Source organism: Streptomyces sp. NPDC059008, assembly GCF_042749045.1.
Lineage (GTDB): Bacteria > Actinomycetota > Actinomycetes > Streptomycetales > Streptomycetaceae > Streptomyces.
In genome coordinates this window covers 1-55,229 of record NZ_JBHYJC010000019.1, presented here as the reverse complement: position 1 = coordinate 55,229, position 55,229 = coordinate 1, and the positions used below count along the sequence as shown (strand labels likewise).

General features: G+C 71.9%; 54 protein-coding genes and 1 riboswitch (1 of these 55 running past the window's edge). Of the genes, 30 read left to right on the top strand and 24 right to left on the bottom strand.

What is annotated here, in order from left to right; translation table 11 throughout:
* Positions 1–215, bottom strand: partial view of a nickel-type superoxide dismutase maturation protease gene (gene sodX / locus ACFWZH_RS22645; RefSeq protein ID WP_384434209.1) — the start only. It extends 256 nt beyond the left edge of the window; only the first 215 of its 471 coding nucleotides appear in the window; the start codon lies at positions 213–215; the stop codon falls past the left edge of the window.
* A gap of 156 nt (positions 216–371) precedes the next feature.
* On the opposite strand from sodX, the gene sodN reads away from it, so the two are divergent.
* Positions 372–767, top strand: a complete 396-nt coding sequence (sodN, locus tag ACFWZH_RS22640; protein ID WP_030085982.1) for a superoxide dismutase, Ni — start codon at positions 372–374, stop codon at positions 765–767.
* Between the two features lie 159 nt (positions 768–926).
* Here the strand turns inward: sodN and ACFWZH_RS22635 are convergent, their stop codons facing one another.
* Both ACFWZH_RS22635 and ACFWZH_RS22630 read right to left on the bottom strand, forming a co-directional pair.
* On the bottom strand, positions 927–1,571 hold the full coding sequence (locus tag ACFWZH_RS22635; protein ID WP_384434206.1) for a DUF4328 domain-containing protein: 645 nt from the start codon (positions 1,569–1,571) through the stop codon (positions 927–929).
* A gap of 267 nt (positions 1,572–1,838) precedes the next feature.
* Positions 1,839–2,114, bottom strand: coding sequence for a sigma factor-like helix-turn-helix DNA-binding protein (locus tag ACFWZH_RS22630; RefSeq protein WP_384433984.1), 276 nt, complete (start codon positions 2,112–2,114; stop codon positions 1,839–1,841).
* A gap of 384 nt (positions 2,115–2,498) precedes the next feature.
* Here ACFWZH_RS22630 and ACFWZH_RS22625 point away from each other — a divergent pair, with 384 nt between their 5' ends.
* The 3 genes from ACFWZH_RS22625 to ACFWZH_RS22615 all read left to right on the top strand — a co-directional run bounded on the left by ACFWZH_RS22625 (position 2,499) and on the right by ACFWZH_RS22615 (position 5,312).
* Entirely contained in the window at positions 2,499–3,419 is a 921-nt protein-coding gene (locus ACFWZH_RS22625) for a LysR family transcriptional regulator (protein WP_384433980.1), read from the top strand.
* Between the two features lie 159 nt (positions 3,420–3,578).
* Positions 3,579–3,947 (top strand): YciI family protein, encoded by a 369-nt coding sequence (locus ACFWZH_RS22620; protein WP_384433977.1) that lies wholly within the window; start codon positions 3,579–3,581, stop codon positions 3,945–3,947.
* An 81-nt stretch (positions 3,948–4,028) separates the two neighbouring features.
* Positions 4,029–5,312 carry an RNA polymerase sigma factor gene (locus ACFWZH_RS22615; RefSeq protein ID WP_384433975.1) on the top strand — a complete coding sequence of 428 codons (1,284 nt, stop codon included), beginning with the start codon at positions 4,029–4,031 and terminating at the stop codon, positions 5,310–5,312.
* Between the two features lie 49 nt (positions 5,313–5,361).
* Here the strand turns inward: ACFWZH_RS22615 and ACFWZH_RS22610 are convergent, their stop codons facing one another.
* A complete protein-coding gene (locus ACFWZH_RS22610) occupies positions 5,362–6,321 on the bottom strand; it encodes a LysR family transcriptional regulator (RefSeq protein WP_384433972.1) in 960 nt (319 codons plus the stop codon).
* A gap of 232 nt (positions 6,322–6,553) precedes the next feature.
* Here ACFWZH_RS22610 and snpA point away from each other — a divergent pair, with 232 nt between their 5' ends.
* Positions 6,554–7,219, top strand: a complete 666-nt coding sequence (gene snpA / locus ACFWZH_RS22605) for a snapalysin (protein WP_384433969.1) — start codon at positions 6,554–6,556, stop codon at positions 7,217–7,219.
* 279 nt (positions 7,220–7,498) lie between these two features.
* On the opposite strand, the gene crcB is transcribed toward snpA, so the two are convergent.
* From crcB to ACFWZH_RS22590, 3 genes are read right to left on the bottom strand one after another with little or no spacing between them, the layout of a single operon-like run.
* Positions 7,499–7,873: a fluoride efflux transporter CrcB gene (gene crcB / locus ACFWZH_RS22600; RefSeq protein WP_384433966.1), complete on the bottom strand. Its 375-nt coding sequence runs from the start codon at positions 7,871–7,873 to the stop codon at positions 7,499–7,501.
* On the bottom strand, positions 7,870–8,262 hold the full coding sequence (locus tag ACFWZH_RS22595) for a DUF190 domain-containing protein (RefSeq protein WP_384433963.1): 393 nt from the start codon (positions 8,260–8,262) through the stop codon (positions 7,870–7,872). Before ACFWZH_RS22595 ends, crcB begins: the two co-directional genes overlap by 4 nt.
* Positions 8,259–8,696 (bottom strand): fluoride efflux transporter FluC, encoded by a 438-nt coding sequence (locus tag ACFWZH_RS22590; protein WP_384433960.1) that lies wholly within the window; start codon positions 8,694–8,696, stop codon positions 8,259–8,261. The genes ACFWZH_RS22595 and ACFWZH_RS22590 overlap by 4 nt, the downstream gene beginning before the upstream one ends.
* 102 nt (positions 8,697–8,798) lie before the next feature.
* Here ACFWZH_RS22590 and ACFWZH_RS22585 point away from each other — a divergent pair, with 102 nt between their 5' ends.
* Complete coding sequence (locus ACFWZH_RS22585; protein ID WP_384433957.1) at positions 8,799–9,533, top strand: FadR/GntR family transcriptional regulator; 735 nt, start codon at positions 8,799–8,801, stop codon at positions 9,531–9,533.
* The gene (locus ACFWZH_RS22580; RefSeq protein ID WP_384433954.1) at positions 9,530–10,783 is read left to right on the top strand and encodes a CynX/NimT family MFS transporter; all 1,254 of its coding nucleotides are present in this window, start codon (positions 9,530–9,532) and stop codon (positions 10,781–10,783) included. The genes ACFWZH_RS22585 and ACFWZH_RS22580 overlap by 4 nt, the downstream gene beginning before the upstream one ends.
* A gap of 50 nt (positions 10,784–10,833) precedes the next feature.
* Here ACFWZH_RS22580 and ACFWZH_RS22575 read toward each other — a convergent pair whose 3' ends face one another.
* Together ACFWZH_RS22575 and ACFWZH_RS22570 are read right to left on the bottom strand one after the other, a co-directional pair.
* Entirely contained in the window at positions 10,834–11,919 is a 1,086-nt protein-coding gene (locus tag ACFWZH_RS22575) for a magnesium and cobalt transport protein CorA (protein ID WP_384434203.1), read from the bottom strand.
* 132 nt (positions 11,920–12,051) lie between these two features.
* Entirely contained in the window at positions 12,052–13,566 is a 1,515-nt protein-coding gene (locus ACFWZH_RS22570; protein WP_384433951.1) for an MFS transporter, read from the bottom strand.
* Between the two features lie 92 nt (positions 13,567–13,658).
* Between ACFWZH_RS22570 and ACFWZH_RS22565 the strand changes: the two genes are divergently transcribed.
* From ACFWZH_RS22565 to ACFWZH_RS22550, 4 genes are all read left to right on the top strand, one after another.
* Positions 13,659–14,651 (top strand): helix-turn-helix transcriptional regulator, encoded by a 993-nt coding sequence (locus ACFWZH_RS22565; RefSeq protein WP_384433948.1) that lies wholly within the window; start codon positions 13,659–13,661, stop codon positions 14,649–14,651.
* 70 nt (positions 14,652–14,721) lie between these two features.
* Positions 14,722–17,010: a heavy metal translocating P-type ATPase gene (locus tag ACFWZH_RS22560; protein WP_384433945.1), complete on the top strand. Its 2,289-nt coding sequence runs from the start codon at positions 14,722–14,724 to the stop codon at positions 17,008–17,010.
* Positions 17,011–17,148: 138 nt separating this feature from the next.
* Entirely contained in the window at positions 17,149–18,087 is a 939-nt protein-coding gene (locus ACFWZH_RS22555) for a beta-ketoacyl-ACP synthase III (RefSeq protein WP_384433942.1), read from the top strand.
* Between the two features lie 100 nt (positions 18,088–18,187).
* Positions 18,188–18,607, top strand: a complete 420-nt coding sequence (locus tag ACFWZH_RS22550) for a VOC family protein (RefSeq protein ID WP_384433939.1) — start codon at positions 18,188–18,190, stop codon at positions 18,605–18,607.
* A 72-nt stretch (positions 18,608–18,679) separates the two neighbouring features.
* Here the strand turns inward: ACFWZH_RS22550 and ACFWZH_RS22545 are convergent, their stop codons facing one another.
* From ACFWZH_RS22545 to ACFWZH_RS22535, 3 genes are all read right to left on the bottom strand, one after another.
* Positions 18,680–18,910 (bottom strand): hypothetical protein, encoded by a 231-nt coding sequence (locus tag ACFWZH_RS22545; protein WP_384433936.1) that lies wholly within the window; start codon positions 18,908–18,910, stop codon positions 18,680–18,682.
* A gap of 78 nt (positions 18,911–18,988) precedes the next feature.
* Positions 18,989–19,918, bottom strand: coding sequence for a glutaminase (locus tag ACFWZH_RS22540; RefSeq protein WP_384433933.1), 930 nt, complete (start codon positions 19,916–19,918; stop codon positions 18,989–18,991).
* Between the two features lie 10 nt (positions 19,919–19,928).
* The gene (locus ACFWZH_RS22535; protein WP_384433930.1) at positions 19,929–20,672 is read right to left on the bottom strand and encodes a helix-turn-helix domain-containing protein; all 744 of its coding nucleotides are present in this window, start codon (positions 20,670–20,672) and stop codon (positions 19,929–19,931) included.
* A gap of 79 nt (positions 20,673–20,751) precedes the next feature.
* Here ACFWZH_RS22535 and ACFWZH_RS22530 point away from each other — a divergent pair, with 79 nt between their 5' ends.
* The 3 genes from ACFWZH_RS22530 (at position 20,752) to ACFWZH_RS22520 (ending at position 22,828) form a co-directional block, all read left to right on the top strand.
* A complete protein-coding gene (locus ACFWZH_RS22530) occupies positions 20,752–20,985 on the top strand; it encodes a hypothetical protein (protein ID WP_384433927.1) in 234 nt (77 codons plus the stop codon).
* A 215-nt stretch (positions 20,986–21,200) separates the two neighbouring features.
* Positions 21,201–21,791, top strand: coding sequence for an N-acetylmuramoyl-L-alanine amidase (locus tag ACFWZH_RS22525; protein WP_384433924.1), 591 nt, complete (start codon positions 21,201–21,203; stop codon positions 21,789–21,791).
* A 104-nt stretch (positions 21,792–21,895) separates the two neighbouring features.
* Positions 21,896–22,828, top strand: coding sequence for a 1-aminocyclopropane-1-carboxylate deaminase/D-cysteine desulfhydrase (locus ACFWZH_RS22520; protein ID WP_384434200.1), 933 nt, complete (start codon positions 21,896–21,898; stop codon positions 22,826–22,828).
* A gap of 48 nt (positions 22,829–22,876) precedes the next feature.
* Here the strand turns inward: ACFWZH_RS22520 and ACFWZH_RS22515 are convergent, their stop codons facing one another.
* Complete coding sequence (locus ACFWZH_RS22515) at positions 22,877–24,478, bottom strand: Na+/H+ antiporter (RefSeq protein WP_384433921.1); 1,602 nt, start codon at positions 24,476–24,478, stop codon at positions 22,877–22,879.
* Between the two features lie 58 nt (positions 24,479–24,536).
* Between ACFWZH_RS22515 and ACFWZH_RS22510 the strand changes: the two genes are divergently transcribed.
* The 4 genes from ACFWZH_RS22510 (at position 24,537) to ACFWZH_RS22495 (ending at position 27,088) form a co-directional block, all read left to right on the top strand.
* Positions 24,537–24,797 carry a UBP-type zinc finger domain-containing protein gene (locus ACFWZH_RS22510; protein WP_384433918.1) on the top strand — a complete coding sequence of 87 codons (261 nt, stop codon included), beginning with the start codon at positions 24,537–24,539 and terminating at the stop codon, positions 24,795–24,797.
* Between the two features lie 94 nt (positions 24,798–24,891).
* Entirely contained in the window at positions 24,892–25,380 is a 489-nt protein-coding gene (locus ACFWZH_RS22505; RefSeq protein WP_384433915.1) for a GNAT family N-acetyltransferase, read from the top strand.
* A gap of 291 nt (positions 25,381–25,671) precedes the next feature.
* Complete coding sequence (locus ACFWZH_RS22500) at positions 25,672–26,085, top strand: anti-sigma factor (protein WP_003985353.1); 414 nt, start codon at positions 25,672–25,674, stop codon at positions 26,083–26,085.
* 43 nt (positions 26,086–26,128) lie between these two features.
* Complete coding sequence (locus ACFWZH_RS22495; protein WP_384434197.1) at positions 26,129–27,088, top strand: RNA polymerase sigma factor SigF; 960 nt, start codon at positions 26,129–26,131, stop codon at positions 27,086–27,088.
* 833 nt (positions 27,089–27,921) lie between these two features.
* On the opposite strand, the gene ACFWZH_RS22490 is transcribed toward ACFWZH_RS22495, so the two are convergent.
* Complete coding sequence (locus ACFWZH_RS22490) at positions 27,922–28,392, bottom strand: hypothetical protein (RefSeq protein ID WP_384433912.1); 471 nt, start codon at positions 28,390–28,392, stop codon at positions 27,922–27,924.
* 95 nt (positions 28,393–28,487) lie between these two features.
* Here ACFWZH_RS22490 and ACFWZH_RS22485 point away from each other — a divergent pair, with 95 nt between their 5' ends.
* A complete protein-coding gene (locus ACFWZH_RS22485) occupies positions 28,488–29,471 on the top strand; it encodes a diacylglycerol/lipid kinase family protein (protein WP_384433909.1) in 984 nt (327 codons plus the stop codon).
* 319 nt (positions 29,472–29,790) lie between these two features.
* Complete coding sequence (locus tag ACFWZH_RS22480) at positions 29,791–30,048, top strand: WhiB family transcriptional regulator (RefSeq protein ID WP_003983230.1); 258 nt, start codon at positions 29,791–29,793, stop codon at positions 30,046–30,048.
* A 281-nt stretch (positions 30,049–30,329) separates the two neighbouring features.
* On the opposite strand, the gene ACFWZH_RS22475 is transcribed toward ACFWZH_RS22480, so the two are convergent.
* On the bottom strand, positions 30,330–31,802 hold the full coding sequence (locus tag ACFWZH_RS22475) for a sensor histidine kinase (RefSeq protein ID WP_384434194.1): 1,473 nt from the start codon (positions 31,800–31,802) through the stop codon (positions 30,330–30,332).
* 330 nt (positions 31,803–32,132) lie between these two features.
* Positions 32,133–32,762 carry a TetR/AcrR family transcriptional regulator gene (locus tag ACFWZH_RS22470; protein WP_384433904.1) on the bottom strand — a complete coding sequence of 210 codons (630 nt, stop codon included), beginning with the start codon at positions 32,760–32,762 and terminating at the stop codon, positions 32,133–32,135.
* 147 nt (positions 32,763–32,909) lie between these two features.
* On the opposite strand from ACFWZH_RS22470, the gene ACFWZH_RS22465 reads away from it, so the two are divergent.
* The 3 genes from ACFWZH_RS22465 to ACFWZH_RS22455 all read left to right on the top strand — a co-directional run bounded on the left by ACFWZH_RS22465 (position 32,910) and on the right by ACFWZH_RS22455 (position 36,436).
* Positions 32,910–33,683: an SDR family oxidoreductase gene (locus ACFWZH_RS22465; protein ID WP_384433901.1), complete on the top strand. Its 774-nt coding sequence runs from the start codon at positions 32,910–32,912 to the stop codon at positions 33,681–33,683.
* A 279-nt stretch (positions 33,684–33,962) separates the two neighbouring features.
* Entirely contained in the window at positions 33,963–34,745 is a 783-nt protein-coding gene (nagB, locus tag ACFWZH_RS22460) for a glucosamine-6-phosphate deaminase (protein WP_384433898.1), read from the top strand.
* 287 nt (positions 34,746–35,032) lie between these two features.
* The gene (locus tag ACFWZH_RS22455) at positions 35,033–36,436 is read left to right on the top strand and encodes an ATP-binding protein (RefSeq protein ID WP_384433895.1); all 1,404 of its coding nucleotides are present in this window, start codon (positions 35,033–35,035) and stop codon (positions 36,434–36,436) included.
* 125 nt (positions 36,437–36,561) lie between these two features.
* Here the strand turns inward: ACFWZH_RS22455 and ACFWZH_RS22450 are convergent, their stop codons facing one another.
* The 4 genes from ACFWZH_RS22450 to ACFWZH_RS22435 form a co-directional block, all read right to left on the bottom strand.
* Positions 36,562–38,121, bottom strand: coding sequence for a glycoside hydrolase family 3 protein (locus ACFWZH_RS22450; protein ID WP_384433892.1), 1,560 nt, complete (start codon positions 38,119–38,121; stop codon positions 36,562–36,564).
* A gap of 8 nt (positions 38,122–38,129) precedes the next feature.
* Positions 38,130–38,960 (bottom strand): carbohydrate ABC transporter permease, encoded by an 831-nt coding sequence (locus ACFWZH_RS22445; RefSeq protein WP_384433889.1) that lies wholly within the window; start codon positions 38,958–38,960, stop codon positions 38,130–38,132.
* Complete coding sequence (locus ACFWZH_RS22440) at positions 38,957–39,973, bottom strand: carbohydrate ABC transporter permease (RefSeq protein ID WP_384433886.1); 1,017 nt, start codon at positions 39,971–39,973, stop codon at positions 38,957–38,959. The genes ACFWZH_RS22445 and ACFWZH_RS22440 overlap by 4 nt, the downstream gene beginning before the upstream one ends.
* A gap of 93 nt (positions 39,974–40,066) precedes the next feature.
* Positions 40,067–41,335, bottom strand: a complete 1,269-nt coding sequence (locus tag ACFWZH_RS22435; RefSeq protein ID WP_384433883.1) for an extracellular solute-binding protein — start codon at positions 41,333–41,335, stop codon at positions 40,067–40,069.
* Between the two features lie 241 nt (positions 41,336–41,576).
* Here ACFWZH_RS22435 and ACFWZH_RS22430 point away from each other — a divergent pair, with 241 nt between their 5' ends.
* From ACFWZH_RS22430 to mctP, 3 genes are all read left to right on the top strand, one after another.
* The gene (locus ACFWZH_RS22430) at positions 41,577–42,335 is read left to right on the top strand and encodes a GntR family transcriptional regulator (protein ID WP_384434192.1); all 759 of its coding nucleotides are present in this window, start codon (positions 41,577–41,579) and stop codon (positions 42,333–42,335) included.
* A gap of 137 nt (positions 42,336–42,472) precedes the next feature.
* A complete protein-coding gene (locus ACFWZH_RS22425) occupies positions 42,473–42,733 on the top strand; it encodes a DUF3311 domain-containing protein (protein WP_384433880.1) in 261 nt (86 codons plus the stop codon).
* Positions 42,734–42,741: 8 nt separating this feature from the next.
* The gene (mctP, locus tag ACFWZH_RS22420) at positions 42,742–44,418 is read left to right on the top strand and encodes a monocarboxylate uptake permease MctP (RefSeq protein ID WP_384434189.1); all 1,677 of its coding nucleotides are present in this window, start codon (positions 42,742–42,744) and stop codon (positions 44,416–44,418) included.
* An 8-nt stretch (positions 44,419–44,426) separates the two neighbouring features.
* Here mctP and ACFWZH_RS22415 read toward each other — a convergent pair whose 3' ends face one another.
* The gene (locus tag ACFWZH_RS22415; protein ID WP_384433877.1) at positions 44,427–45,050 is read right to left on the bottom strand and encodes a Uma2 family endonuclease; all 624 of its coding nucleotides are present in this window, start codon (positions 45,048–45,050) and stop codon (positions 44,427–44,429) included.
* A 107-nt stretch (positions 45,051–45,157) separates the two neighbouring features.
* Here ACFWZH_RS22415 and ACFWZH_RS22410 point away from each other — a divergent pair, with 107 nt between their 5' ends.
* The 4 genes from ACFWZH_RS22410 (at position 45,158) to ACFWZH_RS22395 (ending at position 51,692) form a co-directional block, all read left to right on the top strand.
* Complete coding sequence (locus ACFWZH_RS22410) at positions 45,158–45,661, top strand: GNAT family N-acetyltransferase (protein ID WP_384433874.1); 504 nt, start codon at positions 45,158–45,160, stop codon at positions 45,659–45,661.
* A gap of 115 nt (positions 45,662–45,776) precedes the next feature.
* Positions 45,777–45,939, top strand: a riboswitch (cobalamin riboswitch).
* Positions 45,940–46,100: 161 nt separating this feature from the next.
* Complete coding sequence (locus ACFWZH_RS22405; protein WP_384433870.1) at positions 46,101–48,548, top strand: ribonucleoside-diphosphate reductase subunit alpha; 2,448 nt, start codon at positions 46,101–46,103, stop codon at positions 48,546–48,548.
* Entirely contained in the window at positions 48,548–49,600 is a 1,053-nt protein-coding gene (locus ACFWZH_RS22400) for a ribonucleotide-diphosphate reductase subunit beta (RefSeq protein ID WP_384433867.1), read from the top strand. The genes ACFWZH_RS22405 and ACFWZH_RS22400 overlap by 1 nt, the downstream gene beginning before the upstream one ends.
* Positions 49,601–49,709: 109 nt before the next feature.
* Positions 49,710–51,692: a transglycosylase domain-containing protein gene (locus ACFWZH_RS22395; RefSeq protein ID WP_384433864.1), complete on the top strand. Its 1,983-nt coding sequence runs from the start codon at positions 49,710–49,712 to the stop codon at positions 51,690–51,692.
* 42 nt (positions 51,693–51,734) lie between these two features.
* On the opposite strand, the gene def is transcribed toward ACFWZH_RS22395, so the two are convergent.
* The 3 genes from def to ACFWZH_RS22380 form a co-directional block, all read right to left on the bottom strand.
* Positions 51,735–52,379 carry a peptide deformylase gene (def, locus tag ACFWZH_RS22390; RefSeq protein WP_384433861.1) on the bottom strand — a complete coding sequence of 215 codons (645 nt, stop codon included), beginning with the start codon at positions 52,377–52,379 and terminating at the stop codon, positions 51,735–51,737.
* 67 nt (positions 52,380–52,446) lie between these two features.
* On the bottom strand, positions 52,447–53,445 hold the full coding sequence (locus ACFWZH_RS22385) for a tetratricopeptide repeat protein (protein ID WP_384433858.1): 999 nt from the start codon (positions 53,443–53,445) through the stop codon (positions 52,447–52,449).
* A gap of 449 nt (positions 53,446–53,894) precedes the next feature.
* Positions 53,895–55,229: HD-GYP domain-containing protein (locus ACFWZH_RS22380; RefSeq protein ID WP_384433855.1), on the bottom strand; the 1,335-nt coding region annotated here is incomplete at its 5' end.

Genomic DNA, 55,229 nt, shown 5'->3' with positions numbered 1-55,229 from the left:
TCCTGCCGGAACGGGTGCCGCAGCACGACCACGTCACCGGGCCGCACCGCCGCCCCGTACTGCACCACCAACTGGTCACCGGGCAGCAGCGACGGCACCATTGACGGGTTGTAGACCTCGGCCAGGCCGAACGCCCGCAGCAGTCCGCCCCGCTCGTGCCCCGGATCCGCGCCCTCGCCCTGCTCCGGGCCACGCTCGTGCACCCGCTCCGGCATCCCGTACCTCCCGGTCCGACCGCTCACCGGTCCATCCTCCATCAGTCCCAGCGTGACACTGGACTTTTGCCCTAAGACCCCCGGGCCACCCGCGAAAAGCCTTCCCGCACCGAGTAATCTCGCACCTGAGAAGACGATCACGAGGAAGGACTGAACATGCTTTCCCGCCTGTTCGCCCCCAAGGTCAAGGTCAGCGCCCACTGCGACCTGCCCTGCGGCGTGTACGACCCGGCCCAGGCCCGCATCGAGGCCGAGTCGGTCAAGGCCGTCCAGGAGAAGTACCAGGCCAACGAGGACGCAGACTTCCGCACCCGCGCCGTCCTGATCAAGGAGCAGCGCGCGGAGCTGGCCAAGCACCACGTCTCGGTGCTGTGGAGCGACTACTTCAAGCCCCCGCACTTCGAGAAGTACCCGGAGCTGCACCAGCTGGTCAACGACACCCTCAAGGCGCTCAGCGCCGCCAAGGGTTCCAACGACCCGGCCACCGGCCAGAAGGCGCTGGACTACATCGCCCAGATCGACAAGATCTTCTGGGAGACCAAGAAGGCCTGAAACATTGGCTAGGCCGTTTGACCTGCGGCTTCGCGGGTCACATCGCCTTCCTGTCCGCACCCGGTCCGTAGGCCGCCGAGCACGGCGTCCCTGACGGACCGGGTGCGGTCTTCTTCGTTCGGGGTCTGGGGGGGCCGACGGGTCAGGGGCGGACCGGCCCTAGCGCAGGTGTTCGCGCTGTACCGCGGTGAGGGCGCGGACGACGAAGACGCCGGCCACGGCCGCGCCGACGACGGCCGCATCGACCACCAGCAGCTGGGGTGCGCCCGTGTAGGCGCGGGCGATGACGGCGTCCGTGGTGCCGGCGTACAGGCTCGCCCCGCCCAGGGAGCCGACCAGCCACAGGCCCCACCACCAGTTCACGGCGCGGGGCAGGCGCTCGCCGGGGGCGCCGGAACGGTGGACGTCCGCGACGATCCCCCGGGGGATCCACAGGTTGGCGACGGGGACGATCCAGCCGGCGTAGACCCATGGCCAGGCGTAGCGCGGGCGCCGGCCCGAGAGGGTCTGCGCGTTGTCCCGGACGCGCCACAGCCAGGCCAGGAAGGCGATCGCGCAGAGCACCGTGACCGCGTCTCCCAGGGCACTGACGAGGTGGTAGGCGTTCTCCAGCCCGGTCAGTGTGCGGTGCCGGCCGTCGCCCTGGTCCGGCGGTCCGGACGCCGGCCGGCCGGCCGTGGCGAGCAGGATCTGCCATACCGCCCGGGCCGCCCAGGCCGCCCCGGCGAGGACGAGGGCGGCGACGGCGCAGCGGGCCGCTCCCCGGACCGGGCGCAGCGCGGGCGGCGTTATGTGATCGTTCACCTGGTCGTCCTTGTTCCTGCGGAAGGTCGCGTCGGCCACCGGCCGCTCCGTCGATCCGGCGTCGCCCCTCGACGTTGAGGGGCGGAGAGATGGGGGTGATCCGCGGGGTTCGGGGCGGCCGACGTCGTCGTGGCGCACCGTCGCGGGGGAACGACTCCTCCGAGCGGACCCGTCCGGCCACTGTAGCGAAGGAGCCTCCCACGCGTTGACCTGTGCGCGTACGGCCGGGTGACGGAGCCGGGCCGGGTGCGTCCGCCCTCCGGCCCGTCAGTCGTCGAGGGGCAGAGCCGTGCCCCGCACCCGGCGGCGGGCGCGGTCGACGAGGTGGCGGGCCGCGGCGGGGCCGCCGCCGACGAGGGGGGCGATCGCGTCGGACGGCAGGGAGAACAGGTCGTGCAGGACGAAGGCGAGGCGCTCGGCCGGGGTGAGGGTCTCCAGGGCGGCGAGGAGAGCCAGGCCGACGGAGTCCGCCAGCCTGGCCTGTCGCTCGGGGCCGGGGCGTTCGGGGCCGGTGCATTCGGGGCCGGTGTCGTGTGCGTCCATCGGTCGCCTTCCTCCGTCATCTCGTGTCGGAGCAATGACTCGCGAAGCCGTACCGATGTGACGGACGGGGGCGGGGCGGGCCTACTCGATTCAAGACTGCGGACGGGCTCCTCGAACTCGTCCCAGTCTTGATTCCGGACGAACCGCCCCTGCCCACCAGGCCGTTGTGGATGTCCCTCCAGGTCCACATATCCCCCGCCGTCCCCGGGGATATAGCGTGCACCGGCGCCCGGAACTCCGTATCCCCGAACCGGGCGAGAACCGGGCGCATTTCGTTCCGGCCGGGTGGTCGATAATCCGGAAGAGCTCATGGATGCGCAGAGAACGGCGATTGATACCCTCTCCGGCATAAGAGGGGCGTGCCGCCGCCCCGACGGGGGAATCATGACGACGGATCCGAGTACGCATCAGTTACGTCTGCTTCTCGTGCTGGCGGAGGAGCTGCACTTCGGCCGGGCGGCCAAGCGCCTGTTCATCAGCCAGCCCGCGTTCAGCCGGCAGATCCGCATGCTGGAGGAGCACCTGGGCGTGGCCCTCGTCGAGCGGTCCACGCGTCGTGTCGCACTCACCCCGGCCGGGGAGGCGCTGCTGCCGCGGGTGCGGGCCGTGGTCGACGCCGTCGAGGAGTTGCACGGCGCCGCCGATGCCCTGTCCCACCCGCAGGCGGACCGGGTGGTGCTCGGCTCGTACATCTCCGCGCTGCCCGCGCTGCGGATTCTCTTCGACCGGGTGTGCGGGCACCTTCCGGGCCCCGGGATCGAGTGGCGGGACGTGGACAACGTCGAGCAGGTGAGCGCCCTTGTGGAGGGGAAGGTCGACGCGGTGGTGTGCTACGGGCCCATGCCCGACGGCATCCACACGCTCCAGCTGGGGACCGAAGCCCGGTACGTCTGCCTGCCCGACACCCACCCGCTGGCGGACCGGGACTCGCTGACCCTCGCCGAGCTGGCCGATCTGCCCGTCATCGGCTACTCACCGGACGTGGACGCGCGGTGGCGCGCGTTCTGGGCCGCCGACCCGCGCCCCGACGGCACTCCCGTGCGCTACTCCCGCCACACGGCGACCACCCTGGAGTCCGCGGTCTCCGCCGTCAGCCTGGGACACGGCATCCGCTTCCTGTCCGAAGGCTGTCTGGACCTGATGCCCCGGCCCGGCATCCGCTATCTCGCCGTCACCGACCTGGCCCCCTGCATCGCGGTGCTCGCCTGGTCGGCCGAGCGCCCCCGCAGCCCGGCCCTCAGCTCGTTCCAGATGCTGCTGCGCGACTACGCCGACACCATCAACCGCAGGTGGAACATGCTCTGAGCGCCCGGGGGCGGGCCGGGCCGGAAGAAAACCAAAAAAACTTCCGTGACCGGTGTCGATTCCGGCGAGGGGTGTTCGTCGCGTGAGTGAGGGGGCGGATGATCCGGACCACGGATTCCGCTCCCCGGAACCATCGGACACACCGCGGAGGAGACCGCCATGCGCTTCATGATGCTGATCAAGATCGACGAGAACGACGTTCCGGACGGCGGGCCGAGCCCGGAGCTGATGGAGGAGATGGGCCGGCTGCTCGACGAGATGACCAAGGCCGGGGTGCTGCTGGACACCGCCGGGCTGGCGCCGAGCGCACAGGGCACGCGGCTGCACCTGTCGGGCGGGAAGATCACCGCGACCGACGGGCCGTTCACCGAGGCCAAGGAGGTCATCGGCGGATACGCGCTCATCCAGGCCGCGTCCCAGGAGGAGGCGGTCGAATGGGCGACGCGGTTCCTGCGGGTGCACGGGGACGAGTGGACGGTGACGTCGGAGATCCGGCAGGTGGAGGAGCCGCCGCAGCCCGGTGCCTGAGCGGCGCCCTCACCCGGTCCGGCCGGGCCCCGGAAGTCCGCGGATTGCCGCGCCGGGGCCCGGGTGCTGTGATGGGTGCCCGTGACGGCCAGGCAGACGGCGGGCGAGGCGCAGCGCGCGATCGAAGCGGTGTTCAGGATCGAGTCCGCGCGGCTGATCGCCGGGCTGACCCGGATCGTGGGCGAGGTGGGACTCGCCGAGGAGCTGGCGCAGGACGCCATGGTGGCGGCGCTGGAGCGGTGGCCGAAGACCGGTGTCCCGGAGAATCCGGGTGCCTGGCTGATGGCCACCGCGAAGAACCGGGCGATCGACCTGCTGCGCCGCCAGGAGAGGCTGGCCCGGAAGGTGGCCGCCCTGGGGCGCGACGCGCAGAGCGGACCGAGCTGGGCCGAGGCCGATTTCGAGCGGGTGGTGGACAGCGCGGAGATCGAGGACGACCTGCTGCGGCTGGTCTTCGTCGCCTGTCATCCGGTGCTGTCCACCCGGGCCCGGGTCACACTGACCCTGCGGCTGGTGGGCGGGCTGCGGACCGACGAGATCGCGCGCGCCTTCCTGGTGTCGGAGCCGACGGTGCAGCAGCGGATCGTCCGGGCCAAGAAGCGGCTGGCCCAGGCGCGGGTGCCGTTCGAGGTGCCGGGACGCGGGGAGCTGACCGAGCGGCTGTCGTCCGTACTGGAGGTCGTCTACCTGGTCTTCAACGAGGGCTACGCGGCCACGGCCGGGGACGACTGGATGCGGCCGGCACTGTGCGAGGAGGCGCTGCGGCTGGGGCGGATGGTGGCCGGGCTGCTGCCGCGGGAGCCGGAGGCGCACGGGCTGGTGGCGCTGATGGAGATCCAGGCGTCGCGGTCGGCCGCGCGGACCGGGCCGCACGGCGAGCCGGTGCTGCTGCTGGAGCAGAACCGGTCGCGCTGGGACCGGCTGCTGATCCGGCGCGGTCTGGCCGCGCTCGCCCGCGCCGAGGAGCTGGGCGGGACGGTCGGCCCGTACGCCCTGCAGGCCGCGATCGCCGCCTGCCACGCCCGGGCGCGCACCGCCGCGGAGACCGACTGGCCGCGGATCGCGCTGCTGTACGAGGCGCTGGCGCGGGTCGCGCCCTCACCGGTCGTGGAGCTGAACCGGGCGGTGGCGGTGGGCATGGCGTTCGGGGCCGAGCAGGCACTGGCCATCGTGGACGAGCTGGCGGCGGAGGGCACACTGTGCGGATACCACCTGCTGCCGAGCGTACGGGGCGATCTGCTGGACCGGTTGGGGCGGCGGACGGAGGCCCGTGAGGAGTTCCTGCGGGCGGCGTCGCTGACCCGCAACGCCCGCGAGCGGACCCTGCTGGAGGAACGGGCGGCGCGGCTGCGGCCCCCTTCGTAGCCCGGCGAGTCGATTCCACGATGCGGGGCTCGCGGGGGGGGACGGGTTCCTAGGTCGCCACCGGCAGCGGCCCGTCATGGCGTACGAGCCAGGCCCGATAGGCCTCGCTCGCCCAGGCGATCTCCATGTACGAGGCGGTCAGGTCGGCGAACAGGTCGTCCTGGGAGGCGGCCGGGGTGCCGTCCTGGCGGCAGGCCATGAAGAGGCGGACGGCCAGCGGGTCGCCGTACAGCGGGCGGATGGCCATGCCGGGCCGGGAGCGGGCGGTCGGCTGGCAGGGGGTGACCACCTCGCCGGCCGTGACGAGGTCCACGGTGGTGAGGTAATCGCCGTGCGTGACCTTGGGGTTGACGCCCGCGGCGGCCCAGATGCGGCGCAGGCCCGCCCACTCGCCGTCCACGGTCGGGTCCACCATCCACTGGTCGTCGGCGAGGTCCGCGACCCGGACGATCTCCTTGGCGGCGGCCGGGTGGGAGTCCGCCAGCGCGATGAACTGCGGTTCCCTGGCGATGAGCTCGTGCTCGACCAGACCGTCGGGGATCCGCAGCGGCACGCCCTCGACCTCGTGCACGAAGGCGGCGTCGAGCTGCCCCATGGCGACCATGTGCAGCAGGGCGTTGGCGGACACATCGGTACGTATCGTCGTGTCCGTCTCCGGCAGCCGCACCCGCAGCCGGCGCAGCCAGCCGGCGACCGCGGGGCTGTTGGTGCTGCCGATGTGCAGCCGTGCGCCCTGTTCGCGGTGGGAGGCCGAGGCGACCTCGTCGACAAGGGCCCGCATTTCGGCCACTATCGGTCTCGCCCGGCACAGCACCGAATGCCCCAGCGGCGTCGGCCGGCTGCCGGTCGACTCCCGGAAGAAGAGCTGGCCGCCCAGGGCCTTCTCGATGCGGTGGAGCTGGGTCGTCAAGGATGGCTGGGTCATGCCCAGCTGCCGTGCCGCCTTGCGTACGCTGCCTGAGTCGGCGATGGCGCACAGCGCGCGAAGATGCCTTACCTCGAGCTCCACGTCCGGAGCATAACGACCACGGCATCCGTCACACCAGACTCTCAAACCCGCCGGAACTCGCCTTTTTTCCCAAGTCCCTTGGCAGGGGTATAGAGCGGTGCTATCGCCACCTGGCATCTCCGTCTTCCGGGTGAACTCCGTCCAGACTCAACGGCACCAAGAAATCCGCAGGGCCCCGGTCGCCGCCCCACACGGCGACCGTACGGCCCTCGGAAATTAAGGAGCCCCCCACATGAGATCTCCTAAGACGGCGCTGTCGGCGGCGCTCGGTCTGGGCCTCGCCGCCACGCTCGCGATCGCCGCGCCGGTGTCGGCATCCTCCCCCTCCCCCGGCAAGTCCGCCCGCAGCACCGCCGCTTCGATCGCGGCGTACAACGGGTCGGCGGCCGAGAAGGCCGACACCAAGGCGTTCTTCGAGGCCGTGATGAAGTCGGCCAGGGCCAAGATGAAGGCCAACCCGCACGCGGCCTCGGTCACCGTGACCTACGACGCCAGCGCGGCGCCGACGTTCAAGGGCCAGATAGCCGAGAGCACGTCGATCTGGAACAGCGCCGTGAAGAACGTGCAGCTGCAGGAAGGCAGCGGCGGCGACTTCCAGTACCGCGAGGGCAACGACCCGCGTGGTTCGTACGCCAGCACCGACGGCCACGGCAAGGGCTTCGTCTTCCTGGACTACCAGCAGAACCAGGAGTACAACTCCACCCGCGTCACCGCGCACGAGACCGGCCATGTGCTGGGTCTGCCCGACCACTACGAGGGTCCGTGCAGCGAGCTGATGTCCGGTGGCGGCCCCGGTACGTCCTGCCAGAACAGCCAGCCGGACGACAACGAACGCGCCAAGGTGGAGCAGCTGTGGGCCAACGGCCTGGCGGGTGTCCACTTCGGCAAGGCGTCCTGACCCGGCGCCCGGTCTGAACCTCACCACACCTTCTGCACCGAAAAGCACCTTCGCGCACCACGAGTTCGGCGGTGGTCCGCGGTCCGGACCGTACTGACGGAGGGCGGTCCGGCCCCGGCCTGGGGCTGACGAGTGCCGGAACCTGGCGGCCGGCCCTCGTACCCCCACCAGCCCTCGCAGTTCCTGCGCCGCCCAGGGCGGTGGGGCTCCTCCACGAGCCCCACCGCTTTCGTGTGTCCGCCGCCGGGCGCCCCGGTCCGCGAAGGGCTCGTCGGAACCTCAGCCCCACAGGGCACGGGCTGCGGCCGCGCCGGCGAACGCGGCCGCCAGCGCGGCCAGCACGCCGGCCGCGGCGTTGAGCACCGCGTAGCCCCGCGCCCCGTCCGCCGCCAGCCGGAACGTCTCGTAGGAGAAGGTCGAGTACGTCGTCAGGGCGCCGCACAGGCCGGTGCCCACCAGCAGCTGGACGTGCGAGGAGGCCGCGCCGGCGGCGGCCGCGCCGGTGAGCAGGCCGAGGATCAGCGAGCCGACGGTGTTGACGACGAAGGTCCCCCACGGGAAGACCGTGCCGTACCGCGCCTGGACGTAGCGGTCGGTCAGGAAGCGCAGCGGCGCCCCGACCATCGCGCCGGCCACCACCAGCAGCCAGTTCACCCGCGTCCGCCCTCCTCGGGGCGTGCGCCGTCGGTGTCCGCGGCCGGGTAGGCGATCATCTCGCACGCGTCGAGCGTCACCAGGCCGCCGCCGGCGAGGAGTTCGTCGAGCTGCGGGAGGAAGGCCCGTACCCGCTCCTGCGCGTCGACGACGACGATCGTGACCGGCAGCTCCTCGCTCAGCGACAGCAGCCGCTGGGTGTGGATGACCGAGGTGGCGCCGAAGCCCTCGATACCGCGGAAGACGCTGGCGCCGGCCAGCCCGGCCGCGCGGGCGCGCAGCACGATCTCCGCGTAGAGGGGCTTGTGGTGCCAGAGCTCCTGTTCGCCGACCAGGACCGTGAGCCGCAGCGCGGGGGCGCCGGCGGGGTGTGCCGCGCCGTGGGTCATACCGTCCGCCGCCTCAGTGCGAGCAGTGCGCGGGCGGCGACGACCGCGCCCCACACCGCGGCGAGCGCGGCGAGCAGGGTGGCCGCGAGGTAGGTCAGGGCGAGCAGCGGCTGCCGGGCGTCGGTCAGCCGCTGGACGTCGACCGCGTAGGTGGAGAAGGTGGTGAAGCCGCCGAGGACGCCGGTGCCCAGGAAGGGGCGCAGCAGCCGGTGGGCCGACCAGACCTCGGTGATCAGCACCATCAGCACGCCCATCAGCGCACAGCCCACGACGTTGACGGCCAGCGTCGTCCAGGGGAAGGCGCCGGTGGCGGTGGGCCACAACAGCGCGGCACCGTAGCGCGCCGTGGCGCCGGCCGCGCCGCCCGCGGCCACCGCGCCGACGACCGGCCACTGGCCCTCCCAGGGCGCCGCCCGGCGGGCTCGCTCGTCCATATGTCTCCCGGGATCTTCGGCGCCACCAGGCTATCCCCGCCCATTTGACACCGCCAAACATGGGATGTTCCCATCACCGGTGGAATCAAGACGGAGGACGCCATGCCGCTGCGCAGCACCACCCGCACCAACCTGGTGGACCTGGTCATCGAGCAGATGGAGGGCCTGATCGCCGACGGCGAGTGGCAGGTCGGGACGAAGATCCCCGCCGAGCCCGCGCTGGTCGAACAGCTCGACGTAGGCCGCAACACCGTCCGTGAGGCCGTGCGCGCGCTGGTGCACACCGGGCTGCTGGAGCCGCGCCAGGGCGACGGCACCTACGTCCGCGCCAGCAGCGGCTTCGGTGCCGCCGTGCAGCGCAGACTGCGGCGGGCCGGCGACCTGGAGGCGTTCGAGGTGCGTGCCTGCCTGGAGCGCGATGCCGCGCGCTACGCCGCGCAGCGCCGCACCGACGAGGACCTCGCCGCGCTGCGCGCCACCCTCGCCGACCGCGACCGGGCCTGGAAGAGCGGCGATCTGGACGCCTTCATCGACGCGGACGTGGACTTCCACCGCACCATCGCCGCCGCGGCCCACAACAGCGTCCTCGCCGAGCTGTACGAGCACCTCAGCGACGCCCTGCGCGCGACGCTGCAGTCGGTCATCGGCGCCCCCGTCCCCGATTCCGTACGCAACCAGTACGACGCACACGAGGCCATCGTCGACGCCATCGAGGCACGGGACGCCGAGGGCGCCGAGCGTGCCGCGCTGGCGCACCTCGCCCAGGGCATGGCCGCCCTGCGCGAGAGCGCCGGCGACCGCGCGGAGTCCGACCGCCCGAAGGGAACCCAGCAGTGACCCGGGACCAGACCAGCGCGCCCGCGCCCGCCCCGGCCCCGGCCACGTCGCCGGCGCCCCCGCCCGGCGCCGGCGGCCGCCGCGCCCTCCACCTCGGCATCGGCGTCGTCCTGCTGGCCTTGAACCTGCGCCCCGCGCTGGTCGCCGTCTCCCCGCTGGCCGGCACCATCCGCGACGACAGCGGGATGTCGGCCGCCGCGACGAGTCTGCTCACCGCGCTGCCGCTGCTCTGCTTCGGCCTGCTGGCGCCGTTCGCGCCGCGGCTGGGGCGGCGGCTGGGCATGGAGCGGTCGCTGCTCGGCACGATGGCGCTGATCTGCCTGGGCACCGCGCTGCGCCTGCTGGACTCGGTGGTGGCGCTGTTCGCCGGGACGATCGTGATCGGCGCCGGGATAGCCGTCGCCAACGTCCTGCTGCCCGGCCTGATCAAGCGCGACTTCCCGGCCCGGGCGGGCCTGATGACCGGCCTGTACTCCATGTCGCTCTTCGGCGGCGCGGCACTGGCGGCCGGGATCACCGTCCCCGTGCAGCAGGCCGCCGGTCTGAACTGGCAGGCGACGCTGGCCTGCTGGGGCGCGCTGGCGGTGCTGGCGCTGGTCTGCTGGCTGCCGCAGGTCCGCCGCCGTACGCGGGTGCCGAGCGGCGTGGCCGGCGAGGCGGCGCACCCGGTACGCGGCCTGTGGCGCGACCCCCTGGCCTGGCAGGTCACCGGGTACATGGGCCTGCAGTCGCTGAGCTACTACGCGGCCGCGGCGTGGCTGCCGACGATGCTCCACGACGCCGGGCTGGGCGCGGGCGACGCCGGCTGGATGCTCTCCTTCTCCTCGTTGCTGGGCATCGTGGGCTCGTTCCTCGCGCCCGTCGTCGTCGGCCGCCGGCTGCCCGCCGGTGTGCTGGCCGCCGGCTCGGCGCTGCTGTGCGCGGCCGCCTTCGCCGGCGTGCTGGTCGCGCCGGTCGGCGGCGCCTACGTCTGGATGGTGCTGCTCGGACTGGGCCAGGGCGCGGCGATCAGCCTGGCGCTGCTGTTCATCGTCCAGCGCGCCCCGGACGCCCGGCACACCGCCCAGCTGTCCAGCATGGCGCAGTGCTTCGGCTATGTCCTCGCCGCCACCGGCCCGGCCGTCCTGGGCGCCGTGCACGACGCCTCCGGCAGCTGGACGGTGCCGCTGGCGCTCCTGCTGGCGCTGCTGCTCCCGCAGATCGCGGTGGGCCTGGGCGCGGCACGACCGCGGCACGTGGCGGGCCGGTAGCCGCGCGGGAGGGGCAGGAGCGGCCCGGGGCCCGTCCGACGGGTGGGGGCCTACAGCCAGCCGTTGCGCTTGAAGCCGCGGTGGATGACCCAGCAGGCGACCACGATCAGCCCCATCACCAGCGGATAGCCGAAGGTCCAGTGCTTCTCCGGCATGTACTCGAAGTTCATCCCGTACACGCCGCAGACCATGGTCGGCACCGCCAGGATCGCGACCCAGGCGCTGATCTTGCGCATGTCCTCGTTCTGGGCGACGGTGACCTGGGCGAGATGGGCCTGGAGTATGGAGTTGAGCAGTTCGTCGAAGGCGTTGATCTGCTCGGTGACGCGGTCGAGATGGTCGGCGACGTCCCGGAAGTAGGTCTTGATGCGGGGGTCGACCTGCCGCATCGGCTGGGTCGCCAGCTCCCGCATCGGCCGGTCCAAGGGGGCCACCGCGCGCTTGAGTTCCAGCAGTTCGCGCTTGAGCTGGTAGATCCGCCCCGCGCCGGCGCCGCCGCGTACCGAGAACACCTCGCTCTCGACGTCGTCGATGTCGTCCTGGACGGCGGCCGTGACGTCCAGATAGTCGTCCACCACGAGGTCGGCGATGGCGTGCAGGACGGCGGACGGCCCGAGCGCCAGCTGCTCGGGCACCCGCTCCAGATGCTCGCGCAGCGGACCCAGCGAGCCGTGCCCGCCGTGCCGGACCGTGATCACGAAGTCGGTGCCGGTGAAGACCATGATCTCGCCGGTCTCCACCACCTCGCTGGTGTCCGTGAGCTGGTCGTGCTCGACGTAGCGGACCGTCTTGAAGACGGTGAACAGCGAGTCGTCGTAGTTCTCCAGCTTGGGCCGCTGGTGGGCGAGGACCGCGTCCTCGACGGCGAGCGGATGCAGCCCGAACAGTTCGGCGATGCCGGAGAACTCCTTCTCGGACGGCTCGTGCAGCCCGATCCAGACGAATCCCCGGCCGGATCTGCGGACCCGCCGTATCGCCACGTCGGCGGGGTGGTTGCCGTCCTGCCGTACGCCGTCCACGTACACCGCGCAGTTGACCACGGCGGTCCCGAGCGGGGAGCGCGCCGGATGGCTGAGGTCGACACCCCGGGTACGCGGCTGCGGCAGCCGGACGGCCTTGCGGAGGTTGCTGATCATCGACACCCGGCAAGTATGGACCGCGAGGGGCCGCGAGGGGTATGGCAAAGCGGCTGTTTTTGCGTGGCCGAGGGCCGCCCCGGCGACGGGCGGCCCGTGCGCCGGGGCGGTGGGGCGGCGGTGCGGCGGCCCTCAGGAGACCAGGGCCGGCTGCTGCTCCGCCGCGGCCTCGTCCGTGGCGGCCCGCTCCCCCGCCGCATGCTGCGCACCGGCCCGCCGCGGCAGCAGGAACAGCAGTCCGAGGACGACGACCAGGCCGCCGGAGACCCACCACAGGGCGTTGGTGGTGGCGTCGACGAACCCGGCGCCCGGCGCGGCCGCACCGCCCCGCTCCCCCGCGGCGTCGGCGACCTGGAAGAACGCCACCGACGACAGCCCCAGGCCGAGCGCCATGCCCAGCTGACCGGTGGTGTTGAAGATGCCGGACGCCGAACCGGAGTGCTCGGGCGGCACCTCGGAGATCGCCGCATCGGTGATCGGGGCGACGATCAGGCCCATGCCGGCGCCCATCAGCAGCATCGCCGGCACCATCTGCCAGGACGTGAGGGCGGTGCCGTAGTGCCCGGCCTGCCAGATGTAGAGCAGCGCGCCCGCCAGCATGATCAGCGCGCCGGCCTGCAGGACCTTGCGGCCGAAGCGCGGCACCAGCTTCTGTACGGACATCCCGGCCGCGGCCGAGCAGGCCAGCGAGAACGGCAGCCCGGTGAGCCCGGCGTGCAGCGGGCTCCAGCCCAGGCCCAGCTGCATATGGAGCGTCCAGATCAGGAAGAACAGGCCGCTGACCACGCCGAACGTCAGCTGGACGCCGGAGCCCGCGGCGAACGTCGTGACCTTGAAGAGGGAGAGCTCGACCAGCGGTGAGCCGTCCTTGCGGGCCTTGGCGCGCTCGTAGCGGACGAAGAGCGCCAGCACGAGGGGGCTCGCGGCCATCGAGACGAAGCCCCACAGCGGCCAGCCGTCCTCGCGGCCCTGGGTGAGCGGGTAGAGCAGCATCAGCAGGCCGACGGTGGCCAGCACGGTGCCGACGAGGTCCAGGCGCAGGGCGTCGGGGGACCGGGACTCGGTGATGAAGCGGCGGCCGAGCAGGATGCCGGCGATGCCGACCGGAAGGTTGATCAGGAAGATCGGGCGCCACTGCAGACCGAAGAGATCGCCCTCGGTGAGCAGCGCGCCGATCAGCGGGCCGCAGACCGCGCCGAGGCCGATCACCGCGCCGAACATCCCGAAGACCTTGCCGCGCTCGTTCGCGGGGAAGGTGACGTGGATGATCGCCAGCACCTGCGGCACCATCAGCGCGGCCATCGCGCCCTGCAGCACCCGGGCGCCGACCAGCATCCCGGGGGTCGCGGCGAGGCCGCACAGCGCGGAGGCCAGGGTGAAGCCACCGATGCCGAGCAGGAAGAGCTTCTTGCGGCCGTAGATGTCGCCGAGCCGGCCGCCGGTGATCAGGCCGAGGGCGAAGGCGAGGGCGTAGCCGGCGGTGACCCACTGCAGGGCACTGAAGGAGGCGCCGGTGTCCCGCTGGATGCTGGGGATGGCGATGTTGACGATGGTCGCGTCGACCAGGTCCATGAAGCTGGCCGTGAGGACGACGGCGAGCGCCGTCCAGCGTCTGCGGTCGGCCGTCGGGGCGACGGTCGTGGTCATGGCGTTCTCCAGTGATCGGCTCGTTCGACGTCGTCGACACTAGGGTCCGTGTAGGACAGCACCGGTCCTATTTGGACGGGCATCATCGGTCCATGAGTGAGACGTCGGCACGACTGCTGAATCTGCTGTCCCTGCTGCAGACCCCGCGCGAATGGCCCGGCAGCGAGCTGGCCGGGCGGCTGCGGGTCACCACCCGCACGATCCGCCGCGACATCGAGCGGCTGCGCGAGCTGGGCTACCCCGTGCACGCCACGATGGGCGCGGAGGGCGGCTACCGGCTGGCCGCGGGCACCGCGATGCCGCCGCTGCTGCTGGACGACGAGGAGGCGGTGGCGATCGCGGTCGGCCTGCGCTCGGCGGCCGGCCACACCATCGAGGGCATCGAGGAGGCGTCCGTACGGGCGCTGGCCAAGCTCGAACAGGTGCTGCCGGCCCGGCTGCGGCGCCGGGTGGGCACGCTCGGCACGGCCACCGTCCCGATGCCCACCGGTGACGGGCCGACCGTCGACCCGGAGCATCTGACGGTGCTGGCCGCCGCCATCGCCAACCACGAGCGGCTGCGCTTCGCCTATCGGGCGGGCGCCGGCGCCCGCAGCAAGCGCCTGGTGGAGCCGCACCGGCTGGTCGCGGCGGGGCGGCGCTGGTACCTCGTCGCCTACGACAACGACCGCGAGGACTGGCGGATCTTCCGGGTGGACCGGCTGAGCGAGCCGTTCCCCACCGGCGTGCGGACCCCGCCGCGCGAGCTGCCCGCCGCCGACGCGGGGGCGTACGTGCGCGAGCGGATGCAGGGGATGGCCCCGGCCCACCGGGCCGTGGCGACGGTCCACGCACCGGCCGCCGAGGTGTCCGCCCGGCTGGGCGGAGCGGCGGCGGGCGAGGTCACCGCGCTCGACGAGGCGTCCTGCCGCTGGCACAGCGCCCCCGAGTCCCTGGAGTGGCTGGCGGTGCGGCTGGCCATGTTGGGGCGCGAGTTCACGGTGCACGAGCCGCCGGAGCTGGCCGCGTATCTGCGGGCGATGGCGGGACGGGTGAGCCGGGCGACGGGGCCGGCGGCGGAGGAGGTGGCAGAAAACACGCCCTGACGGAATACCCCTAGGGGGTATATGGTTGCGATAGTCGAAGGGCACACTCGCACCAGACCGAGGAGCGCGCATGACCACCGTGACCGGAGAGCGCGGCATCGAGCTGCAGATCGGCGGGATGACCTGCGCCTCGTGCGCCGCCCGCGTCGAGAAGAAGCTCAACCGCATGGAGGGCGTCACCGCCACCGTCAACTACGCCACCGAAAAGGCGCAGGTCGCCTACGAGGGCGAGGTCTCGGTCGCGGACCTGATCGCGACGGTGGAGCGGACCGGCTACACCGCGGCCGTCCCCGAGCCGCCGGCCGCCGCACCGGCCCCTTCCGAGGCCGGCGGCGACGCCGGGGACGCGGCGGACGACGGGGCCGACGCCCTCGCCCCGCTGCGGCAGCGCCTGCTGGTCTCCCTCGCCCTGACCGTCCCGGTGATCCTGATGGCGATGGTGCCGCCGCTGCAGTTCACCTACTGGCAGTGGTTGTCACTGACCCTCGCCGCCCCGGTGGTGGCGTACGGCGCCTGGCCGTTCCACAAGGCCGCCTGGACGAATCTGCGGCACGGCGCCGCCACGATGGACACCCTCATCTCGATGGGCACCCTCGCGGCGCTGGGCTGGTCGCTGTGGGCGCTGTTCCTCGGCCACGCCGGCATGCCCGGGATGACGCACCCCTTCGAGCTGACCATCGCCCGCACCGACGGCAGCAGCTCCATCTACCTGGAGGCCGCGGCCGGCGTCACCACCTTCATCCTGGCCGGGCGCTACTTCGAGGCGCGCGCCAAGCGGAAGGCCGGCGCGGCGCTGCGCGCACTGCTGGAGCTGGGCGCCAAGGACGTCGCCGTCCTGCGCGAGGGCCGCGAGGTGCGCGTCCCCACGGGCGAGTTGCGGGTCGGCGACCAGTTCGTCGTACGCCCCGGGGAGAAGATCGCCACCGACGGCACGGTCCTGGACGGCGCCTCCGCCGTGGACGCGTCGATGCTCACCGGCGAGTCGGTCCCGGTCGAGGTCTCCCCCGGCGACACGGTCACCGGCGCCACCGTCAACGCCGGCGGCCGGCTGGTCGTGGAGGCCACCCGGGTCGGTGCGGACACCCAGCTCGCCCGGATGGCGCGGCTGGTGGAGGAGGCCCAGAACGGCAAGGCCGCGGCGCAGCGGCTGGCCGACCGGATCTCCGCGGTGTTCGTCCCGGCCGTGATCGTGCTCGCCCTGGCCACCCTCGCCTACTGGCTCGCCACCGGCGCCGGCGCGGTGGCCGCCTTCACCGCGGCCGTCGCCGTCCTGATCATCGCCTGCCCGTGCGCCCTGGGGCTGGCCACCCCGACCGCCCTGATGGTCGGCACCGGGCGGGGCGCCCAGCTGGGCATCCTGCTCAAGGGGCCGGAGGTGCTGGAGTCCACCCGCAAGGTCGACACCATCGTCCTGGACAAGACCGGCACGGTCACCACCGGTGAGATGTCGCTGAACGGGATCCACCTCGCCGCGGGCGTCGACGAGACGCAGGCACTGCGGCTGGCCGGCGCCCTGGAGCACGCCTCCGAGCACCCCGTCGCCCGCGCCGTCGCCGGCGGCGCCGAGTCCCGCGTCGGCGCGCTTCCCGTCCCCGAGGATTTCGGATCCGTCCCCGGTCTGGGCGTCCGCGGAGTCGTCGAGGGGCACACCGTCCTGGTGGGCCGCGAGCGGCTGCTCACCGACCGGGGCCTCGCCCTGCCGCCCGAGCTGGCCACCGCCAAGGCGGCCGCCGAGACCGAGGGCGCCACCGCCGTCATGGTCGGCTGGGACGGCGCGGCCCGCGCGGTGCTGGTGGTCTCCGACGCGGTCAAGCCCACCAGCGCCGAGGCGGTCCGTCTGCTGCGCGGCCTGGGACTGACCCCGGTGCTGCTGACCGGCGACAACAAGGCGGTGGCCGAAGCCGTGGCGGCCGAGGTCGGTATCGACGAGGTGATCGCCGAGGTGCTTCCGGAGGACAAGGTGGCGGTCGTGGCACGGCTGCAGTCCGAGGGACGCTCGGTCGCCATGGTCGGCGACGGCGTCAACGACGCCGCCGCGCTGGCCCGTGCCGACCTGGGGCTGGCGATGGGCACCGGCACCGACGCCGCCATCGAGGCCGGCGACCTCACCCTGGTACGGGGCGATCTGCGGGCGGCGGCGGACGCCATCCGGCTGGCCCGCGCCACCCTCGGCACCATCCGGACGAACCTGTTCTGGGCGTTCGGCTACAACGTGGCCGCACTGCCGCTGGCCGCGGCCGGACTGCTCAACCCGATGATCGCCGGCGCCGCGATGGCCTTCTCCTCGGTCTTCGTCGTCGGCAACAGCCTGCGGCTGCGCCGCTTCCGTCCGCTGACCCGCGCGGCCGCCGACGGCTGACCACGCCCGACGGGCCGTCTGCGGTTCTGGCGCCTGTCTCCAGTTCTGGAGCCGGAAGATTGGTCGATCGCTCACCCGCCGGCCGCGGCCGGCGGGTGAGACTGGTGAGCCATCGACCGTCCACGTACAGGGGAACCCATGACCGGGTCACGCATCCTGGCTCTCGGCCATTACCAGCCCTCCGGCGTGCTCACCAACGACGAACTCGCCAAGATCGTCGAGACCGACGACGCCTGGATCCGCAGCCGGGTCGGCATCCGCACCCGCCATGTGGCGGCGCCCGACGAGACCGTGGACTCGATGGCGGCCGCCGCCGCGGCCAAGGCCCTGGCCGGCAGCGGCCTCGCCCCGCACGACATCGACCTGGTCCTGGTCGCCACCTGCACGGCCACCGACCGCAGCCCCAACGCCGCCGCCCGGGTCGCCGCCAAGCTCGAACTGTCCGCGCCGGCCACGATGGACATCAACGTCGTCTGCTCCGGCTTCACCCACGCGCTGGCCGTCGCCGACCACGCCATACGGTCCGGATCGGCGACGAACGCGCTGGTCATCGGCTCGGAGAAGTTCACCGACGTGGTCGACTGGACGGACCGTACGACCTGTGTGCTGGTCGGCGACGGGGCGGGCGCCGCGGTGGTCACCGCCGCGGCGGAGCCGGGCATCGGCCCGGTGCTGTGGGGCTCGGTTCCCCAGATGGGCGGCGCGGTCCGCATCGAGGGCGAGCCGGCCCGGTTCGCCCAGGAGGGCCAGACCGTCTACCGCTGGGCGACGACCCAGCTGCCGGCGATCGCCCGCCAGGTCTGCGAGCGCTCCGGGATCCAGCCCGCGGACCTCGCGGGAGTGGTGCTGCACCAGGCCAATCTGCGGATCATCGAGCCGGTCGCGGAGCGGCTCGGCGCGGTCAACGCGGTGGTAGCCAAGGACGTCGTCGACTCCGGCAACACCTCCGCCGCCTCGGTGCCGCTGGCGCTGTCCAAGCTGGTCGAGCGCCAGGAGATCGCCTCCGGCGACCCGGTCCTGCTGTTCGCCTTCGGCGGCAACCTCTCGTACGCGGGGCAGGTCATCCGCTGCCCGTGAGGCACGGGGGCGCGGCCCGGTGTGCGGCCGGCCCCGGCCCTCCCGCAGCGCGTCCGATTCGTTCAAGACCGCGGCGCGGCGGGCTGCCTACGCTCGCGCCATGACCACCACCCCACGGGCCTCGCACCCGTTCCCCCGCTTCGCCGCCATCGGCATCGTCGTCTCCGACATGGCCGCGTCCCTCGCCTTCTACCGCCGCCTGGGCCTGGCCGTCCCCGCCGGGGCGGAGGCCGCCCCGCACGCCGAGGCGCAGCTGCCCGGCGGCCTGCGCCTGATGTGGGACTCCTACGAGACCGCCCGCGCCGTCGACCCGGACTGGACGCCCCCGCAGGCCGGAACCCCCACGGGGCTGGCCTTCGAGTGCGACGGCCCCGCCGGGGTCGACAAGGTCTACGCGGAGCTCACCGCCGCCGGCTATACGGGCGAGAAGCCGCCGTGGGACGCGTTCTGGGGACAGCGCTACGCCGTCGTACAGGACCCGGACGGCCACGGGGTGGACCTGTTCGCACCGCTGCCCTGAGCACGTCTGCCCGGGGCCGTGAGGTGCGCGGCACCAGGCGCCGCAGGCCCACGGAGATCGGGACCGCACCCCCTAGCTGCTCGCCGGATGCTCCCCCAGGTACAGCACGCCACACTGGCGGCAGAACGGCTGGGCGCCGGCTTCTCCCCAGGCATCGGCCGACTGGGTGGCGGCGGCCGGGGCGAGGTCCCGCCCGCACATGGCCGTGGTGGTCCCCACCCGTGTCATGTGCCAGAGCTTGACCGGGGTGTCCTCGTGCGGGAGGACGCCTTCCTCGTACTCGGCGCGAATCTCGTGCTCCATGGCGGTGCACCTCCTACCCATACGATGCGCCCGCCGGTCAGGGGCCACAACGTCAGTCCGCCCCCGGTGACCTGGAGCTCAGAAGACCGACCAGCCGGTCAGCGTGGTGAAGTGGTCGAGCGCCGCCGCGCCCGCGACCGAGTTGCCGCGGGCGTCGAGCCCGGGGCTCCACACGCACAGCGTGCAGCGGCCGGGGATGACGGCGATGATCCCGCCGCCGACGCCGCTCTTGGCGGGCAGCCCCACGCGGTAGGCGAACTCCCCGGCCGCGTCGTACGTCCCGCAGGTCAGCATCACCGCGTTGATCCGCTTGGCCTCGCGGGCCTCCAGCAGCCGGCTGCCGTCGGCGCGCAGCCCGTGGCGGGCCAGGAAGCCGCCGGCCACGGCCAGATCGCGGCAGCTCATCTCGATCGAGCACTGCCAGAAGTAGTGCTCGATGACGCTGGGGACGGGGTTCTCCAGGTTGCCGAAGGACGCCATGAAGTGTGCGAGGGCGGCGTTGCGGTCGCCGTGTGCGGCCTCCGAGTCGGCCACCGCCTGGTCGAAGGCGAGGTCGGGGTTGCCGCTCTCCTCGCGCAGGAAGTGCAGCATCGAGGTGCTGGCGTCGCCGGTGAGGGTCTGCAGCCGGTCGGTGACCACCAGCGCGCCCGCGTTGATGAACGGGTTGCGCGGGATGCCGTTCTCCGCCTCCAGCTGGACCAGCGAGTTGAACGGCGTACCGGACGGCTCGCGGCCGACCCGCCGCCAGATGTCGTCGTCGCCGCCGGGGCCGCCGTGGCTCTGCGACATCACCAGCGCCAGCGAGAAGGTCTTGGAGATCGACTGGACCGAGAACGGCACCTCCCAGTCGCCGACCCCGTACACCGCGCCGTGTATGTCGGCGACCGCGATCCCGAAACGGTCCGTCGAGACCCGTTCCAGCGCCGGTATGTAGTCGGCGACCCGCCCATGTCGCACCAGCGGCCTGGCGTAGGCCGCTACCTCCTCGAGAACGGCCTGGTAGTCCATGACCGACACGCTAACCCGGGGCGAGCAGCACCCCCATGGGAGCCCCCGCCAGCGACTTCACCTCGCGCGCGAGGTGCGCCTGGTCCGCGTATCCGGCGCGCAGGGCGACCTCGGCGTAGGGCGTCCCGCGGCGCGCCAGATCGAGCGCGCGGACGAGCCGGAGCACTCGGGTGAGGGTCTTGGGGCCGTAGCCGAAGGCGTCCAGGCTCAGGCGGTGCAGCTGGCGTTCGCTCAGCGCCACGGCGCGGGCGACCTCGGCGACGGGGCGGCCGCGGGCCAGCGCCGTGGCGACGGCGGCGGTCCGGCCGTCCGGTGCGGACGCCTCGCTCAGGCGGGCCGCGGCGGCCTCCTCCAGCACCCGGGCGATGGCCCCCGGCTCCTCGGCCGCCGCCGCCCGCCCGGCCAGCTCCCCCACCGCGCCGGCGGGCCACAGGTCGGCCAACGGCACCCGCCGGTCGCGCAGTTCACGGGCCGGCAGACCGAGGACACAAGGGCCCAGGCCCGGCGCGAAGCGCACCCCGACGTAGCGGGTGCCGGGCGGGACGCCCTCGGGGCGGTACGGTCCGGTGTCCGGGCCGGCCACCAGCAGCCGGCCCTCGCTCCAGATCAGGTCCATGCAGCCGTCGGGCAGCACCGGTCGCGCCGACGCCGTCGTGGTGGTGGTCCACAGCACCGCGTCGGCCAGCCCGGACGGCCGCTCCCGGTACCCGCCGGATACGCCGGGTGGCCCACCTGTGTCGCGTTCCTGGCCCATATCCCTCAGCCTGGCACGGGAACCCCACGGCCGTCCGCGCCGTTGATCCCTTACGACACGGACCTCACGGAGGTGGCACATGTCAGGGTTTCTCGACCGCGCCAAGGAACAGGCCCAAAAGGGGCTGGCGCAGGGCAAGCAGAAGGTCGACGAGGTGCAGCAGCACCGGCACGGCAACGAGCTGCTGAAGAAGCTGGGCGCCGCGTACTACGCCGAGCACCGGGGCAGCGGTTCGCCCCAGGCCACCCAGGACGCGCTCAGCGCGCTGGAGGCGCACATCAGCGCGCACGGGGACGGGTTCCTGCACGCGTAGGCACGGGCCCGGGCCGAGACCACCGCCTCCGGCGCCGACCGCCTCCGACCAGTCGGGGGCCGGGCGTCGCGGCGGCGGCCGAAACCGCTCGTACGGGCCCCGAACGACCGGTCCGTTTAATTCCGTTCCGCTCCGTGGGTGCCGACCCGTCCCGTACAAGCGAGGCAGGAGGCGGTGCGCGGCCGGCGGCCGCCGCGCACGCATCGGAGTGGGCCATGTCCCGACCGCTGTCCGCCGCACAGTTCCTCGACGCGCTCAGGTCCGAGGGGCTGCGGGTCGTCGAGACCGACGGCTGGAGGACGCACAACCGCGACGACAAGGGGGCCTGGGGCCCGGTGCACGGCGTGATGGTGCACCACACCGGCACCTCCGGCGCCGAGCGCACCGTCCGGCTCTGCCGCGAGGGCCGGCCGGACCTGCCCGGCCCGCTGTGCCACGGCGTGATCACCAAGGACGGCACGGTGCATCTGGTGGGCTGCGGCCGCGCCAATCACGCGGGTCTCGGCGACGGTGACGTACTGCGCGCGGTGATCGCCGAGAAGCGGCTGCCGCCGGACGACGAGGCCGACACCGACGGCAACCGCGTCTTCTACGGCTTCGAGTGCGAGAACCTCGGCGACGGCGAGGACCCCTGGCCCGAGGTCCAGCTGGTGGCGCTGGAGCGGGCCGCGGCGGCGGTGTGCCGGGCGCACGGCTGGGGGGAGCGTTCGGTGCTCGGCCATCTGGAGTGGCAGCCGGGCAAGGTCGACCCGCGCGGCTTCACGATGGACGCGCTGCGCGAGCGGATCGGCGCGCTGCTGAAGTGAGCGGCCGGCCGGGCCCGGACGTCCACCGGCCGACCATGCGACGGACCGGGGCCGGACACCCGCCGGCCGAGCAGGCGACGGGCCGGCGCCGCCCCCGCGCGACAATGGACCGCGTGACCCGCACCGCCCCCGATCCGCCGCCCGGCCTGCGCGCGCTGCGCCCCCGGCTGCCCTCGCCCCTGCAGGAGATCGAGGACGAGCCCTTCGCGCGCCGCGGCGTGCGGCTGCTGCTCAAGCGGGACGATCTGATCCATCCGGACCTGCCGGGCAACAAGTGGCGCAAGCTGGCGCCCAATCTGCGGGCCGCGGCCGCCGCGGGCGAACGCGCGCTGCTGACCTTCGGCGGTGCGTACTCCAACCATCTGCGGGCCACCGCGGCGGCCGGCCGGCTGCTCGGCTTCACCACCATCGGGGTGGTCCGCGGCGACGAGCTGGCCGGCGCACCGCTCAACTGGTCGCTGGCCCGCTGCGCCGCCGACGGGATGCGGCTGCACTTCGTCGACCGGGCCGCCTACCGCCGCAAGGCCGAGGCGGACGTGCTCGACGCGCTGCACGACCGCTTCGGCGCGTTCCGTGTCATACCGGAGGGCGGCAGCAACGCCCTTGCCGCACAGGGCTGCGCGGAGCTGGGCCGGGAGCTGCGCGGCGCCGCGGACACCGTCGCGGTGGCCTGCGGTACGGGCGGCACCCTGGCCGGTCTGGCCGCCGGCCTGGCACCCGGCCAGCGGGCCCTGGGCGTCCCCGTGCTCAAGGGCGGCACCCCGCACTTCCTCCAGGAGACCGTCGAGGAGCTGCAGCGCGCGGCATTCGGGGCGCCGCGCGGCGACTGGCGGCTGGAGACCCGCTTCCACTGCGGCGGCTACGCCCGCAGCACCCCGCGGCTCGATGCGTTCGCCGACGCCTTCGCCGCGCGGCACGGGCTGCCCCTGGAGCGGGTCTACGTCGCCAAGCTGCTCTACGGGCTGACCACGCTGGCCGAGGAGGGCGCCTTCCCCCGGGGCAGCACGGTCGCCGCGGTCGTCACCGGCACACCGTGAGGCGCCGCGGCGAAGGCCCCGGGTGAGAGCCGCCGCCCGCCCGCCGGGCTACTCGGCGCCCTCCCGGTACGCCGCCGCCTCCTCCAGGTCCAGCCTGCGCAGCAGCGTGCGCATCATCTCGTCGTCGATGCGTCGGGCGTCGCGCAGCCGGACGAAGACCCGCCGTTCGGTGTCGATCATCTCCCGGGCCAGCCGGCGGTAGGTCTCGTCGGCGGACTCCCCGGTGACCTCGTTGACCGCGCCCAGCCGCTCCCACACGGAGTTGCGGCGCCGCTCCATGACGGTGCGCAGCCGGTCGGCGAGCGGGCCGGGCAGCGCGTTGCGCTCGTCCTGGAGCAGTTCGTCCAGCCGCTCCTCGGCGGCCCGCGAGGCCTCGCTCTGGGCCTGGGCCTCGGCGAGCGTCTCGGCCTGGGCGTCCCGGCCGGGCAGCCGCAGCGCACGGATCAACGGCGGCAGCGTCAGGCCCTGGGCGACGAGGGTGGCGATGACGGTGGTGAAGGTCAGGAAGAGCACGAGGTTGCGGGCGGGGAAGGGGCCGCCGCCCTGCACCGTGGCCGGGATGGAGAACGCGATGGCCAGCGACACCACGCCGCGCATCCCGGCCCAGCCGACGATGACCGGCGCGGTCCAGGTCGTGTCGGGCTCGCGGGTGCGGATCCGGGCCGACAGCAGGCGCGGCACGTAGGTCGCGGGAAAGACCCAGACGAAACGGGCCACGACCACGACGAGGAACACCACGACCGCGTACCAGAGGGCCTCGACCCCGCTGAACTCCCCCAGGCCGCGCAGCACGACCGGCAGCTGCAGTCCGATCAGCGCGAAGACCGCCGACTCCAGCAGGAAGGAGATCATCTTCCAGACGGCCTCCTCCTGGAGCCGGGTCTCGAAGTCGACCTGCCAGGAGCGGTGCCCCAGATAGAGGGCGACCACGACGACGGCGAGCACCCCGGAGGCCCCGACCTGCTCGGCCGCCGCGTAGGCGACGAACGGGATGAGCAGCGACAGGGTGTTCTCCAGCAGCGCCGACTCGCGCAGCCGGACGCGCAGCCAGTGCAGCGGCACCATCAGCACGACACCGATGCCGATGCCGCCCACGGACGCCAGGGCGAACTCCTCGATCCCGTCGCCCCAGGTGGCGCCGATCCCGACGGCCGCGGCCACCGCCACCTTGTAGGCGGTGATCGCGGTGGCGTCGTTGACCAGCGACTCGCCCTGCAGGATCGTCGTGATCCGGTGCGGCAGCCCGAGCCGGCGGGCGATGGCGGTGGCCGCGACGGCGTCCGGCGGGGCGACGACGGCGCCCAGGACGAGGGCCGCGGTCAGCGGCAGATCCGGGACGAGGAGGTAGGCCGCGTAGCCGACCACCAGCGTCGCGAAGAGCACATAGCCCACCGACAGCAGCGCGACCGGCCGCAGGTTGGCCCGCAGGTCGAGGTAGGAGCTGTCGAGGGCGGCGGTGTGCAGCAGAGGGGGCAGCACCAGCGGCAGCACGATGTGCGGATCGAGGGGGTAGTCCGGGACACCGGGGACGGCGGACGCCGCGAGCCCGGCGGCCACCAGCAGCAGCGGCGCCGGCACGGGCGTCCGGCGCGCCAGCCCGGCCACCGCCGCGCTCCCCGCGACCAGCAAAAACAGCGGCATCACAGCCATCGGCCCGTCCCGTCCCCGTACCCGTCGCCGGCCGTCCCGGCGATCTAACCTGGCCATCATGAGTGAGTGCACGCACGTCGCCGACCTGCCGCGCGCCGAGCCGGCCCCGCTGAGCGCGACCTGCCTGGAGTGCCTGGCCGTCGGCAGCCACCCCGTACAGCTGCGCCTCTGTCTGGCCTGCGGCCATGTCGGCTGCTGCGATTCCTCGCCGTACCGGCATGCGACGGGGCACTTCGAGGAGACCGGCCACCCCGTGATGCGGACGTTCGAGCCGGGTGACTCCTGGCGCTGGTGCTTCGTCGACCAGCAGCTGGTGTGATCGGGAGCCGGTGCGCGCCGCACGACGGTGCGACCGGGAGCCGGTGCGCGCAGGACGGGTGAAACATTCGGCGGGGTCCGTTTAGTCTTCACCTATGATCCGCGAAGCGACCCCGGACGACGTCCCCGTCATTCTCGCCATGATCGGCGAGCTGGCCGCGTACGAGCGCGCCCCCGAGGCCGCGCAGGCCACCGAGCCGCAGCTGAAGGAGGCCCTCTTCGGCGCGCAGCCGGCCGCCTTCGCCCTGATCGCCGAGGCGGACGGCGCCCCGGTGGGCTTTGCCCTGTGGTTCCGGAACTTCTCCACCTGGACGGGCACGCACGGTGTCTATCTGGAGGACCTCTACGTCCGCCCCGAGGCGCGCGGCGGCGGCCACGGCAAGGCGCTGCTCGCGGCCCTCGCGAAGATCTGCGTGGAGCGCGGATACGAGCGTTTCGAGTGGTCAGTCCTGGATTGGAACGAACCGTCCATCGGTTTTTACCGGTCGATCGGCGCACAGCCCATGGACGAATGGACCGTCTTCCGGCTCACTGGAGGTGCACTGCACGACCTGGCAGCCGACCCGCGCGTCAACGGAGCGTAATCGGCCTCGATTTGGCAGTGCACACCCCTAGCCACTGTCCGTACCCGCAGTTTTACAATCAGTGACAGCTAAGGTATGCGGCGGCCTCGGGGCCGATGCCGCCCGGAGACGGCCGTGCCTCTTCCGGGCGACACCGGCCCGCAGATCGCGATAGCGTCACAGCCGAACCATGTGCCGCGCCGGATCGTTCTCCTTTCATCCGACAGGAGAAAGCGCCGGAGCGAAATATCCCGAACAACGCGAATATCGCGCATTCCAGCTCAACCAGCTTGTGCCACCTTGGAGGTGAGGGTGTCCCAGATCGCAGGCGAGCCCGGGACTCAGGACTTCGTGGAAGTCCGTCTGCCCGCTGCGGGTGCCTACCTGTCCGTGCTGCGTACGGCCACGGCCGGGCTCGCAGCCCGCTTGGACTTCACCCTCGACGAGATCGAGGATCTGCGCATCGCGGTCGACGAGGCCTGCGCGATCCTGCTGCAACAGGCCGTCCCCGGCAGTGTGCTGAGCTGCGTCTTCCGCTTGATCGACGACGCACTGCAGGTGACCGTGTCCGCCCCGACGACCGACGGCCGTGCCCCGGAGCGCGACACCTTCGCCTGGACGGTGCTCTCCGCACTCGCCGGCAAGGTCGATTCCACCGTCGCCGAGGACCGTACGGTCACCATCAGTCTGTACAAGGAGCGCGGCGCCGGTCCCGGACCGTCATGACCGAACAGGGGGCCCCGTGAAAGATCTCGAACGCGGCGGGCGGATGGCGTCGAGCGCGACCATCCCCGAGCAGCAGGCCCGGCCGCATCCGGTGGGAGTGGACGACCACGGCGGCCATTTGGACGCGGCGGAGCAGGCGGAGCGGGCAGACCACATGGACCACAGCGAGCAGCAGGGTCAGCAGGTGCATCGGCAGGACGCGCCCGCTCCCGACGACAAGCTGCACAACCAGCAGCACTCCCAGGAGCCGCAGGACCGCAGCGGCGCCCGGGCGATGTTCTACGAGCTGCGCAAGCTGCCCGAGGGCTCCCCGGAGCGGGCGGAGCTGCGCAACACCCTTGTCCGCATGCACCTCCCGCTCGTCGAGCATCTGGCCCGGCGGTTCCGCAACCGCGGCGAGCCACTGGACGATCTGACCCAGGTCGCCACCATCGGCCTGATCAAGTCGGTGGACCGGTTCGACCCGGAGCGCGGCGTGGAGTTCTCCACGTACGCCACTCCCACCGTCGTCGGCGAGATCAAGCGGCACTTCCGCGACAAGGGCTGGGCGGTCCGCGTCCCGCGTCGCCTCCAGGAGCTGCGGCTGTCGCTGACGACGGCGACCGCCGAGCTCTCCCAGCGGCACGGCCGGGCACCGACCGTCCATGAGCTGGCCGAGCATCTGGCGATCTCCGAGGAGGAGGTCCTGGAGGGCCTGGAGTCCGCCAACGCGTACAGCACGCTCTCCCTGGACGTGCCGGACACCGACGACGAGTCCCCGGCTGTCGCCGACACCCTCGGCGCCGAGGACGAGGCGCTGGAGGGTGTGGAGTACCGCGAGTCCCTCAAGCCGCTGCTGGAGGACCTCCCGCCGCGCGAGAAGAAGATCCTGCTGCTGCGCTTCTTCGGCAACATGACCCAGTCGCAGATCGCCCAGGAGGTCGGCATCTCCCAGATGCACGTCTCCCGACTGCTGGCCCGCACCCTCGCCCAGCTCCGCGACAAGCTGCTCGTGGAGGAGTGACGAGCGCCCCGCGAAGCGGGGCGGGACCCGACGATCACGGCAATGCCCCCCTTGCCGATCCTGCGGACACCGCCCTGCCCCTGCTTCGCGGACAACGCCCCGGCCCCGCCCCCGGTGCCTGCCCCACCCTCGGCCACCGTGCCGACCCCGCTCCACGGAACACCGACCCACCCCGCCCGTGGGGACCTTCCGGCCACACCCGCCCCCGTGCACCAAAGCGATCCCGGCCCGCCCCGTGGGGAACACCGCCCCCGCACCATGGGGCACACCACCCCGGCCACTCCCGGCCGCGGCCTCACCCGGTGGGCTGCTCACTCCCGACCGCAGCCTCACCCGGTGGGTAACTCAATCCCGACCGCAGCCCCACCCGTGGGTAACCCAATCCCGGCCGCGGCCCCACCCCGTGGGTAACCCAATCCCGGCCGCGGCCCCACCCGGTGGGCTGCTCACTCCCGACCGCAGCCTCACCCGGTGGGTAGCTCGCTCCCGACCGTAGCCCCACCCGTGGGCAATTCGGTCCCGGCGGCCACGCCCCACCCCGTGGGCACCGTCCCACCCCGTGGGCAATTACGGTCCCAGCAGCCAGGTCCCGCCTCGCCCCGTGGGCACCATCCCGCCCCCCTGCGGAATACCGCCCCGGCCACGCCCCGTTGTGGCCCGTAGGGGGCCCTCGCGCCCCCTACGGGATCCGTTCGCCCCGCCCCTACGGGTATCGCGGCACGACGTCCCTCGCGGCTTGCCGCGGGGCGTGCGTCGCCCGGTCGCCTACGAGGTCGTGCGGCATCGCGGCACGGCGTCTCTCGCGGCTTGCGGAGCCGTACGTCGCCGGTCGTCTACGGGTTCTCGCGCGGCCCGATGCCCAGTGCCTCGGTGGCCGTCGGGTTGACCAGCAGGACGAGCACGACGAGCGCGGCGACGGCCAGTGCGATACCGGCGGCGATCAGCGCCCCGCCGCCGTTGACCAGCGTCCAGGCCACGGGCAGCGCGACGATCTGCGTGATCAGCGAGGGGCCCCGGCTCCAGCGGCGGCGCAGCCACAGCCCCCGGGCCGCGACCAGCGGCAGCGCGGCGAGCGCGAGCACGGTCAGCCCGCCCATCTCCGCCTGCCGCGGGCTGTCCGGCGAACCGGCCAGCCCCATGATCAGCATGTACGCACCCAGCGCCGCGAGCGCGACTCCCTCGACCGCGGTGAGCGCCGCCGCGGCGCTCAGCCGGGCAGGGCGCGGCCCGGACGGCTCGTTCGGCGCGGCCGCGGCGGGGGCGCCGGCCGCTCGCCGCGCGGACTGTTTCTGCTGACTGCTCACCCCAGCAGGGTAGCGCCGGCCTCCCCGAGTCCGGGGATGCCCCGGATCCGGACGGGGCGTGAGGCGGGTACCAGCAGGTAGGTACGCTGCTGCACATGCGCGCACTCCTCGTGGTCAATCCCGCTGCAACCACCACCAGTGCCCGCACCCGTGAGGTACTCACCCACGCGCTCGCCAGCGACCTCAAGCTGGAGGTCGCCGAGACCCGCTACCGCGGGCACGCCCGCGATCTCGCCCGGCAGGCCACCGAGGGCGGGGAGACCGAACTGGTGGTGGCGCTCGGCGGGGACGGCACGGTCAACGAGGTCGTCAACGGTCTACTGGCGAACGGCCCCGACCCGGACTCGCACCCGCGGCTGGCCGTCGTCCCCGGCGGCTCCACCAATGTCTTCGCCCGCGCGCTGGGGCTGCCCAACGACGTCGTGGAGGCGACCGGCGCCCTGCTGGACGCGCTGCGCGACGGCAGCGAGCGGACGATCGGCCTGGGGCTGGCCGCCGGCACCCCGGGCACCGAGGACGAGGGCGTACCGGAGCGCTGGTTCACCTTCTGCGCGGGCTTCGGCTTCGACGCCGGCGTCGTCGGCCGGGTCGAGCAGCAGCGGGAACGCGGCAAGCGTTCGACCCACGCCCTGTACGTGCGACAGGTCGTACGGCAGTTCCTGGGCGAGGCGAACCGCCGCCGGGGCGTCATCACCCTCGAACGTCCGGACGGTGGCGACGGCGCCGCGGAGCTCGTCGAGAACCTGGCGCTGGCCATAATCTGCAACACCGCTCCGTGGTCCTACCTGGGCAATCGGCCGATCTACCCGTCCCCGGACGCGTCGTTCGACACAGGGCTGGACCTGTTCGCACTGAGCAAGCTCTCGTCCCCCGCGGTGGCCCGTTATGTCACCCAGCTGCTGACGTCAACTCCCGAGCGCGGCCCCCATGGCAAGCACGCGCTCTCACTTCACGACCTCACGAACTTCACCTTGCATTCGCAGGTTCCGCTGCCCTTCCAGATGGACGGTGACCACCTGGGCCTGCGTACGAGTGTGACGTTCACAGGCGTTCGCCGTGCACTGCGTGTGATTGTGTGAGCAGTAGGGCCTAAAGTCCTTTCACTCGAACGTTTAGGCTGGTTCCCACCCCCTGGAATGACGGCTGTGACCGAGGCGACACCAAGGAATCAAAAAAAAGTTTCCGGAAGGGGTTGTATCCGCAGCCGAGGTTTGCGAGTCTCTTCATGGCGATCGGGACGGCCGGTTTAACGGCCCCCTTGAGAGCCCGAATCCCCCTCCTCATTCACAGGACCGCACCAGTTCACAGCTGGAGATCGGCCCTTCCCTTGTGGAGGGATTCGTGAAAGCGTTCACATTCACAAGCAACGATCCCGTCACACGAGGAGATGGAGCAGCCATGGACTGGCGTCACCGCGCCGTTTGCCGCGAGGAAGACCCCGAGCTCTTCTTCCCTATCGGCAACACCGGTCCTGCGCTGCTGCAGATCGAGGAAGCCAAGGCCGTCTGCCGCCGCTGCCCCGTCATGGAGCAGTGCCTGCAGTGGGCGCTCGAGTCCGGCCAGGACTCCGGCGTCTGGGGTGGTCTGAGCGAGGACGAGCGCCGCGCGATGAAGCGCCGTGCAGCTCGCAACCGGGCGCGCAACGCCAGCGCCTGAGCCAGCCGCCCCGTGGCCCCCGAGCCGCAGCGCGCAGTACCCCCGATGCACCATCGGCGCTGAATAGCCCGGCCGTTATCGCATCGCAATAGCTTTGAGCCCCGGACCGTATGGTCCGGGGCTTGTTGCTGTTCGGGCGGGGCCCCTTTCCCCTTCTCGGAGGGGATATCGGTTCCGACTCGGTACGGTCTCGAAAGCGCTTCGCCGTACCGCTTGGCCGTAACGCTTTCGGCGCCGGTCCGCCGTACCGCTCCCCCGTCCCGATATGCCGCCCCGGCGCCTCAGTGCTGCTTCTCGGGGCGCACGGGCACGTCCAGGACGACCTGGGTGCCGCGCCCGGCCGCCCGCACCATGTCGAACTTTCCACCCAACTCGCCCTCCACCAGGGTCCGTACGATCTGCAGCCCCAGGTTTCCGGCGCGGTGCGGGTCGAATCCCTCGGGCAGCCCGCGGCCGTTGTCCTGAACGGTGACCAGCAGCCGCGGCTCGGTACGGCTGCCGCCGCGCACCGCGCCGACCTCGACGATGCCCTGTTCGGCCTGGTCGAAGGCGTGCTCCAGGGCGTTCTGCAGCACCTCGGTGAGCACCATCGACAGCGGCGTGGCCACCTCCGCGTCCAGGATGCCGAAGCGGCCGGTGCGGCGGGTGATCACCTTGCCCGGGGAGATCTCCGCGACCATGGCCAGCACCCGGTCCGCGATCTCGTCGAACTCGACCCGCTCGTCGAGGTTCTGGGAGAGCGTCTCGTGCACGATCGCGATCGAACCGACCCGGCGTACGGCCTCGTTGAGGGCCTCGCGGCCCTGTTCGGAGTCCATCCGGCGGGACTGCAGCCGCAGCAGCGCGGCGACCGTCTGCAGGTTGTTCTTCACCCGGTGGTGGATCTCCCGGATGGTGGCGTCCTTGGTGATCAGCTCCCGCTCACGACGTCGCAGTTCGGTGACGTCGCGCAGCAGCACCAGCGAACCGATGTGCGTGCCCTTCGGCTTGAGCGGAATGGCGCGCAACTGGATCACGCCGTCGCTGCCCTCGACCTCGAACTCCCTGGGGGCCCAGCCGCTGGCGAGCTTGACCAGGGCCTCGTCCACCGGGCCGCGCGCGGGTGCCAGTTCGGCGGTGGCCTGGCCCAGGTGGTGGCCCACGAGGTCGGCGGCGAGTCCGAGCCGGTGGTAGGCGGAGAGCGCGTTGGGGCTGGCGTACTGGACGACGCCGTCCGCGTCGAGCCGGATCAGCCCGTCGCCGGCGCGCGGCGAGGCGCCCATGTCGACCTGCTGCCCCGGGAAGGGAAACGTTCCGGCAGCGATCATCTGGGCGAGGTCGGAGGCGCTCTGGAGGTAGGTGAGCTCCAGCCGGCTGGGGGTGCGCACGGTCAGCAGATTGGTGTTGCGGGCGATCACGCCGAGCACCCGGCCCTCGCGGCGTACCGGAATGGACTCGACCCGTACCGGCACTTCCTCTCGCCACTCCGGGTCGCCCTCGCGTACGATGCGGCCCTCATCCAAGGCGGAGTCCAGCATCGGACGTCGTCCCCGGGGAACGAGATGGCCCACCATGTCGTCCTGGTAGGAGGTGGGCCCGGTATTGGGGCGCATCTGGGCGACGGAGACGTAGCGGGTGCCGTCGAGGGTGGGGACCCACAGCACGAGATCGGCGAAGGAGAGGTCGGAGAGCAGCTGCCACTCCGAGACCAGCAGATGGAGCCACTCGAGGTCGGAGTCGCTCAGAGCGGTGTGCTGGCGGACGAGATCGTTCATGGAGGGCACGTCTTGGAGCCTACCGGCGTACGGTGTATGTGTTGTGCCTGCACGGGCATGGACAAGTAAGAATGGTCTAGTCCAGAATTCAGCAAAGACCTCCGTTCTCCCCGCACAGGAGAGCGGAACGAGGCCGACGGCGCTCTCTGCCCTGACTGCGCCAAGGCCTCCGATCGACCGGCCCCAGGACGGGGTGGCGCCCCCTACCGCACATTGGGGACACCCTCCGCCCGCAAGGCGGGGCCGGCCGATGTCAGCTCCGGGCTGCGGTGCCGGACAGGTTGAGGGTCCTGTCCCGGCGCCGCGGCCCGCGGGTGTTTTCGGGGGCCCTCAGGCCGTCGCCCCGCTCGCCGTCCGCGGCCAGGCCGCCATCGCCAGCTCGGCGATCGCCGCCAGCTCCGTCCGCTCCGCACCGTCCCGCGCCTGCTGGGACATGCCCTGGATGATGGCTCCCACGAAGCCGGCCAGCGCACCGGAGTCCGTATCCGCCGGGAGCTCCCCCGTGGCGATGTCCGCCCGGATGGCACCGGCGATCTCCCGGATGTTCGACAGCCTCATCTCCCGCAGGAAGTCGGCGACTTCGGCGGACGCGGGGGAGATGTTCAGCGCGGCGCTGATGACCAGGCAGCCGCGCGGGCGGCCGGGCAGGGTGTATTCGACCGCAGCCTCGCGCAGTGCGCGTCCGACGCCGCGGCGGGCGGTCGGCTCCTCGGCCACGGCTCGTGAGATGAAGCCTCCGTAGAGCCGCCCGTACTCGGCGACGACCTCGTCGAACAGCGCCCGCTTGTCGCCGAAGGCGGCATAGAGGCTGGGGGCGCTGATGCCCATGGCGCGGGTGAGGTCCGCGATGGACGTGGCCTCGTAGCCCTGCTCCCAGAAGGACCGGACCGCCCGTTCCAGCGCCGTGTCGCGGTCGAAGGACCGGGGCCGGCCGCGCTGCTTCGTTTCCTTGGTCGCCATGGGAGGAATTTTATAGCGGTCGGTACGGAACGCGTGCTACGGTTTTTATGTAGCGAGCGATACAGAATTAGGGGATCGCTCGGCGGTCGGGAGCTGCACGCGATCTGACATGGACGCGGGCACACACGAACAGGGAGGGGCACGGCCATGGGCGCGCTCAGCGGCAGGACGGCACTGGTGACAGGCGGCAGCAGGGGGATCGGCCGGGCGATCTCCGAGCGGCTGGGGAGGGACGGCGCGCGGGTCGGCGTGCATTACGGCCGCGACGAGACCGCGGCGAAGGAGACGGTCTCGGCGATCGAGGCGGCGGGCGGCCAGGCCTTCGCGGTCCGGGCGGAGCTGGGCGCGCCGGGGGACGCCGAAGCGCTGTGGTCCGCGTTCGACGAGCAGGCCGAGGGGCTGGACATCCTGGTCAACAACGCCGGGATCAACAAAGCGGTGGACGGGACGCTCAAGCGGATCGGCGAGGTGACGGCGCAGGACTTCGACCACCTCTTCGCGGTCAACACCAAGGCGCCGTTCTTCATCGTCCAGCACGGACTGTCCCGCCTGCGGGACGGTGGGCGGATCATCAACACCTCGACGGGGCTGACCCGCGGCGCGGCCAAGCCCGAACTGATCGCCTACGCCATGACCAAGGGCGCGCTCGACGTGTTCACCTCGACGCTCGCCAAGGACCTGGGCCCGCGCGGGATCACGGTCAACGCGGTGGCTCCCGGGGCGGTGAACACCGATATGAACGCCGGCTGGCTCAGGGGCGAGGCCAACGCCGAAGCGCAGCGGCTACTGGCGGAGATGTCCCCACTGGGCCGGATAGCGCAGGCCGACGACATCGGCGACGTGGTGGCCTTCCTGGCCTCGGACGACAGCCGCTGGGTGACGGGGCAGTGGATCGACGCGACGGGAGGCGCCCTGCTCTGACGGCGCACGGCCCGCCCTTGGGGACTCGCGACCTCGCCCCTCCGGGCTTGGGTGCCTCCCGGCCTGGGCTGCGCCTCCCGGCCTCGGGGCTTGCCCCGCTCGCCTCCCGGCTCCCGGCTCCCGACGGCACCTGTTCCGGCGGCCTTCCGGTCACCCGAACGACGGGAAAACGTGTCCCGTCGTTCGCGGGCGCCGTCGGGACCGGTGCCCCACCCTCTGATAGATTGGTCTATACCACATGACCATATGAGTCCACTCTCCAGAACGGCAGGCCAAAGCGTGGAAGTTGTCATCGTTCCGGACGCCAGGGCAGGCGGCGAGCTGATCGCGGAGGCCATCGCGGCTCTGGTGCGCCGCAAGCCCGACGCGCTGCTCGGTGTGGCCACCGGCTCGACCCCGCTGCCCATCTATGAGGCGCTGGCGGCGAAGGTCCGGGCCGGCGCCGTGGACGCCTCGCGGGCCCGCATCTGCCAGCTCGACGAGTACGTCGGCCTGCCGGCCGGGCACCCCGAGTCCTACCGTTCGGTGGTGCTGCGCGAGGTGGTCGAGCCGCTCGGCCTCGGCGAGGACTCCTTCCTGGGCCCCGACGGCACGGCTCAGGACGTGCAGGCGGCCTGCGAGGCGTACGACCGTGCGCTGGGTGAGGCCGGCGGGGTGGATCTCCAGCTGCTCGGCATCGGTACGGACGGGCACATCGGGTTCAACGAGCCCTGCTCGTCGCTGGCTTCCCGCACCCGCATCAAGACGCTGACCCAGCAGACCCGGGAGGACAACGCCCGGTTCTTCGACAGCCTCGACGAGGTCCCCCACCACGTCATCACCCAGGGCATCGGCACCATTTTGGAGGCCCGCCACCTGGTGCTGCTCGCCACGGGCGAGGGCAAGGCGGATGCCGTGGCCCACGCCGTCGAGGGCCCGGTCGCCGCGCTGGTCCCGGCCTCCGCGCTCCAGCTCCACCCCCATGCCACGGTCGTCGTCGACGAGGCCGCGGCCGCCAAGCTGAAGCTCGCCGACTACTTCCGCGCCACCTACGCCGCCAAGCCGGAGTGGCAGGGGCTCTAGGAGGTTCCTCTCCGGTCTCCCCTCCCCCCGGCCACGGCGTAGCCGGGCGGCCGGGGCCGGGGGTGAGCAACTCGGTACCTCGCGCCGTGGAGCGACTCGACCGGTGTGCACGGTGGGGTGGCGATTCCACGCTTACTGCCGGTTTATGGCCTCTTTGAGCAGGATGGGTGAGGCGCGGCAACTGTCGTGCGCTGTGAGGTATCTGAGGAAGGTTCAGCCGTGCGCTCACCCGTCGTCCAGGTTTCGGTCGCCGTGCCCGCTTCTCCGGGTCGTCGGGGCTGAGCGCCGTGGCGGCCTCCGCCCAGCAGCCCGCGCCGGTGACCGTACCGCCGAAGCCCACCCGTAGTCCGAAACCTACGGGGAGTACGAAGCCCACGGGGAGTACGAAGCCCTCGGGGAGTTCTGAGACGCACCGGAGCCTTGAGACGTCCCGGAGCCCCGAGCCCACCCGGAGTCCTGAGCCGCGCCGTCGTCCGGCGCCGTGGTTGCGGCCGACCATCCGGATACGGCTGACGCTGCTGTACGGCGGCATGTTCCTGATGGCCGGGATCGTGCTGCTGACGATCATCTACTTCCTGGCGGCCGACACCCTCAAGGACGGCACCCCCGAGTTCAGGGTCTTCGGCAGTGACGTCAGGGTGGGCAATATCGACTGTCCCGACCTGCCGGCGGTCGGCACGGCCGGCGAGATCAACGCGGCGATCGGCGACTGCGTCCAGGACCAGCGCGCCCTGGCGCTCAACACCTTCCTGCACCGCTCGCTGATCGCTCTGGTGGGTTTGACGGTGGTGGCGTTCGCGTTCGGTTATGCGATGGCGGGGCGGGTGCTGGCGCCGTTGGGGCGGATCACGCGGACGGCGCAGCGGGTGGCGGGTTCGGATCTGCATCGCAGGATCGAGTTGGGTGGGCCGGATGACGAGCTCAAGGAGCTCGCGGACACCTTCGATGAGATGTTGGACCGGTTGGACCGGGCGTTTGAGTCGCAGCGGCGGTTCGTGGCGAATGCGTCGCATGAGTTGCGGACGCCGCTGGCGATCAATCGGACGTTGTTGGAGGTGCAGCTGGCCGATCCGGGGGCGTCGGCGGAGTTGGCGCAGCTGGGCAAGACGTTGCTGGCGACCAATGAGCGCAGTGAGCAGTTGGTGGAGGGACTGTTGTTGCTGGCTCGCAGTGAGAACAGGGTCGTGGACAAGCGGCCGGTGGATCTGTCGGAGGTGGCCGCGCAGGCGGTGGATCAGATGCGGGGGGAGGCGCAGGCCAAGGGGGTTGCGCTGCGGGGGGTGCGGCAGCAGGTCTTCGTGCAGGGCAATGGTGTGCTGCTGGAGCGGATCGCGCTGAATCTGGTGCAGAACGCGGTGCGCTACAACGTCGCCGTTCAAGGGCGCGGAGCGCTTCCGGTTGAGGGTGGTGGCGGGCGACGGGTGGGCGGCTGGGTGGAGGTCACCACCGAGCCCGGTCCGGGGTGTGCGGTGCTGGTGGTGGCCAACACCGGGCCGGTGGTCCCCGCCTATGAGGTGGAGAACCTCTTCGAGCCCTTCCGGCGGCTGCGCACCGAGCGCACCGGCAGCGACAAGGGCGTGGGTCTGGGCCTGTCCATCGTCCGCTCGGTGGTGCGCGCCCACGACGGCAGCATCACCGCCGAACCCCGCGAGGGCGGCGGCCTGACCATGCGCGTCGTCCTGCCCCAGTAGGCGCAGGAGACGCAGGAGACGCAGGAGCACGGTGGGCACAGCGTCGTGAGGCGGCTGAGGGTGCGGGGGTGCGCTCGGCCGCCGTCCCGGGGCGGCCGAGCGCGAGGGACCCTCGCCGCGCGGTCTCAGGTGCCGTGCGCCGGTGTGTGGCGGGTGAGGGTTTCGGCGGCGGCCTGGCCGCAGACCCGGGCGGCGCCATGGGTGGCGAGGTGCAGGGCGCCTCGGGGCGGGGCCTGGGGGACGCCCATTTCGACGACGGCGGTGTCGGGGCGGGCGGTGAGCAGGGCGTCGAGGGCGTCGGCCATCCAGGGGTGGCGGTGGACGTCGCGGACGACGGCGACCACGCGTCGGCCGCCTGCCGCGGCGAGCAGACCGTCGACCAGGGCCCGGGTACCGGCGCGGGCGGCGGATTCGGCGGTGTAGGCGGCGGTTTCGGTGCCCGGCACGAGCCGGGCCAGCTCGGCGCCGACGCCCCAGGGGGTGTCGTCGCCCACGGCGATGTTGGCCAGCGGCGTGAAGGCGGCGACGTGGGCGGGGCCGGTCAGCGGCTCGTAGGGGCGGCCGGCGGTGGTGACGCGCAGCGCCCGCCGGGCCGCGGTCAGGCCGATCCCGGGTGCGGGCGCGGCCCCCTCCCCCGCGCCCGCACTCCGTGTCCAGCGCGCCAGGGCACGCACCCGTGCCGCGGCGTCGGCGAGCCGCTGCTCCGACAGCTCACCGTCGCGCACCGCCCTCACCAGGGCGTCCCGCAGCCGCAGCACGGTGTCCTCGTCGGCCAGTCCGCCGCCCACACAGATCGCGTCGGCGCCGGCCGCGACGGCCAGCACGCTGCCGCGCTCGATGCCGAAGGTGGCGGAGATGGCCTGCATCTCCATTCCGTCGGTGACGATCAGCCCGTCGAAGCCCAGCCCGCCCTCGCCGGCCGGAGCGCGCAACAGACCGTGCAGGGCGGCGGGGCTGAGCGTGGCCGGGCGGTCGCCGTCCAGGGCGGGCAGCAGGATGTGCGCGCTCATCACGGCCCGGGTGCCGGCGGCGACGGCGGCGCGGAACGGCACCAGTTCGCGTTCCTGGAGGGTGGGCAGGTCGGCGGCGATGCGCGGCAGGTCGTGGTGGGAGTCGACCGCGGTGTCGCCGTGGCCGGGGAAGTGCTTGGTGCAGGCGGCGACGCCCGCCGACTGGAGCCCCTCGACGTAGGCGGCGGTGTGCCGGGCGACCAGCTGCGGGTCGGCGCCGAAGGAGCGGACGCCGATGACCGGATTGGCGGGGTTGGAGTTGACGTCGGCGGAGGGCGCCCAGTTGAGGTTGACACCGCAGTCGGCCAGCCGGCGGCCGAGCTCGCGGGCGACGCCGCGGGTCAGGGCGGTGTCGTCGACGGCGCCCAGCGCATGGTTGCCGGGGAAGGAGGAGCCGCCGCGCACTTCGAGGCGGGTGACGTCGCCGCCCTCCTCGTCGATGGCGACCAGGACGTCCTCGCGAGCGTCGCGCAACTGGGCGGTGAGGGCGGCGAGTTGCACCGGGTCGGTGATGTTGCGGCCGAAGAGGCCGACGGCGGACAGGCCCTCGTCGAGCCGGCGCAGCAGCCAGTCGGGGGCGGTGGTGCCGGTGAAGCCGGGCTGGAGGACGGCGAGCGCGTCGCGGGTGAGGGCGTCGGTGGCGCGTACCGAGCGTGCGGAGCCTACGGGAGTCATGGACTGCGTTATCCCTTCACTGCGCCGGAGGTGAGACCGCCGACCGCCTTGCGTTGCAGGAACAGGAAGAGGACCAGGATCGGGACGGCGAAGATCGAGGCGGCGGCCATGGTGGCGCCCCAGTCGTCCCCGAACTGGCTCTGGAACTGCGAGAGCCACAGCGGCAGGGTGCCCATGGCCGGCTCCTTGTTGAGGACCAGCACGAGCGGGAACTCGTTCCACGCGGTGATGAAGCCGAAGAGGGAGGTGGCCATCAGTCCGGGCGCCAGCAGCGGGAAGACGACCTTGAGGAAGGCCTGGCGGCGGGAGCAGCCGTCGACCATCGCGGACTCCTCCAGTTCCCTGGGCACCGCGGCGACATAGCCGCGCAGGGTCAGCAGGGTGAAGGGCAGCACCATCAGCAGGTAGAAGCAGGTGAGCGGCACCAGGCTGTTGAGCATGTCCGCGTCCCGGACGATCAGGTAGATCGAGATCACCATGACCTCCCAGGGGGCCATCTGGGCGACCATGAAGGTCAGCAGGATGCCGCGGCGTCCCTTGAAGCGCATCCGGGTGAGCGCGAACGCCCCGCACAGCGCGACGACCAGCGACAGCCCGACGGCGAGCACGGTCACGATGACCGAGTTCCCGGCCAGGGTCCAGAAGTTCGGGGCCTGCACGGCGGTCGCGAAGTGCTCCAGGGTGCCGTGGAAGGGGAACCACACGGGGTCTTCGCTGATGATGTCCCGGGTCGGCTTGAAGGCCGTGTTGAACATCCAGTAGACCGGGAAGACGAAGCCGGCGGCGAGCACGAGCGCCGTGGCGTTGGGCCAGATGCGGCCGGCGAGGGAGGGCTTCACCGCTCGTTCTCCTCTTGCTGTTCCTGCTTGAGCGTCAGACGCAGGTAGTACGCGGTCATGGCCAGCAGCACCACGATCGTCAGCAGCGAGATCGCGGCGCCCATACCGAAGTGGAGGTTGCCGACGCCCTCGGTGAAGGCGTAGATCGGCAGGGTTTCGGTGAGCCGGTCCGGGCCGCCCTCGTTGATCGCGAAGATCTGCGGGAACGCCTTGAAGACCCAGATCACTTCGAGGAACGTGGTGGCGAGGAAGAACGGCCTCAGGAACGGGAAGGTGACCGAGGTGAAGACCTTCCAGGTGCCGGCGCCGTCCATCCGGGCCGCCTCGTAGAGCTCCCTGGGGATGGTCGTGGTGGCCGCGTAGAGGTTGAGCGCCACGAAGGGCAGCGACTGCCAGACGATCAGCACGGTGATCACGAAGAAGGTCGACAGCTGGGTGCCGACCCAGTCGTAGTGGGCCATCGCATGCCAGCCGAGCCGGTCCAGCACCCAGTTGACGACGCCGTAGCGGGAGTCGAAGAGCCACTGGAAGACGGTGGTGGCGGCGATCACCGGCATGGCCCAGGCCAGCACCAGCGCGAGGGAGAGCACCAGCCGCATCTTCTTGCCGAGCCGGGCCAGCAGCAGTCCGATCAGCACGCCCAGCAGCATGATCAGGATGACGTTGACCGCGGTGAAGACGATGGTGCGGCCGGTGACCCGCCAGAACTGCTCGCCGCCCAGGATCTCCTGGTAGTTGCCGATCCCCCGCCAGTCGGTCAGATGCTGGATCAGCTCCTTCATGTTGAGGTTCTGGAAGGAGAGCAGCAGGTTGCGGACCATGGGCCAGCCCAGGAAGACCGCGGTGGCGGCCAGGGCGGGCAGCAGCAGGAGGTACGGGGTGCGGCGGGCCGGGGGACGGGGCGCGCCGCGGGCGGGCCGTCGGCCTCCTGCGCCGCGGCGGGCGGGCGGATCGCCGCCCTTGCCGGTCCGCGGCACGGCCTCGGCCGCCGCGTCGTCGAGCTGCACTGCCATGGGTCGCTGCTCCCCCTTGTTGCCGTGGAACCTCGGTGCGCCGGCGGCGCGCGTACGGGGCCGGTGCCGGCCGGTCCCGTACGCGGCCGGGGCCTACTGCTTGGCGAGCCGCGCGTTGACCTCGGACTCGATGTCCTTGGCGGCGTCGGCCGGGGACGTGCCGTTCAGCACGGCCGTCATATAGCTCTTGATCGGGTTCGGTACGTTCTCCACCGCGGCCCACTGCGCGATCAGCGGGGTGGTGCCGCCGGACTTCTGCGCCGCGGGGGCGGCGGCAGCGGCCGCCGGGTTCTCCTTGGCGGCGCCGGCCAGGTCCGGGGACTTGGGGGTCCAGCCGGCCTCCCTGACCATCTGCCCGTCGTTCTCCTTCGACAGGGCGATCTTCAGGAATTCCTTGGCGAGTTCCTGGTTCTTGCCCATGCCGGCGACCGCGAAGTTGGAACCGCCGAGGAATACACCCTCGGGCTTGGCCGCGGTCTCACCGGGAATGGTGAAGAATCCGATGTCGTTCTTGATTTTCGGGTTGGCCTTGATGGCGGTGGCGGCCTCGTAGCCCATGGCGATGACGGCGCCGGTCTGGCCCTTGGCGAAGACCTCGGCCTGCTGCGGGGTGGCCTCGTCCTTGTTCTTCGGCGCGGTGCTGAAGGCCTGGTACTGCTTGTAGATGTCCATGGCCTTGGCGACCTTGGGGTCGCCGAGGTTGGAAACCCACTTGCCGCCCTGCTTCTTCACCAGGTCGGCACCGGTGCCGATGGTCAGCCCGTCGAGGAAGTACCAGTTCTGGCCGGGGAGGTACAGCGGCTCGGCGTCGGTCTTCCGCTTGATGGCGTCCAGCGCCTTGAACAGCTGGTTGCGGGTCTTGGGGAGGTCCTTGATCCCCGCCTCGGCCCAGATCTTCTTGTTGTACATCACCACGCGGTTTCCGGCGTACCACGGCAGCGCGTACTGCTTTCCGTCGACGAGCGAGGCCTTGTTGAAGGCGTCGTTCCAGTCGGCGCCGATCTCCTTCTTCAGATCGCCGAGGTCGGCCAGGGCGCCGGCCTTCGCATAGGCGGCGGTCTGGGTGTTACCGATTTCGACGACGTCCGGCGGGGTGTCCTCGGAGAGGGCGGTGCTCAGCTTCTGCTGAATTCCGTTCCACTGCTGGACCTTGAACTCGACGGTGGCTCCGGTCTTCTTCTTGAACTGTTCGGAGACCTGCTTGCTCCACTGCTCCGGATTCGAACCGCTCATCACCCAGACGGTCAGCTTCTGGCCCTTGAAGCCATCCGCGCCCGCCTTGTTGCCGTCGCTGGACCCACAGGCAGCGACACTCACCAGCATTCCCGCGACCGCCGTCGCTGCTATGAGCCCACGCTTCATTGCGCTCTCCCCTAAAGGCCGGGTGTGGTCTTTAATGGTTTAGACCAGTGCCCGCAGCTTGGCCTAGACCTTTTGGGGTGTCAAGGGTGTATAAGAGTCGCTGTCAGGTCCGTTACCGGACCGACATCCGGCACGCCGGGACCTGCGAGGGAGCACAACGAACCCCCGCGTGCCACGATGTGAGCCGCTACGTACGGAGGAGCCGGTGACGGCAGCACGACAGGCGTCGGAGAGGCGGGCCATGGAGACCGACGGGGGCAGCGCGGAGAGCGGCGGCGGCACGCGGACCGCACGGGTGCCCAAGTACTACCGCCTCAAGCGGCACTTGCTGGAGATCACCGAGACCCTGCCGCCCGGCACCCCGGTACCTCCCGAGCGCACCCTCGCCGCGGAGTTCGACACCTCCCGCACGACGGTGCGCCAGGCGCTGCAGGAGCTGGTCGTCGAGGGCCGGCTGGAGCGCATCCAGGGCAAGGGCACCTTCGTGGCCAAGCCCAAGGTCTCCCAGGCGCTGCAACTGACGTCCTACACGGAGGACATGCGGGCCCAGGGCCTGGAGCCGACCTCCCAGCTGCTGGACATCGGCTACGTCACCGCCGACGACCGGCTGGCCGGCCTGCTGGACATCGCCCCCGGCGGCAGGGTGCTGCGCATCGAGCGGCTGCGGCTGGCCAGCGGCGAGCCGATGGCCATCGAGACCACCCACCTGTCGGCGAAGCGCTTCCCCGCGCTGCGCCGCAACCTGGTCAAGTACACCTCCCTCTACACCGCGCTGGCCGAGGTCTACGACGTCCGCCTCGCGGAGGCCGAGGAGACCATCGAGACCTCGCTCGCCACCCCGCGCGAGGCCGGTCTGCTGGGCACCGACGTCGGCCTGCCGATGCTGATGCTCTCGCGGCACTCGCTCGACGCCCAGGGCCGGCCGGTGGAGTGGGTGCGCTCGGTCTACCGCGGCGACCGCTACAAGTTCGTGGCGAGGCTGCAGCGTCCCGCGGAGTGAACTCGGCCCGCCGCCCCGCCCCTCCCCGCTCGGATTCTTCATACCGATATGCGGACAGCTAGTGACGCGTGCCACGGCCCTGCCATAGATTTTCAGCCGATTGCACAGGAGTTCGCCGCCACGGACGGAGCCACGCGATGCCAGAGCCAGCCGAATCCCCCAGCAGCAGACCGGTCGTCACACCCACACGTGTGGTGGCCGGACTGTGCCTGCTCGCTCCGTTCGTGGCGACGCTGTGGGTGAGTTCCTACGCCCGGATCGAGCCCACGCTCATCGGGATCCCGTTCTTCTACTGGTACCAGATGCTGTGGGTGCTGATCTCGACGGCGCTGACGACGGTGGCGTACAAGCTCGTGCAGCGTGAGCAGCGCGCCCGCAAGGGCGGTGCGGACCAGTGACCGACGCGATGTCCGCAGCGGGCGCCTCCACCGCGCTCGCGGCCTCCTCGACCCAGGGCGTCAACGGCGTCGCACTCGCCGTGTTCGTCTTCTTCTTCCTGGCCGTGACGGTCATGGGGTTCCTGGCCGCCCGCTGGCGCAAGGCCGAGCAGTCCGCCAACCTCGACGAATGGGGCCTGGGCGGGCGGAGCTTCGGCACCTGGGTGACGTGGTTCCTGCTGGGCGGCGACCTCTACACCGCGTACACCTTCGTGGCCGTACCGGCGGCGATCTACGCGGCGGGCGCGGCCGGCTTCTTCGCCGTCCCGTACACCATCCTGGTCTACCCCCTCATCTTCACCTTCCTGCCCCGCCTGTGGTCGGTCTCGCACAAGCACGGCTACGTCACCACCTCCGACTTCGTCCGCGGACGCTTCGGCTCCAAGGGCCTGTCGCTGGCCGTGGCGCTCACCGGCATCCTCGCCACGATGCCGTACATCGCGCTCCAACTGGTCGGCATCCAGGCCGTCCTGGACGTGATGGGCATCGGCGGCGGCGCGCACACCAACTGGTTCGTCAAGGACCTGCCGCTGCTGATCGCCTTCGCGGTGCTGGCCGCGTACACCTACTCCTCCGGCCTGCGCGCGCCCGCCCTGATCGCCTTCGTCAAGGACGGGCTGATCTACCTGGTCATCATCGTGGCGATCGTCTACATCCCGATCAAACTGGGCGGTTTCGACGGGATCTTCGACGCGGCCGGCAAGGCGTTCGCCGAGCCCGGCGCCGTCCCCGGCAAGCCGCGCGGCGAGCTGACCAGCGGACCCAACGCACAGTGGGCGTACGCGACCCTGGCCCTCGGCTCGGCGCTGGCGCTCTTCATGTACCCGCACTCGATCACCGCCACGCTCTCCTCGCGCAGCCGCAACGTGATCCGCCGCAACACCACGATCCTGCCGCTGTACTCCCTGATGCTCGGCTTCCTGGCGCTGCTCGGCTTCATGGCCGTCAAGGCCGGTACGGACATCCAGGGCAACCCGCAGCTGGCCATCCCGCAGTTGTTCGAGGACATGTTCCCCAGCTGGTTCTCCGGCGTCGCGTTCGCCGCGATCGGCATCGGCGCGCTGGTCCCGGCGGCCATCATGTCGATCGCCGCGGCCAACCTGTTCACCCGCAACGTCTACAAGGACTTCCTCAAGCCCGGCGCCACGCCCGAGCAGGAGCACAAGGTCGCCAAGCTGGTCTCCCTGCTGGTCAAGGTCGGCGCCCTGGTCTTCGTCCTCACCATGGACAAGACCGTCGCGATCAACTTCCAGCTGCTGGGCGGCATCTGGATCCTGCAGACCATGCCGGCCCTGGTCGGCGGCCTGTTCACCCGCTGGTTCCACCGCTGGGCGCTGCTGACCGGCTGGGCGGCCGGCATGCTCTACGGCACGCTCGCGGCGTACGGCGTCGCCAGCCCGACCCAGGCCCACTTCGGCGGCTCCAGCAAGGAGATCCCCGGCATCGGCGAGATCGGCTACATCGGCCTGACCGCCTTCGTCCTGAACGTCGTGGTGACGGTCGTCCTGACGTTCGCCCTGAAGGCCGTGAAGGCCCCTGAGGGCGTCGACGAGACCAGCCCCGGCGACTACACCGCGGACGTCGGCGACAAGGGCGTCTCGGCGGAACTGCCGCCGGCCACGGCGGGGGCACCGGCGGGGCACTGAGCGCCGGATCAGCCTCGGCCGCGGGCCGCCGCATCCCTTCGGGGTGCGGCGGCCCAGTCTTTGAGCGGCTCCGTATCCAGAGTGATATCCACGGGGTCGGGCAGGTGAAGCGTCTCGCCGAACGCGACGGTGCGGATGTCCTCGTAGCGGGAGGCGTCGGGCTCGCCGTGAAGCGTGAGCCGACGTTCTTCCCGCTCGATCAGCAGATACAGCGGGATGCCGGCCTCCGCATAGGCACGGGGCTTCTGTACCCGGGCACGGTGGTCGGCTCCGGGGTCGCATGAGGTGATCTCGACGACCATCAAGACCGGTTCAGGATCCACCCATTGCCCTTGACCCGCGAAAGCCCCGCTGTGCGCGAGCAAACCGTCCGGGCAGGCGCGTCCGTCGCGGCCGGACTGCACCTTCAGGCCCTGGGAAGCCGAGAGCCAGAGTTCGGGCCGATTCCGCAGGAAGAGGCGGGTGAGCCACGCGACGGTCCTCCCGTGGTTCCCGTCCGGCCCGGCCTTGCTGCTGACTCGCCCCTCGATGAGCTCCAGCCGAGGGCGCTCGTCGGAGCGAGCGAGTATCCGAGCAGCCTCTTCGAAGTACTCGGTGAGCGTGCGGTAGGGCCGGTCGGGGGAATCGGTCACGGGACTTTCTCCTCTCACTGCCGAGCTGAGCCGGGGCGTGGCACCGACGATAACCAGGCCCACCGACACCCACCCCGCCGTCGGTCCCACCCCCCACACTTGAGCCCATGGACATCACGATCAGGCCCGTGCGGCAGGCGGAGTTCGGTGCGGTCGGGGAGTTGCTGGTGGCCGTCTATCTGGCCGATGGGCTGCTGGTATCCGGGGAGAGCGACACCTACGCGGCGACGCTGCGGAGGGTGGCGGAGCGGGCGGAGCGGGCCGAGGTGCTGGTGGCCGTGGAGGGGCCCGAGGAGCGGGTGGTGGGGACGGTCACCTTCAGCGCGTACGGGAGCCCGTACGCGGAGCTGGCGCGGCCCGGCGAGGGGGAGTTCCGGATGCTCGCGGTGCGGCCCGAGGGACGCGGACGAGGGGTCGGGGAGGCGTTGGTGGCGGCGTGTCTGGAGCGGGCGCGGGCGCTCGGGCTGAGCGGCATGGTGCTGTCCACGCCGCGTCATGTGCTGCCCGCGCACCGGCTCTACCGGCGGCTGGGATTCGCGCGCGCCGAGGAGCGGGACTGGGATCCGATACCGGGCGTCACGCTCTGGGCGTTCGCGCGGGAGGTGGCCTGAAAGGCGCTCCAGGCCCGGCCCGAGGGCCGTTCCGGGCGCTCCCCCGCCCCCTGGCACTTCGCACACCTGTCGGAGTGGTATGAGGAAGCGACACAAGATGTGGGGGTGCACGCGGGGAGCAGCACAAGATGTATGCTCGTCCTCGCTGTCGCCGCAGGGGAATCCGGTGGGAATCCGGAACTGTCCCGCAACGGTGTAAGAGCGCGCCCAGTGGCCCGATGAGGGCCCTGCCGCGCGCCCGTGAAGTCCGAGGACCTGCCGACGGTACGCCCGCACCGCCATCGGTGCGGACGTCGATACGTCCGGGCCCCGAGGGTTGGGTCGGTGGACGCCGCGCGGTGTGCCCGCGCACCCTTGACCGTCACGGGGTGCCGCATGCGCGCGTGCGGCCGTCGCGTCCCGCCCCTCCCGGCCCCCGCCGAGTGAGGGAGAGCATCACGTGACCATCGCGCCAACGGAACCCGCGTCAGACGCCGAGGTCGTGCAGCCTGCGGTGACCACGCCCGCCACCCCCGCCGGCGGCGGTCCGGGCGAGGACGGGCAGGACGGTCCGGGCGTCGCGCTGCTGCGCACCCTGACGAAGCTGACCGAGGACCTGACCGCGACCGACCCCGGCAAGGTGGCCGCCGCCGCCCTGCGCGGCCGGTACGAGGGCGCGGGCGAGTCCGAACTGCGGTCGCTGGCCATCGAGGCCGCGGCCGGACTGATCGGTGACGAGCCGCAGTACTCCAAGCTCGCCGCGCGGCTGCTCACCCTCTCGATCTCGGAGGAGGCGGCCGCACAGGGGGCGGTCGCCTTCTCCGCCTCCGTCGCAGTCGGCCACCGCGAGGGGCTGATCGCCGACGAGACCGCGGAGTTCGTTCGAACCCACGCCGCCCGGCTGGACGCCCTGGTCGACCAGGCGCTCGCCGACGGGGCCGACGACCGGTTCGGGTACTTCGGGCTGCGCACCCTGCACTCGCGCTACCTGCTGCGCCACCCCACCACCCGTCAGGTCATCGAGACGCCCCAGCACTTCCTGCTCCGGGTGGCCTGCGGCCTCGCCGAGGACGGCAGCGAACGCGCCCTGGACGACGTCGCCGAGCTGTACGGCCTCACCAGCTCGCTGTCGTACCTGCCCTCCTCCCCCACGCTGTTCAACTCCGGCACCCGCCACCCGCAGATGTCGTCCTGCTACCTGCTGGACTCGCCGCTGGACGAGCTGGACTCGATCTACGACCGCTACCACCAGGTGGCGCGGCTGTCCAAGCACGCCGGCGGCATCGGCCTGTCCTACTCCCGCATCCGCGCCCGCGGTTCGCTGATCCGCGGCACCAACGGGCACTCCAACGGCATCGTGCCCTTCCTGCGCACCCTGGACGCCTCGGTCGCGGCCGTGAACCAGGGCGGCCGGCGCAAGGGCGCCGCCTGTGTCTACCTGGAGACCTGGCACGCCGACATCGAGGAGTTCCTGGAGCTGCGCGACAACACCGGTGAGGAGGCCCGCCGCACCCACAACCTGAACATCGCGCACTGGATCCCGGACGAGTTCATGCGCCGGGTGGAGGCGGACGCCGACTGGTCGCTGTTCTCCCCCTCGGACGCCCCGGAGCTGGTGGACCTGTGGGGCGAGGAGTTCGACGCCGCCTACCGCAAGGCCGAGGCCGAGGGCCGGGCGCTCAAGCAGATCCCGGCCCGGGTGCTGTACTCCCGCATGATGCGCACCCTGGCGCAGACCGGCAACGGCTGGATGACGTTCAAGGACGCCGCCAACCGCACCGCCAACCAGACCGCCGAGCCCGGCCAGGTCGTGCACTCCTCCAACCTGTGCACGGAGATCCTGGAGGTGACCGACGACGGGGAGACCGCGGTCTGCAACCTGGGGTCGGTCAACCTCGCCGCTCACCTGGGTGACGACGGTGAGATGGACTGGGAGAAGCTGGACGCCACGGTCCGTACCGCCGTCACCTTCCTCGACCGGGTCGTGGACATCAACTTCTACCCGACCGAGCAGGCCGGGGCCTCCAACTCCCGCTGGCGCCCGGTGGGTCTGGGCCTGATGGGCCTGCAGGACGTCTTCTTCCGGCTGCGGCTGCCCTTCGACTCGGCCGAGGCCCAGGAGCTGTCGACCCGGATCTCCGAGCGGATCATGCTCGCCGCGTACGAGGCGTCCGCCGCCCTCGCCGAGCGGCACGGCCCGCACCCGGCCTGGTCGGCGACCCGCACCGCCCGCGGTGTGCTGCACCCGGACCACTACCCGAACGCCGAGCCCCGCTGGGCGGACCGCTGGGCGGCGCTGCGCACCCGGATCGCCACGACCGGGATGCGCAACTCGCTGCTGCTGGCGATCGCGCCGACCGCGACCATCGCCTCGATCGCGGGCGTGTACGAGTGCATCGAGCCGCAGGTCTCCAACCTCTTCAAGCGCGAGACGCTGTCGGGTGAGTTCCTGCAGGTCAACGCGTATCTGATCGAGGAGCTCAAGGCTCTTGGGCTGTGGGACGCGCGGACCCGTGACGCGCTGCGCGAGGCGAACGGCTCGGTGCAGGACGTCGATTGGATCCCCGAGGAGGTCCGGGCGCTGTACCGCACCGCCTGGGAGATCCCGCAGCGCGCCCTGATCGACATGGCCGCGGCCCGTACGCCCTTCATCGACCAGAGCCAGTCGCTGAACCTCTTCATGGCGTCGCCGACCATCGGCAAGCTCAGCTCGATGTACGCCTACGCCTGGAAGCGCGGCATCAAGACGACGTACTACCTGCGTTCGCGCCCGGCGACCCGGATCGCCCAGTCGGCCCGCGGCACCGCGGCCGCCGGCGGCACCGTCCCCGTACCGCAGCAGGCCACCGACCCCGAGGCGGTCGCCTGCTCCCTGGAAAACCCCGAGTCCTGCGAGGCCTGCCAGTAATGACGACCGAAGTGAACACCGCCGCGGCCACGCACACGGCCACCACCGGCACGAAGAACCTCCTCGACCCGGGCTTCGAGCTGACCCTGCGGCCCATGCGGTACCCGGAGTTCTACGACCGCTACCGCGACGCGATCAAGAACACCTGGACCGTGGAGGAGGTCGACCTCCACTCCGACGTCGCCGACCTCGCCAAGCTCTCGCCGGGCGAGCAGCACATGATCGGCCGGCTGGTCGCGTTCTTCGCGACCGGTGACTCGATCGTCGCCAACAACCTCGTGCTGACGCTCTACAAGCACATCAACTCCCCCGAGGCGCGGCTGTACCTGAGCCGTCAGCTCTTCGAGGAGGCGGTGCACGTCCAGTTCTATCTGACGCTGCTGGACACCTACCTCCCCGACCCGGACGACCGCGCCGCCGCCTTCGCGGCCGTGGAGAACATCCCCTCCATCCGGGAGAAGGCCGAGTTCTGCTTCAAGTGGATGGACTCGGTCGAGAGCATCGACCGGCTGGAGTCCAAGGCCGACCGGCGCCGCTTCCTGCTGAACCTGATCTGCTTCGCGGCCTGCATCGAGGGGCTGTTCTTCTACGGCGCCTTCGCCTACGTCTACTGGTTCCGCTCGCGCGGTCTGCTGCACGGGCTGGCCACCGGCACCAACTGGGTCTTCCGCGACGAGTCCATGCACATGGACTTCGCGTTCTCGGTGGTGGACACGGTCCGCGAGGAGGAGCCCGACCTCTTCGACGACAAGCTGGAACAGCAGGTCACCGAGATGCTCAAGGAGGCCGTCGAGGCCGAGCTGCAGTTCGGCCGCGACCTGTGCGGTGACGGCCTGCCGGGCATGAACACCGAGTCGATGCGCGAGTACCTCCAGTGCGTCGCCGACCAGCGGCTGCAGCGCCTGGGATTTGCTCCCGTGTACGGCTCGGAGAACCCGTTCTCCTTCATGGAGCTGCAGAACGTCCAGGAGCTGACCAACTTCTTCGAGCGCCGGGCCTCCGCCTACCAGGTCGCCGTCGAGGGCTCGGTCTCCTTCGACGACGACTTCTAGGCCCGGGGAACCGGAGGACCTGCGACGCCCCGTCAGCCCTGGTCGTGCGCCAATGTGAGCGTTCTGTTACCTCGGCAACCGGAGCCGTGGCCACCACATCTTTGTGGACATGAAGGCCACGAAGGGGCGTCGTCGGTTCATCGACTATCCGCGCCAGGGACGAGAGGGTCCGCGCCGCTGGCTGCCGTCATGGCGGCTGTGGCTCGGCACCCTCTCGTTCGGCTTCCTCTGCCTGGCGGGGCTGTTCACTGTCGTGTACGCGACGATCGACATTCCGAACGAGAACGAACTCGCCGGGCAGGAAGCCACCGTCTACTACTGGGCGGACGGCAGCCAGATGGTGAGCGTGGGCGCCGTCAACCGGCAGAACGTCACCCTCGACAAGGTCCCCGACTCCGTCGAGAACTCCGTGATCGCCGCGGAGAACGCCACCTTCTACAGCGACCCCGGCGTCTCCCTTCAGGGCATCGCCCGCGCCGTGGTCAACATGGTCTCCGGCGAGGAGACCCAGGGCGGCTCCACGATCACCCAGCAGTACGTGAAGAACACCTATCTCTCGCAGGACCAGACGATCACCCGCAAGGCGAGGGAGTTCATCCTCTCGCTGAAGGTGAGCAACCAGAAGTCCAAGCCGGAGATCCTGCGCGGCTACCTCAACACCAGCTGGTTCGGCCGCGGTTCCTACGGGATCCAGGCGGCCGCCCACGCGTACTACGGCATCGACGCCAAGAAGCTCAACCCCAGCCAGGGCGCGCTGCTGGCCGCCCTGCTGAAGGGGTCGGAGCAGTACGACCCGGGGCTGAGCAAGGCCAACCACCAGCGGGCCGTGGAACGCTGGAAGTGGATACTCGACCGGCAGGTCGCCACCGGCAAGATGAGCAGGCAGGAGCGGGCGAAGTACCGCACGTTCCCCGAGCCGCGCGCACTGTCGAAGCCCACCAGCCAGGCCGGCCAGATCGGCTACCTCATCGACATCGCCAACAAGTTCGTCAAGGCCGGCACCGGCCTGACCGACAAGGACCTGGCGCGCGGCGGCTACCGCATACACACCACCTTCGACAAACAGCTCACCCGCCGCCTGGAGAAGGCCGTGAGCGACGTCCGCCGCGAGAACCTCGACCCGAAGGACCGCAAGGCCGACACCTATGTCGAGTTCGGCGCGGCCTCCGTACGCCCCAAGGACGGGGCGATCCTCGCCCTGTACGGCGGCACGGACGCCACCCGGCACTTCAGCAACAACGCGGACACCTCGGCCGTCCCGGCCGGCTCCGCCTTCAAGCCGTTCGTGCTGGCGACCGCGCTCCAGCAGCAGGTCGACGGGCCCGACGAGGACACCGAGCAGCCCGAGGACACCGACGAGATGACTCCGGTGGACTGGGAGAGCGAGGTCGGGGATCTGCGCGGAGCGCTGATGAGGGCCCAGAGCCCGCCGTTCGTGCAGGCCGGGCAGCGCCTGGGCCTGGACCGGATCCGGGCCCTGGCGGTGGAGGCGGGGCTGCGCGAGGAGAGCATGGCTCCCCTGGAGCAGACCTTCCCGCTGGGCACCTCGGCGCCCAGCGCGATCCGGATGGCGAGCGCCTACACCACCTTCGCCAACGGCGGACTGCACGCCGATCCCTACGCGGTGACGTCGATGACCTACGACGGCAACAAGATCCGCGGCTTCGACCGCGCCGGGCCCCAGCAGGTCCTCGACGCCGGGGTCGCCCAGCAGGTCTCCGCGACCCTGGAGGGACTGGGCTGGCGCACCCTGGGGGCGCCGGACGACGCGGCGGCCAAGCGGCCGGTCGCGGCCGGCCGCACCGAGCCGGGCGACCGGATGAAGTCGGCGTGGTTCATCGCCAGCCCGTCGTCCACCGGCCCGGAATTCGGCCCCGGCCCCGGCACGGGCAAGGAGGACTGGGGCGGCATCCGCCCCGACCGCGCGCCCGGCGCGGATGCCGACGCCGAGCCGACCACGGCCGTCACCATGTTCCGCAACAAGCCGGGCGCGCCCGAGCTGCTGCCGATGCAGGGCGTCGGCGGCGACGACACGGGGCTGGGCACCGCCCTCCCCCCGAAGGTCTGGAGCGCCTACCAGAAGGCGTCCTGACGGGGCCGGGCGCCCGGTCCGGGCACCGGGCGCCCGCCCGCCTCAGTCGTTGGGGACGACGGGGTAGCGCGGCTCCAGCTCGGCCATCTGCTTCAGCGCGGCCTTGCGGTCCCGCTTGCTGAGCCGGTCGATGTAGAGGTAGCCGTTGAGGTGGTCGGTCTCGTGCTGCAGGCAGCGCGCGAAGTAGCCGGTGCCCCGGACCGCGATCGGCTCGCCCTCGGCGTTCTGGCCGCGGCACACGGCGTAGTCGGGACGGGCCAGCTCGGCGTACGCGCCCGGCACGGACAGGCAGCCCTCGTTGGAGTCGTCCAGCACCCGGCGCTCGGCCGGCAGCTCGTCCAGCACCGGGTTGCAGATCGCGCCGACGTGCCGGACGCCCTCGTCGTCCATGCAGTCGTAGACGAAGACCTTCAGGTCCACACCGATCTGGTTGGCGGCCAGGCCCACGCCCTGGGCGGTGCGCTGGCTGGCGAACATGTCGTCGATGAGCCCGGCGAGCTCGTCGCCGAAGTCCGTGACGTCCTTGCACTCCTTGTGGAGCACCGGATTGCCGACGACCGTGATCGGCCGCGAGGTGCCGCGCCCGCGGTGGGCGGCCTCCCGCTCCTCGGCGTCCGTGACGTCGTCGACGAACTCGTCGTCCACCCGCTCGTCACCGTCTTGGTCAAACACAGGCTGCTGGGCCATCTCCGCCGTACGCCTTCCTCAAAACCCTGTTAGTCGTCGTACAGCCTACGGCGGCGTCGGCGGACGCTCAGCAGACCTCTTCGAGGTCGCGCCACTCCCGGGTGTCCGGGCTGTCCGCGACCCAGCCGTCCAGCAGCCCGCGGACCAGGGCCGACGGCGCGGCGATACCGCACTCGCGCTCGGGTACCCACAGCGAACCCGAGCCGGCGGTGCGGTGCCCGAGCGGGCCAGGGTGGCCCGGCTCACTGTGGTCGTGCGGGTCCAGGTGCTCGCCGTCGCCCTCGTCGCTGGGCATCCGGCTCTCCGAGCACGTACGGCACAGCAGCCGGACGGAGGAGGACCAGTCCTCGGCGGCGAAGCCGGCGTCGGCCGCCAGCTGCTCCAGGGCGTCCCGGTCGGCCTCCGTGGCCGCCTCCAGGAGCACGACCCAGGTGGGCACCGGGGAGGGCGCCCACAGCTCGATCTCGTCGAAGACCGGAAACGCCCTGGTGGCCCCGTCGGCGTCGACGGTGGTCCGCTCGCCGTGGGGGACGCCGTCGTGCAGCACCACCTCGCCCCAGCGCCGCCCGGAGGACGGCAGCGGGATCGACAGCACCTCGATACGGGCCGGGTCCAGCCGGCGGCCCCAGACCACCTCGGCCTCGCCCTCCGGGGAGAGCCGGACGGCGGCGCTGCCCAGGGCCATACCGTGCGGTTCGCCGGACGGCGAGCCCTCGCCGGGCACCTTGAGGCCGTAGGCCTGCCAGGCGCGGCGGGCCAGCGGCCAGTCCTGCAGGGCGGTGGCGGCGATCCCGACGTTCCACCAGTCGGGCGCCCCGGTCTCGCGGTCCAGCAGGGCGACCGCGCGCAGGCCGGCGGCCCGGGCCTGCTCCCAGTCGTGCCGGAACTTGTGCAGCAGGGCGAGGTTGAACCAGGACTCCGACAGCCACGGTTCCATGTCCGCGGCGCGCGTCAGCAGCGCGCCCGCGTCGTCGTAACGGCCGTCGCCGATCAGCGTGAAAGCGCGGTCGGTCGCCTGCCGCCACGAGGCGGAGGGCCGGTGCCGTACCTTGCCGAAGATCCTCACGATTCCCGCCTGCTGGTTGCTCTCGATGCCGCTCCGGAGGTGTCCCGGACGGCGCCCGGGGCCCTTCTGGGGACCTACTCGACAACCTGCCACAGATTGCCGTCGGGCTCAGCCTGGTTTGCTGTGCCCCCCTGCGGCTCCTTGCCTTCGCCCGACCCCCTGAATCCCCCTGCGGGGGGCTTCCTTCGCATCCAACCATGCCCATCTCGAAGGGCGCTCATTACCCATGGGTTCCCTCCCGCCGGGCGCCCGGCGGCGGCTCAACCACGGGGATTCGGGGCGTTCGGGGCCCGCGGGACCATGGCGGACCCGCGGGCCCGTGGGAGAGCCGCTCACGGCCCTTCCGGGGCCATTTCCGACCTTACCGGCGGATAGCCGTCCGTGAAGGGGTTCTGCAGGACGGATCGGGCGGGCAGGCCCGTGACCCGCGTCCCACAAGGTCACTCATGTCACACCAGCCCAGCGCCGCGCCCCAGCACCCGGGCCAGCGCCTCGACGACCAGGGGTTCGTGCTCCCGCGCGGTGGCCAGCCGCAGCCGCTCCAGGGCGCGCAGCGCGCCTCCGGTCCCCGCGGCCCCGCCCGACAGGTCGTCGTAGGCGTTGACGGTGCGGACGATACGGGCCGTGACCGGCTGGTCCCGGTACGGATCGGCCTGCCGCTCGACGATCACCGCCACCTCCGCGGGCACACCGGTCTGCCGGACAACGGCGCCGCCCAGCAGGGCGATCCGGCGCTGCTCGGCGGGCGGCAGCGGCGCGGTCGCCCCGTCCGGCACCGGGTCCAGCAGCGACAGCTGGCCGATGTCGTGCATCAGGGCGGCGTGTTCCAGTACGTCCAAGTCCGGTTCGCTCAAGCCCAGTTCCCGCCCCACCGCGCGACTGAGCGCGGCCACCCGGCGGGCGTGGCCGTGCGGGGTGTAGCCGGCGATCTCGGTGGACCGGGCCAGTGAGGCGATGGTCTGGCGGTAGGTGGCGCGGACGGCCGCGAACCGGCGGAGTGCGAACTGGGTCAGCAGCAGCGGCAGACAGAACACCGGCAGCGCCCACAGCCCGGCGACCGCCGTGGCCAGCGAGATCACCACCCCGGTGGCGCAGATCGCGGTGCCGGTGCCGAGCAGCGCCCGCAACTCGTCGCGCAGCAGCGGCCCGTACGGCCAGCCCGTACGGGCCCGGGCGAGCGCCGCCGCCAGCACCGCGTCGCACAGCGCGGTCAGCGCCAGCAGCCCGACCAGCAGGAGCGGGCGGAGCGGCCCGGACGCCGCCCAGCCGCCCAACGCCCCGGTGGTGTGCAGGGGGTGGAAGCAGGTGGCGGCGAAGCCGACGGTCAGCACCCGGCGGGCGAGCGGGTCGAGCGCCGGCCCCCGGCCGCGCGCGAGCCGCGGGACGAGCCCCACCAGGCCGGCCGCCAGGACGACGGCCACGGTCTGCGGGACGCCGTGGGCCGTGGGCAGTCCGCCGGCCTCGCCGAGCAGCGCATACGCGAGCGCACCGGCCGCCCCGAGCGGTGCGGCCTCCCGCTCCCCCGGCTCCGGCCGGTGCCCGCCCGCCGGCGCCGGACCCCACCCGACCAGCTCACCGACCGCGATCAGCACGCCGAAGGCCAGCGCGACCCCCGGCCGGTCCAGCCCGTCCCACAGCGTCCGGCCGAGCGACCAGCAGGCCAGGGCCGCGGCCGGGGCGTAGACGGCGGCGACGACGGCGCCGGCGGGGAGGGCCGGCCGGCGGGGGCGCGGGGGCCGGACGGCGCGGGCGCGGCGACCACCCCGCGCGCCGCGGCGCCAGGG

Coding starts and splice junctions, on each gene's coding strand:
- ACFWZH_RS22525 (WP_384433924.1), top strand. CDS start 21,201: ATGTCCCGACCGCTGTCCGCCGCACAGTTCCTCGACGCGCTCAGGTCC.
- ACFWZH_RS22465 (WP_384433901.1), top strand. CDS start 32,910: ATGGGCGCGCTCAGCGGCAGGACGGCACTGGTGACAGGCGGCAGCAGG.
- ACFWZH_RS22570 (WP_384433951.1), bottom strand. CDS start 13,566: ATGACCACGACCGTCGCCCCGACGGCCGACCGCAGACGCTGGACGGCG.
- ACFWZH_RS22620 (WP_384433977.1), top strand. CDS start 3,579: ATGCGCTTCATGATGCTGATCAAGATCGACGAGAACGACGTTCCGGAC.
- ACFWZH_RS22555 (WP_384433942.1), top strand. CDS start 17,149: ATGACCGGGTCACGCATCCTGGCTCTCGGCCATTACCAGCCCTCCGGC.
- ACFWZH_RS22550 (WP_384433939.1), top strand. CDS start 18,188: ATGACCACCACCCCACGGGCCTCGCACCCGTTCCCCCGCTTCGCCGCC.
- ACFWZH_RS22545 (WP_384433936.1), bottom strand. CDS start 18,910: ATGGAGCACGAGATTCGCGCCGAGTACGAGGAAGGCGTCCTCCCGCAC.
- ACFWZH_RS22595 (WP_384433963.1), bottom strand. CDS start 8,262: ATGACCCACGGCGCGGCACACCCCGCCGGCGCCCCCGCGCTGCGGCTC.
- mctP (WP_384434189.1), top strand. CDS start 42,742: ATGTCCGCAGCGGGCGCCTCCACCGCGCTCGCGGCCTCCTCGACCCAG.
- ACFWZH_RS22400 (WP_384433867.1), top strand. CDS start 48,548: ATGACGACCGAAGTGAACACCGCCGCGGCCACGCACACGGCCACCACC.
- ACFWZH_RS22425 (WP_384433880.1), top strand. CDS start 42,473: ATGCCAGAGCCAGCCGAATCCCCCAGCAGCAGACCGGTCGTCACACCC.
- sodN (WP_030085982.1), top strand. CDS start 372: ATGCTTTCCCGCCTGTTCGCCCCCAAGGTCAAGGTCAGCGCCCACTGC.
- ACFWZH_RS22440 (WP_384433886.1), bottom strand. CDS start 39,973: ATGGCAGTGCAGCTCGACGACGCGGCGGCCGAGGCCGTGCCGCGGACC.
- snpA (WP_384433969.1), top strand. CDS start 6,554: ATGAGATCTCCTAAGACGGCGCTGTCGGCGGCGCTCGGTCTGGGCCTC.
- ACFWZH_RS22630 (WP_384433984.1), bottom strand. CDS start 2,114: ATGGACGCACACGACACCGGCCCCGAATGCACCGGCCCCGAACGCCCC.
- ACFWZH_RS22475 (WP_384434194.1), bottom strand. CDS start 31,802: ATGAACGATCTCGTCCGCCAGCACACCGCTCTGAGCGACTCCGACCTC.
- ACFWZH_RS22575 (WP_384434203.1), bottom strand. CDS start 11,919: ATGATCAGCAACCTCCGCAAGGCCGTCCGGCTGCCGCAGCCGCGTACC.
- ACFWZH_RS22565 (WP_384433948.1), top strand. CDS start 13,659: ATGAGTGAGACGTCGGCACGACTGCTGAATCTGCTGTCCCTGCTGCAG.
- ACFWZH_RS22535 (WP_384433930.1), bottom strand. CDS start 20,672: ATGGGCCAGGAACGCGACACAGGTGGGCCACCCGGCGTATCCGGCGGG.
- ACFWZH_RS22520 (WP_384434200.1), top strand. CDS start 21,896: ATGGACCGCGTGACCCGCACCGCCCCCGATCCGCCGCCCGGCCTGCGC.
- ACFWZH_RS22560 (WP_384433945.1), top strand. CDS start 14,722: ATGACCACCGTGACCGGAGAGCGCGGCATCGAGCTGCAGATCGGCGGG.
- def (WP_384433861.1), bottom strand. CDS start 52,379: ATGGCCCAGCAGCCTGTGTTTGACCAAGACGGTGACGAGCGGGTGGAC.
- ACFWZH_RS22505 (WP_384433915.1), top strand. CDS start 24,892: ATGATCCGCGAAGCGACCCCGGACGACGTCCCCGTCATTCTCGCCATG.
- ACFWZH_RS22435 (WP_384433883.1), bottom strand. CDS start 41,335: ATGAAGCGTGGGCTCATAGCAGCGACGGCGGTCGCGGGAATGCTGGTG.
- ACFWZH_RS22395 (WP_384433864.1), top strand. CDS start 49,710: ATGAAGGCCACGAAGGGGCGTCGTCGGTTCATCGACTATCCGCGCCAG.
- ACFWZH_RS22540 (WP_384433933.1), bottom strand. CDS start 19,918: ATGGACTACCAGGCCGTTCTCGAGGAGGTAGCGGCCTACGCCAGGCCG.
- ACFWZH_RS22450 (WP_384433892.1), bottom strand. CDS start 38,121: ATGACTCCCGTAGGCTCCGCACGCTCGGTACGCGCCACCGACGCCCTC.
- ACFWZH_RS22625 (WP_384433980.1), top strand. CDS start 2,499: ATGACGACGGATCCGAGTACGCATCAGTTACGTCTGCTTCTCGTGCTG.
- ACFWZH_RS22585 (WP_384433957.1), top strand. CDS start 8,799: ATGCCGCTGCGCAGCACCACCCGCACCAACCTGGTGGACCTGGTCATC.
- ACFWZH_RS22485 (WP_384433909.1), top strand. CDS start 28,488: ATGCGCGCACTCCTCGTGGTCAATCCCGCTGCAACCACCACCAGTGCC.
- ACFWZH_RS22530 (WP_384433927.1), top strand. CDS start 20,752: ATGTCAGGGTTTCTCGACCGCGCCAAGGAACAGGCCCAAAAGGGGCTG.
- ACFWZH_RS22430 (WP_384434192.1), top strand. CDS start 41,577: ATGGAGACCGACGGGGGCAGCGCGGAGAGCGGCGGCGGCACGCGGACC.
- ACFWZH_RS22510 (WP_384433918.1), top strand. CDS start 24,537: ATGAGTGAGTGCACGCACGTCGCCGACCTGCCGCGCGCCGAGCCGGCC.
- ACFWZH_RS22470 (WP_384433904.1), bottom strand. CDS start 32,762: ATGGCGACCAAGGAAACGAAGCAGCGCGGCCGGCCCCGGTCCTTCGAC.
- ACFWZH_RS22590 (WP_384433960.1), bottom strand. CDS start 8,696: ATGGACGAGCGAGCCCGCCGGGCGGCGCCCTGGGAGGGCCAGTGGCCG.
- ACFWZH_RS22480 (WP_003983230.1), top strand. CDS start 29,791: ATGGACTGGCGTCACCGCGCCGTTTGCCGCGAGGAAGACCCCGAGCTC.
- ACFWZH_RS22495 (WP_384434197.1), top strand. CDS start 26,129: ATGGCGTCGAGCGCGACCATCCCCGAGCAGCAGGCCCGGCCGCATCCG.
- ACFWZH_RS22515 (WP_384433921.1), bottom strand. CDS start 24,478: ATGGCTGTGATGCCGCTGTTTTTGCTGGTCGCGGGGAGCGCGGCGGTG.
- ACFWZH_RS22410 (WP_384433874.1), top strand. CDS start 45,158: ATGGACATCACGATCAGGCCCGTGCGGCAGGCGGAGTTCGGTGCGGTC.